The organism is Amycolatopsis sp. NPDC054798 (assembly GCF_053611505.1).
This window is the reverse complement of sequence record NZ_JBSHAM010000042.1, coordinates 1-57,671: the sequence shown is the minus strand read 5'-3', so window position 1 is coordinate 57,671 and position 57,671 is coordinate 1. Positions and strand designations below refer to the sequence as shown.

Annotated in this window: 46 protein-coding genes (1 of these 46 running past the window's edge); 18 read left to right on the top strand and 28 right to left on the bottom strand. The window is 70.2% G+C overall.

The annotated features are described in order from the left end of the window. Nucleotides 1–1,109 carry the 3' portion of a DUF5682 family protein gene (locus ACWGIC_RS24820; protein ID WP_452078343.1) on the top strand. It extends 1,072 nt beyond the left edge of the window, so only the last 1,109 of its 2,181 coding nucleotides appear in the window; the start codon falls outside the window, past its left edge; it ends in the stop codon at nucleotides 1,107–1,109. Then, nucleotides 1,106–2,266, top strand: coding sequence for a VWA domain-containing protein (locus tag ACWGIC_RS24815; RefSeq protein WP_452078342.1), 1,161 nt, complete (start codon nucleotides 1,106–1,108; stop codon nucleotides 2,264–2,266). Before ACWGIC_RS24820 ends, ACWGIC_RS24815 begins: the two co-directional genes overlap by 4 nt. A gap of 311 nt (nucleotides 2,267–2,577) precedes the next feature. Here ACWGIC_RS24815 and ACWGIC_RS24810 read toward each other — a convergent pair whose 3' ends face one another. Further along, the gene (locus tag ACWGIC_RS24810; RefSeq protein ID WP_452078341.1) at nucleotides 2,578–3,468 is read right to left on the bottom strand and encodes a helix-turn-helix domain-containing protein; all 891 of its coding nucleotides are present in this window, start codon (nucleotides 3,466–3,468) and stop codon (nucleotides 2,578–2,580) included. 44 nt (nucleotides 3,469–3,512) lie between these two features. Here ACWGIC_RS24810 and ACWGIC_RS24805 point away from each other — a divergent pair, with 44 nt between their 5' ends. Together ACWGIC_RS24805 and ACWGIC_RS24800 are read left to right on the top strand one after the other, a co-directional pair. Further along, nucleotides 3,513–4,256, top strand: coding sequence for a maleylpyruvate isomerase family mycothiol-dependent enzyme (locus ACWGIC_RS24805; protein ID WP_452078340.1), 744 nt, complete (start codon nucleotides 3,513–3,515; stop codon nucleotides 4,254–4,256). Between the two features lie 286 nt (nucleotides 4,257–4,542). Continuing rightward, nucleotides 4,543–5,001 carry a helix-turn-helix transcriptional regulator gene (locus tag ACWGIC_RS24800; protein WP_452078339.1) on the top strand — a complete coding sequence of 153 codons (459 nt, stop codon included), beginning with the start codon at nucleotides 4,543–4,545 and terminating at the stop codon, nucleotides 4,999–5,001. Between the two features lie 309 nt (nucleotides 5,002–5,310). On the opposite strand, the gene ACWGIC_RS24795 is transcribed toward ACWGIC_RS24800, so the two are convergent. Then, nucleotides 5,311–5,484 carry a hypothetical protein gene (locus tag ACWGIC_RS24795; protein WP_452078338.1) on the bottom strand — a complete coding sequence of 58 codons (174 nt, stop codon included), beginning with the start codon at nucleotides 5,482–5,484 and terminating at the stop codon, nucleotides 5,311–5,313. A gap of 160 nt (nucleotides 5,485–5,644) precedes the next feature. Here ACWGIC_RS24795 and ACWGIC_RS24790 point away from each other — a divergent pair, with 160 nt between their 5' ends. Further along, nucleotides 5,645–6,088, top strand: a complete 444-nt coding sequence (locus tag ACWGIC_RS24790; protein WP_452078337.1) for a VOC family protein — start codon at nucleotides 5,645–5,647, stop codon at nucleotides 6,086–6,088. Nucleotides 6,089–6,746: 658 nt separating this feature from the next. Here the strand turns inward: ACWGIC_RS24790 and ACWGIC_RS24785 are convergent. From ACWGIC_RS24785 to ACWGIC_RS24760, 6 genes are all read right to left on the bottom strand, one after another. Next, nucleotides 6,747–8,213 (bottom strand): flavin-containing monooxygenase, encoded by a 1,467-nt coding sequence (locus ACWGIC_RS24785; protein WP_452078363.1) that lies wholly within the window; start codon nucleotides 8,211–8,213, stop codon nucleotides 6,747–6,749. A gap of 107 nt (nucleotides 8,214–8,320) precedes the next feature. After that, entirely contained in the window at nucleotides 8,321–10,633 is a 2,313-nt protein-coding gene (locus tag ACWGIC_RS24780; RefSeq protein WP_452078336.1) for a polysaccharide lyase 8 family protein, read from the bottom strand. A gap of 78 nt (nucleotides 10,634–10,711) precedes the next feature. Beyond that, nucleotides 10,712–12,166: an aldehyde dehydrogenase (NADP(+)) gene (locus ACWGIC_RS24775; RefSeq protein ID WP_452078335.1), complete on the bottom strand. Its 1,455-nt coding sequence runs from the start codon at nucleotides 12,164–12,166 to the stop codon at nucleotides 10,712–10,714. Nucleotides 12,167–12,178: 12 nt separating this feature from the next. Continuing rightward, a complete protein-coding gene (locus ACWGIC_RS24770) occupies nucleotides 12,179–13,339 on the bottom strand; it encodes a hypothetical protein (protein ID WP_452078334.1) in 1,161 nt (386 codons plus the stop codon). Between the two features lie 4 nt (nucleotides 13,340–13,343). Beyond that, nucleotides 13,344–14,600: a glucarate dehydratase family protein gene (locus ACWGIC_RS24765; protein WP_452078333.1), complete on the bottom strand. Its 1,257-nt coding sequence runs from the start codon at nucleotides 14,598–14,600 to the stop codon at nucleotides 13,344–13,346. Next, a complete protein-coding gene (locus ACWGIC_RS24760; protein ID WP_452078332.1) occupies nucleotides 14,600–15,526 on the bottom strand; it encodes a 5-dehydro-4-deoxyglucarate dehydratase in 927 nt (308 codons plus the stop codon). Before ACWGIC_RS24760 ends, ACWGIC_RS24765 begins: the two co-directional genes overlap by 1 nt. 129 nt (nucleotides 15,527–15,655) lie before the next feature. Here ACWGIC_RS24760 and ACWGIC_RS24755 point away from each other — a divergent pair, with 129 nt between their 5' ends. The 5 genes from ACWGIC_RS24755 (at nucleotide 15,656) to ACWGIC_RS24735 (ending at nucleotide 22,020) form a co-directional block, all read left to right on the top strand. Beyond that, nucleotides 15,656–16,453 carry an IclR family transcriptional regulator gene (locus tag ACWGIC_RS24755; RefSeq protein ID WP_452078331.1) on the top strand — a complete coding sequence of 266 codons (798 nt, stop codon included), beginning with the start codon at nucleotides 15,656–15,658 and terminating at the stop codon, nucleotides 16,451–16,453. Nucleotides 16,454–16,535: 82 nt separating this feature from the next. Continuing rightward, on the top strand, nucleotides 16,536–17,360 hold the full coding sequence (locus tag ACWGIC_RS24750; protein WP_452078330.1) for an NAD-dependent epimerase/dehydratase family protein: 825 nt from the start codon (nucleotides 16,536–16,538) through the stop codon (nucleotides 17,358–17,360). Between the two features lie 40 nt (nucleotides 17,361–17,400). After that, nucleotides 17,401–18,282, top strand: coding sequence for a helix-turn-helix domain-containing protein (locus ACWGIC_RS24745; protein WP_452078329.1), 882 nt, complete (start codon nucleotides 17,401–17,403; stop codon nucleotides 18,280–18,282). Between the two features lie 94 nt (nucleotides 18,283–18,376). Then, the gene (locus ACWGIC_RS24740; protein WP_452078328.1) at nucleotides 18,377–20,293 is read left to right on the top strand and encodes a maleylacetate reductase and hydroxyquinol 1,2-dioxygenase domain-containing protein; all 1,917 of its coding nucleotides are present in this window, start codon (nucleotides 18,377–18,379) and stop codon (nucleotides 20,291–20,293) included. Beyond that, nucleotides 20,290–22,020, top strand: a complete 1,731-nt coding sequence (locus tag ACWGIC_RS24735; protein ID WP_452078327.1) for an FAD-dependent oxidoreductase — start codon at nucleotides 20,290–20,292, stop codon at nucleotides 22,018–22,020. The genes ACWGIC_RS24740 and ACWGIC_RS24735 overlap by 4 nt, the downstream gene beginning before the upstream one ends. Before the next feature lies 1 nt (nucleotide 22,021). Here ACWGIC_RS24735 and ACWGIC_RS24730 read toward each other — a convergent pair whose 3' ends face one another. After that, the gene (locus ACWGIC_RS24730; protein ID WP_452078326.1) at nucleotides 22,022–24,310 is read right to left on the bottom strand and encodes a glycosyl hydrolase family 95 catalytic domain-containing protein; all 2,289 of its coding nucleotides are present in this window, start codon (nucleotides 24,308–24,310) and stop codon (nucleotides 22,022–22,024) included. Between the two features lie 21 nt (nucleotides 24,311–24,331). Further along, the gene (locus tag ACWGIC_RS24725) at nucleotides 24,332–26,626 is read right to left on the bottom strand and encodes a glycosyl hydrolase family 95 catalytic domain-containing protein (RefSeq protein ID WP_452078325.1); all 2,295 of its coding nucleotides are present in this window, start codon (nucleotides 26,624–26,626) and stop codon (nucleotides 24,332–24,334) included. A 203-nt stretch (nucleotides 26,627–26,829) separates the two neighbouring features. Here ACWGIC_RS24725 and ACWGIC_RS24720 point away from each other — a divergent pair, with 203 nt between their 5' ends. After that, entirely contained in the window at nucleotides 26,830–28,017 is a 1,188-nt protein-coding gene (locus tag ACWGIC_RS24720; protein WP_452078324.1) for a glycosyltransferase, read from the top strand. A gap of 13 nt (nucleotides 28,018–28,030) precedes the next feature. On the opposite strand, the gene ACWGIC_RS24715 is transcribed toward ACWGIC_RS24720, so the two are convergent. The 5 genes from ACWGIC_RS24715 to cmk form a co-directional block, all read right to left on the bottom strand. Next, nucleotides 28,031–29,386, bottom strand: a complete 1,356-nt coding sequence (locus tag ACWGIC_RS24715; protein WP_452078323.1) for a M1 family metallopeptidase — start codon at nucleotides 29,384–29,386, stop codon at nucleotides 28,031–28,033. An 82-nt stretch (nucleotides 29,387–29,468) separates the two neighbouring features. Then, nucleotides 29,469–33,356 (bottom strand): Pls/PosA family non-ribosomal peptide synthetase, encoded by a 3,888-nt coding sequence (locus ACWGIC_RS24710; RefSeq protein WP_452078322.1) that lies wholly within the window; start codon nucleotides 33,354–33,356, stop codon nucleotides 29,469–29,471. A 301-nt stretch (nucleotides 33,357–33,657) separates the two neighbouring features. Further along, a complete protein-coding gene (der, locus tag ACWGIC_RS24705) occupies nucleotides 33,658–35,139 on the bottom strand; it encodes a ribosome biogenesis GTPase Der (RefSeq protein WP_452078321.1) in 1,482 nt (493 codons plus the stop codon). Between the two features lie 16 nt (nucleotides 35,140–35,155). Continuing rightward, nucleotides 35,156–35,812 (bottom strand): lysophospholipid acyltransferase family protein, encoded by a 657-nt coding sequence (locus ACWGIC_RS24700; protein ID WP_452078320.1) that lies wholly within the window; start codon nucleotides 35,810–35,812, stop codon nucleotides 35,156–35,158. Beyond that, the gene (gene cmk / locus ACWGIC_RS24695; RefSeq protein WP_452078362.1) at nucleotides 35,809–36,534 is read right to left on the bottom strand and encodes a (d)CMP kinase; all 726 of its coding nucleotides are present in this window, start codon (nucleotides 36,532–36,534) and stop codon (nucleotides 35,809–35,811) included. The genes ACWGIC_RS24700 and cmk overlap by 4 nt, the downstream gene beginning before the upstream one ends. A 227-nt stretch (nucleotides 36,535–36,761) precedes the next feature. Here cmk and ACWGIC_RS24690 point away from each other — a divergent pair, with 227 nt between their 5' ends. The 3 genes from ACWGIC_RS24690 to ACWGIC_RS24680 are packed head-to-tail and all read left to right on the top strand — an operon-like array spanning nucleotide 36,762 to nucleotide 38,838. Beyond that, on the top strand, nucleotides 36,762–37,130 hold the full coding sequence (locus ACWGIC_RS24690; RefSeq protein ID WP_452078319.1) for a DUF4267 domain-containing protein: 369 nt from the start codon (nucleotides 36,762–36,764) through the stop codon (nucleotides 37,128–37,130). Nucleotides 37,131–37,165: 35 nt separating this feature from the next. Continuing rightward, entirely contained in the window at nucleotides 37,166–37,648 is a 483-nt protein-coding gene (locus tag ACWGIC_RS24685) for a cation:proton antiporter regulatory subunit (protein ID WP_452078318.1), read from the top strand. Continuing rightward, on the top strand, nucleotides 37,648–38,838 hold the full coding sequence (locus ACWGIC_RS24680; RefSeq protein WP_452078317.1) for a cation:proton antiporter: 1,191 nt from the start codon (nucleotides 37,648–37,650) through the stop codon (nucleotides 38,836–38,838). Before ACWGIC_RS24685 ends, ACWGIC_RS24680 begins: the two co-directional genes overlap by 1 nt. 102 nt (nucleotides 38,839–38,940) lie before the next feature. Here ACWGIC_RS24680 and ACWGIC_RS24675 read toward each other — a convergent pair whose 3' ends face one another. From ACWGIC_RS24675 to ACWGIC_RS24630, 10 genes are all read right to left on the bottom strand, one after another. Beyond that, entirely contained in the window at nucleotides 38,941–39,201 is a 261-nt protein-coding gene (locus tag ACWGIC_RS24675) for a hypothetical protein (protein WP_452078316.1), read from the bottom strand. Nucleotides 39,202–39,310: 109 nt separating this feature from the next. Then, on the bottom strand, nucleotides 39,311–41,212 hold the full coding sequence (locus ACWGIC_RS24670) for a Xaa-Pro dipeptidyl-peptidase (protein ID WP_452078315.1): 1,902 nt from the start codon (nucleotides 41,210–41,212) through the stop codon (nucleotides 39,311–39,313). 88 nt (nucleotides 41,213–41,300) lie between these two features. Continuing rightward, a complete protein-coding gene (locus ACWGIC_RS24665; RefSeq protein WP_009079554.1) occupies nucleotides 41,301–42,053 on the bottom strand; it encodes a pseudouridine synthase in 753 nt (250 codons plus the stop codon). Further along, entirely contained in the window at nucleotides 42,043–42,960 is a 918-nt protein-coding gene (gene scpB / locus ACWGIC_RS24660) for an SMC-Scp complex subunit ScpB (protein WP_452078314.1), read from the bottom strand. The genes ACWGIC_RS24665 and scpB overlap by 11 nt, the downstream gene beginning before the upstream one ends. Further along, complete coding sequence (locus tag ACWGIC_RS24655) at nucleotides 42,957–44,021, bottom strand: segregation and condensation protein A (RefSeq protein WP_452078313.1); 1,065 nt, start codon at nucleotides 44,019–44,021, stop codon at nucleotides 42,957–42,959. The genes scpB and ACWGIC_RS24655 overlap by 4 nt, the downstream gene beginning before the upstream one ends. Further along, a complete protein-coding gene (locus ACWGIC_RS24650) occupies nucleotides 44,021–44,434 on the bottom strand; it encodes a cobyrinic acid a,c-diamide synthase (protein ID WP_452078312.1) in 414 nt (137 codons plus the stop codon). Before ACWGIC_RS24650 ends, ACWGIC_RS24655 begins: the two co-directional genes overlap by 1 nt. Beyond that, on the bottom strand, nucleotides 44,431–45,525 hold the full coding sequence (locus tag ACWGIC_RS24645; RefSeq protein WP_452078311.1) for a ParA family protein: 1,095 nt from the start codon (nucleotides 45,523–45,525) through the stop codon (nucleotides 44,431–44,433). The genes ACWGIC_RS24650 and ACWGIC_RS24645 overlap by 4 nt, the downstream gene beginning before the upstream one ends. A 132-nt stretch (nucleotides 45,526–45,657) precedes the next feature. Further along, nucleotides 45,658–46,590: a site-specific tyrosine recombinase XerD gene (gene xerD, locus ACWGIC_RS24640; protein ID WP_452078310.1), complete on the bottom strand. Its 933-nt coding sequence runs from the start codon at nucleotides 46,588–46,590 to the stop codon at nucleotides 45,658–45,660. A gap of 39 nt (nucleotides 46,591–46,629) precedes the next feature. After that, a complete protein-coding gene (locus ACWGIC_RS24635) occupies nucleotides 46,630–47,262 on the bottom strand; it encodes an NUDIX domain-containing protein (protein ID WP_452078309.1) in 633 nt (210 codons plus the stop codon). Continuing rightward, nucleotides 47,259–48,959 (bottom strand): CTP synthase, encoded by a 1,701-nt coding sequence (locus tag ACWGIC_RS24630; protein WP_452078308.1) that lies wholly within the window; start codon nucleotides 48,957–48,959, stop codon nucleotides 47,259–47,261. The genes ACWGIC_RS24635 and ACWGIC_RS24630 overlap by 4 nt, the downstream gene beginning before the upstream one ends. 97 nt (nucleotides 48,960–49,056) lie before the next feature. Between ACWGIC_RS24630 and aroA the strand changes: the two genes are divergently transcribed. Continuing rightward, the gene (gene aroA / locus ACWGIC_RS24625) at nucleotides 49,057–50,343 is read left to right on the top strand and encodes a 3-phosphoshikimate 1-carboxyvinyltransferase (protein WP_452078307.1); all 1,287 of its coding nucleotides are present in this window, start codon (nucleotides 49,057–49,059) and stop codon (nucleotides 50,341–50,343) included. On the opposite strand, the gene ACWGIC_RS24620 is transcribed toward aroA, so the two are convergent. After that, the gene (locus ACWGIC_RS24620) at nucleotides 50,336–51,181 is read right to left on the bottom strand and encodes an alpha/beta fold hydrolase (RefSeq protein ID WP_452078306.1); all 846 of its coding nucleotides are present in this window, start codon (nucleotides 51,179–51,181) and stop codon (nucleotides 50,336–50,338) included. The genes aroA and ACWGIC_RS24620 overlap by 8 nt on opposite strands. A gap of 45 nt (nucleotides 51,182–51,226) precedes the next feature. Beyond that, nucleotides 51,227–51,928: a GntR family transcriptional regulator gene (locus ACWGIC_RS24615; protein WP_452078305.1), complete on the bottom strand. Its 702-nt coding sequence runs from the start codon at nucleotides 51,926–51,928 to the stop codon at nucleotides 51,227–51,229. Nucleotides 51,929–52,043: 115 nt separating this feature from the next. On the opposite strand from ACWGIC_RS24615, the gene ACWGIC_RS24610 reads away from it, so the two are divergent. Together ACWGIC_RS24610 and ACWGIC_RS24605 are read left to right on the top strand one after the other, a co-directional pair. Next, nucleotides 52,044–53,471 (top strand): NCS1 family nucleobase:cation symporter-1, encoded by a 1,428-nt coding sequence (locus tag ACWGIC_RS24610; protein WP_452078304.1) that lies wholly within the window; start codon nucleotides 52,044–52,046, stop codon nucleotides 53,469–53,471. Continuing rightward, the gene (locus ACWGIC_RS24605) at nucleotides 53,471–54,181 is read left to right on the top strand and encodes an aspartate/glutamate racemase family protein (RefSeq protein ID WP_452078303.1); all 711 of its coding nucleotides are present in this window, start codon (nucleotides 53,471–53,473) and stop codon (nucleotides 54,179–54,181) included. Before ACWGIC_RS24610 ends, ACWGIC_RS24605 begins: the two co-directional genes overlap by 1 nt. Here the strand turns inward: ACWGIC_RS24605 and ACWGIC_RS24600 are convergent. After that, a complete protein-coding gene (locus ACWGIC_RS24600) occupies nucleotides 54,178–55,314 on the bottom strand; it encodes an acyltransferase (protein WP_452078302.1) in 1,137 nt (378 codons plus the stop codon). The genes ACWGIC_RS24605 and ACWGIC_RS24600 overlap by 4 nt on opposite strands. A gap of 391 nt (nucleotides 55,315–55,705) precedes the next feature. On the opposite strand from ACWGIC_RS24600, the gene ACWGIC_RS24595 reads away from it, so the two are divergent. After that, a complete protein-coding gene (locus ACWGIC_RS24595) occupies nucleotides 55,706–57,604 on the top strand; it encodes a glycosyl hydrolase family 18 protein (protein WP_452078301.1) in 1,899 nt (632 codons plus the stop codon). The last annotated feature ends 67 nt before the right edge of the window (nucleotides 57,605–57,671 follow it).

Below are 57,671 nucleotides of genomic sequence, written 5' to 3'. Positions count from 1 at the left end.
CCACCGCCCGGCGGCTCCGGCTCAAACGCGAGCCCCAGGCCCGCGAACTGGACCTGGACCTGCGCACCCCCGGCGGACTGGACCGCTCGCGCCTGCTGCACCGGCTGCGGATCCTCGGCATTCCCTGGGGCGAGCCGGAACTGTCCTCGGTCCGGAACAAAGGCACCTTCCGCGAGACCTGGGTCCTCTGCTGGGAACCAGGTTTCGAGGTCGACCTCGTCGCGGCCGCCGTGCACGGAACCACCGTGCCCGCCGCCGCGACCGCGGTCGTGCGCGAAACCGTCGCCGAGTCTCCCTCGCTCGCCGACATCACCGCCGCGGTCGAACGCTGCCTCCTGGCCGACCTGGGAGACGCCCTGCCGGAGACCCTCGCGGCCTTGGACACCCGCGCCGCCGCCGACGCGGATGTCGCCCACCTCATGACCGCCTTGCCTCCGCTGGCCCGGGCAACCCGCTACGGCGACGTACGCGGCACCGACACCGCACAGCTGCAAGAAGTCGCCGACCGGGTCCTAACCCGGGTCTGCGCCGGGCTTCCGCCCGCCGTGCACGGCATCGACGAGGAGGCCGCCGCTCAGTTCTGCGAGCTGATCGACGACGTCCACGAAGCCACCGACCTTCTGGGCGAGTCCGCCCGGGATCGCTGGTTCACCGCCCTCGCCCGGCTGTCCAGTCGCGACGCTCTGCCGCCGCTGCTGGCGGGCCGCATCGTGCGCCTCCTGCACGACGCCGATCTGCTCGACGGCGCTGAGGTCGAACTGCGGCTGGGCCGCATGCTCACCCCCGGCATCGCACCGACCGACGGCGCGGCCTATGTCGAAGGCTTCTTCTCCGGCGGCGCGCTCCTGCTGATCCACGACGAGCGCATGCTGCGCGTCGTCGACACCTGGCTGGCCTCGATCCCGCCTGAGGTCTTCACCGAGGTGCTTCCCTTGTTGCGCCGCACTTTCGGGGCTTTCGCCGGCCCCGAGAAACGCGCCATCGGGGAACGCGCCGCCACCTTGTCCGGCACGCGCCCGGCCGAATCGGCACTCGCCGAGGACCTCGACGAGATCCGCGCCGCAGCCGCCTTGCCGGTCTTCGCCACCTTGCTGGGAGCCGCCCCGTGACCACCGATCCCGAACGCCTCCGCCGCTGGCGCCTAGTGCTGGGCGGAGACTCCGACGGCACCGGCCACGCACTGTCCGAAGGGGACACTGGCGTCGACAACGTGCTGGCCGCCCTGTACGACGAGCGCCCCCGGAACCCGCGCAGCAGCGGTGACCGCAGCGGCGGCCTGCAAGCCTCCGCCCCGCGGGTCGCACGCTGGCTGGGCGACATCCGGAAGTACTTCCCCGGCTCCGTCGTCCAGGTCATGCAACGCGACGCAGTGGACCGGCTGGGCATCACCCGGATGCTGCTCGAACCGGAGCTGCTGAGCGCCGTGGAACCGGACGTCCATTTGGTCGGGACCCTGTTGTCCCTCAACAACGTCCTGCCCGAGGAGACGAAGGAGACCGCACGCACCGTCGTGCGCAAGGTCGTCACCGAACTGGAGGAACGCCTCGCCGAACGCACCCGGGCCGCGGTGCGCGGCGCGCTGGACCGCGCCGCCCGCACCCAGCGCCCCCGGGGCGCGGACATCGACTGGAACCGCACCGTCCGCCGGAACCTGAAGCACTACTCGCCCGAGCTGAAAACCATTGTGCCCGAACAGCTTTTCGGCTTCGGCCGCCGGGAGCACAGCGTCCGGCGGGACGTGATCCTTGCCGTCGACCAGTCCGGTTCGATGGCGGAATCCGTGGTGTACTCGGGCGTCTTCGGCGCGGCGCTCGCCTCGATGCGCGCCCTGAGCACGAAATTCGTCGCGTTCGACACCGCCGTCGCCGACCTGTCCGACCACCTGGACGACCCGGTCGACGTCCTGTTCGGCACCCAGCTCGGCGGCGGCACGGACATCAACCGTGCGTTGGCATACTGCCAAGGACTGGTGGAGCGCCCGGAGCAGACCCTGCTGGTGCTGATCAGCGACCTGTACGAGGGCGGGGTACGGGACGATCTGCTGCGCCGGGTCGCGGATCTGGTGGGGTCCGGGGTGCAGGTGGTCACACTGCTGGCGCTGTCCGATTCCGGAGCGCCGTTCTACGACCGCGAGAACGCCGCCGCGCTCAGCGAACTGGGCGTGCCCGCTTTCGCCTGCACGCCGGACCTTTTCCCGGACCTGATGGCAGCTGCGCTGCGAAGGGAGGACTTGACCCGCTGGGCCGCCGCCGCGACCGCGCAATGACCTGACGCCACGGCCGAGTTCGCGCGGCACGGTTTCGCCTGGGAACGCACCGACGCGGATGGGCGATGCCAGTGGGGCTCCGGGGTGTCCAGCGGCCCAAGCCTTGTCGTCTGCGAACGGCTTCGTCGGCGCCGTCGTCGCTTGGCTTAAGGACGCCCCTCTGTCTCGCCGACGGGCCACCGTTTCGCCTTAAGTGTGGGCTTCCGTGCGCGGCTTTGTCCAGCCGAGCGGAATGCGTTGCCCTGCTTGCCGTTCAGTTCTGCGGTCAAGCCGACGACAGGCACGCTGGCATGCCCACCGCTGGGAAAGCCTCAGCCGGCCGAACAGTCCAGCGCGTCCAGCAACCACGTATGCGCGACTCCGACCGGCGCGGCTTCGCCGGTGATCTCGCCCGCGAGACGCCAGTAGCGGCGTACCTGCGGATGCCGGTCGGCAGCGGTGCGCCGCCGCAGCGCGCACCGGAACTCCGGGGTGTCGCCGGTGCCGGACGCGGCGGCGTGCGCCGCGGCGAACAGGTCGAGCGCGGGCCCCGGTCCCGGCCGGGCTCCAGCCGCCACCCGCGGGGACGCCAGCTCGCACGCCGCGCCGACGCCGTCGTGGAGAACGCCGAGGCGAGTGACCAGAGGGCTGGTCCGCATCCGGGCGGCGAACGCGCGGTCGGCGGCGAGCAGCACCAGTTCAGCGTAGGCGACGACCTGCGCCGGAGTCGGCAGCTCCGGCGGCCGCGGCGCACTCACGGCGAGGAACATGTCGGCCGTGTCCGGCGGGACTGCGCCGGTGGCCATCGGATGCCAGAAGCGAACGAGAGCCTCCTGCGCGGCAAACCCGTCCGTCACCGCGGACAACAGCTCGAGCCGAGCGGCGCGGTCGGCAGGCAGTGCCTCCTCGACGGCGCGGAGAGCTGCGCGTCGCCAGGCCAACGTCGTCACCTCGCGGTCGAGCGCGAGGCGCTCGGCGGCCACTGCCTCGGCGAGGGAACGCTCCCCGGCGAGAACGTCAGTGATCGACTTCAGGTTCAGACCGAGTCCGCGCAACCGCCGCACCAGGTTCAGGCGGTGCACCTCCGCCGGATCGAACCGGCGGTGCCCGCCGACGCTGCGCGCCGGCTCCAGCAGTCCCTCGTCGCAGTAGAAGCGAATCGTGCGGACAGGCACGCCGGTACGCCGCGCCAGATCGCCGATTCCGAGTGTGTCGCCGGTCACTTCCAATGGAACCTCCAGCCGGGTGGAGTTCGTACGGTACGACCATGGATCTCGATACCGCACGACTTTTCCAGGGATTGCACGAGCACACCGCCGGGTTCGCGAAGGCGGTGACCGGCGCGGATCCGGAGACTCCGGTGCCCACCTGCCCGGAGTGGCCGCTGCGGGTGCTGGCCGGACACGTCGGACAGGCGCACCGCTGGGCGGCAAGCCTCATCCGGTCCGGCGCCGCCCCGGTGCCGGACCCGTTCGAAGCGAACCCCGGCGCGCCCGGCGAATGGTCCGGCTGGCTGCGCGCCGGAGCCGCGGACCTCGCCGACGCGGTGCTCGCCGCCGCCGACAGTCCAGTGTGGACATTCTTCGGCCCGCGACCGGCGACGTTCTGGCTGCGCCGCATGCTCCACGACACGACGGTGCACCACGCGGACGCGGCCCTCGCCACGGGCACCGCCTTCGAGGTGGCCCCAGACCTCGCAGCCGACGCGATCAGCGAGTGGCTGGAAATGCTGTCCCACCCGGTCATGACGACGCTGAGACCGGCTTTCTCGTCCCTCCGCGGCAACGGCCAAACGCTCCAGCTCAACCCCGGTGTCGGCGTGGGCTGGCTGATCACCCGCACCCCCGACGGCGTGCGATGGGAACGCGCGACCGGCACCGCGGACGTGACGCTGACCGGTCCTGTCGGAGATCTCCTGCTGGTGCTCACCCGGCGGTTGCCGCCCGGCCGGATCACGGTTGCCGGGGACCAAGACCTGGCCGACCACTGGCTCGCACACTCGGCGGCGTGAGGACATCGAGGTTTTGGCATGCTCGAAGCCTGGCTCAGGGCACGGACCGAGGCCGGACGGCGAAAGCCGCCGGGTGCCAGGCTGGCCGCCCCGGCATCCCAGCGAGCCCGAGGTCCTGGCGCGATACGCGTGTCGGCCAGCGCCGACTCCCTCCGAGTCCGAAGTCGCTGGCCTGCCTCGAACCTCGGCAGGAATGCAACATGGGCAGGCCCGCGGCCGCGACGCGAACGTCCCAGACTCGACGCAGCCCGAGCCCCCCGCCGCGCAGGTGTGTCACCATCGGGAAATGGGAACCACCCCCGGTCCGGCCCCCGCAGTCCGGCTTTCGCAGCTGCGGCAGGTGCGTCTGGCCAAGGACGCCATGGACCGGGACTGGGCCGAGTCCCTCGACCTGGACGCGATCGCCGCGCACGCCGGATACTCTCGCTACCACTTCGTGCGCCTTTTCCGCACCGTATACGGCCAAACGCCGGGACAGTACCTGAGCCGTCGCAGGATTGAGCGGGCGGAGGATCTGCTGCGGACTGCCGATCTGTCCGTCACCGAAATCTGCACCCTGGTCGGGTTCAGCAGCCTGGGATCCTTCTCGGCGAGCTTCAAGAAACACACCGGCCTGACCCCGAGCGAATACCGTGCACGGCACGTCAGTCAGGGCTCGGCCTTGGTCCCCGGGTGTTACGCGCTCCTGTGGCACGGCGGGTTCAAGGGCCAGGGGCAGGCATCGAAACCGGATCTTGAGCGATGAACGATCTTGGCCCCTGGCGCGCCGAGACCTCCTAGCTGTCTTGGATCCGTTGCCGGACAAGGGAGTGCACCTCGAACGGTCCCGGTTCCCGGCGCGGAGAGATCTCACGGATGCGCAGTGACTCAACCGTGACTGGCCAAGGAACGAGGGCTCGTTCGCCTAACGGATTCGCCGCCGAACTCCACCCAACCCCCGTACTGCGCCGGACGCGATCGTCGCACCCGGGAACGAGCGGGGTGACCGGCACCGTCGCGACGCTGCTCAGACGATGTCGAATTCGTTGCCCTCCGAGTCCTGCATGGCCGCGGCCTAATGCCCCATGTCCGGTTCGTCGTCGATGCGCAGCACGGTGGCGCCGGCTTCGACCAATCGCTCCGCCTCGGCCTTGACTTCGCTTTGCGCGGACGTCCAGCGGAACGTCGCGGCCCAGAACGCGACCATCTTCTGCGGATCAGAGCAGTCGATCGTCGACTGCAGCGTCATGTCCGTGCCCCGGAGCGTTCCAGACAGGTCTGGCAGAAAGCCGCTTCCGCGACCGCCGGCCGAGGACCGCAATTTTCAAGAAGCCGGACGACCCTGCCGGTAGCTACGGTTGATCACAGAGAGCAGGCGAACAGCGCCTGCCGGGCACAAGGAGTCAGCTGTGATCAAGGGGCTGTCCATCGCCAACGTCTGGGTCCTCGACCATGACCGGGCCAAGGAGTTCTACACCGAAAAGCTGGGCCTGGAAGTCCGCACCGACCTGACGATGGGCGACGGCGGGATGCGCTGGCTGACCGTCGGGGCGAAGGACCAGCCGGATCTCGAGATCACCCTGATGGTCCCAGGCGGGCCGGCGCTCGACCCGGAATCCGCCGAAGCGCTGAGGAAGCTCGTCGCCAAGGGGGTGCTGGGAGCCGGGGTTTTCGGGACCGACGACATTCACGCCGACTACAGGACCTTGAAGGCGCGCGGAGTCGAGTTCGTGCAGGAGCCGCAGGAGCGGCCCTACGGCACCGAGGCCATCTTCCGCGACGATTCCGGAAACTGGTTTTCCTTTACCCAGCGGCGGGAAAACCTCGACCTGGACAAAGAATGGAGCTGCTGACCGGCCGGCGCCGCAGCCAGACCGGAGGATTTCGCCGGGGCCGCGGCTCTCGGCCGGTTCATTGCGGAAGCTGAGATCGGGCCGGGATTTCCGGGACGAGCGCGGCGTTTCCCGGCCAGGGTACCGGGAACGCTGGGCAGCGTCGGCCGGAAGGGCTCGGCGCGACCTCGACGCGCTCCGCCAAGCCCGTCGAGGATGCCGAGCAGGGCAGGCCGGAACGACCTCGGCAGAATCCGCCAGGGCTCCCGTCACGTCGCCAGAAAGACCAGCCAGGCCAGCACCGAAGAACCTCGGCACCACCGCGAGGCTCCACCGCCAAGTGCTCAGGAACGCCACCAGGTCGGACGGGGCCGATCTCGACAGAATCGCCAAGGCACCCGCCGAACCGCCGCACAAGTCAGCCAGGCCAGGAAGGACAGCGGCACGACCACGGCGCGCCGCCAGGAAGCCGAGCAGGTTGCGGGAAGGATCTCAACACGACCGCCGCAGCTCCCGCCAGGTCGGCAGAAAAGCCGACCAGGCCAAGGAAACCGCGGCACGACCACTCCCCTGTCCAGAAATCAGGGACGCCGAGCAGATCAGAACGGAAGGACCCCACCACAACCCCCGCGTCACCCCGACAAGCCACGAAAGCCCAGCAGAACCCCAGTCAAGGAGGTCAAGCACTCCGCTGCACAGCGCGCTCGAACCGCAGCACCCCGTCGTCCACTCGGCTCAGCCGGAGGTCGGCCGCGTCCAGGACGTAGTTCTGGCGCATCAGCCATGGTCGCCGGTCGCCTTGGCGGGGCAGTACCGAGGCAGCTCGCGTCAGGTAGCCCGACGTCAGGTCCATCATCGGCCGCCGCGTCGACTCCGGGATCGCGGGCGGGCGGGGTACGCACGTGTCGAAACCGTTGCGGGACAGGTGGTTCAGCAACCGGCACACGTATCGCGAAACGAGGTCCGACCGCAGCGTCCACGAGGCGTTCACATAACCGACGCACCAGGCGAAGTTCGGCACCCCGCCGAGCATCATTCCCTTGTACACCAGCTGTTCCGACGGCTCGATCACCGCACCGTCCACGCTCAGTTCGATTCCGCCGAAGGCGATCACCCGCAGGCCGGTCGCGGTGACGACCACGTCCGCGGGCAGTTGCGTGCCTGATTCCAGCGCGATGCCTTCGGGGGTGAAGCGGTCGATCCGTTCGGTGACGATGTCCGCCTTGCCGCCGCGCAGCGCCTGGAAGAAATCCGCGCCAGGCGTCAGGCACAGCCGCTGGTCCCAGGGCTGGTACCGGGGCGAGAAATGCGGATCGACCGGGATCGAGGCGGGCAGCTGCTTCTCCGCCGCGTCCCGCAAAAACGCCGCCACGCGCCGGGGCTGCCGCCGAGAGATCTGGTAGAGCAGCGTCGTCACCAGGACGTTCTTCGCACGGACGACGTGGTAAGCGAGCCGCGAAGGCAGGATTCCGCGCAACCGGCGGGCGAGCGAATCCGTCCACGGCCGGGCCAGGACATAGCTCGGCGAACGCTGCAGCATCGTCACCGATTCCGCCTGCGCGGCCAGTTCCGGCACCAGCGTGACCGCGGTGGCCCCGCTGCCGATCACGACGACGCGTTTGCCGGAAAGCTCCAGGTCTTCCGGCCAGAACTGCGGATGCACGATCTCGCCGCGGAATGAGTCGCGGCCGGGGAAATCGACGACGTGGCCGTTCTCGTAGCTGTAGTAGCCGCTGCACAAATACAGGAAAGAGCAGGTGTGGGTGACGATCTCGCCGTCGTGCGAGGCTTCTACCGTCCAGCGGGCCGAAGCCGACGACCAGGACGCCCGCACCACCCGGTGCCCGAACCGGATGTGCCGGGAAACCCCGTACTGCGCGGCGGTTTCGCGGATGTAGTCCAGGATCTCCGCTCCGGACGCGATCGACTGGTCCTTGCTCCACGGCCGGAACGGGTAGCCGAGCGTGAACATGTCCGAATCGGAGCGGACGCCCGGGTACCGGAACAGGTCCCAGGTTCCGCCGATCGTGTCTCGCGCTTCGAGGATGGCGTACGTCCGGTCCGGCGCCTGCTGCTGCAATCGGCAGGCCGCGCCGATGCCGGACAGCCCGGCTCCGACGACCAGGACATCGAAATGCGCCACAATTCCTCCCCGCCCGAGACGACTCCCGCACACCTTACGGCCGGGGCCGGGTCAAGTGGGGCCCCGCCGGGCCAGGCCGGGAACCACCGGCCCGGCGGGGAAAACCGTGCTCACCGCAGGGAAACAACCCTGGTGGCGCCGAAGGTGCCCTTGAGCGGGACTTCCACCGTGCGCCGCCGCACCGTCACGCGGACGCTGTCCTGCAGCTGCGTCGGATCGGAAACAGCGAGGCTGTTCCTGCCGAGCGCTACCGAAGCCGGTCCTGAAACGGATACTTCGTCTACCGTACCCGCACTGTAGAAGTTTGCCAGCAGTGTGTTATCCCACAGCCGCAAGGCCTGGACAGCGGCCGTGTTCGCCCGGACGCGCCAGGCGAGCACCGACGCGACCGTCCCCACCACCGACGCGCCCGGCAGAACCGCGTACGCGTACTTCGCGTCCACCGGCTTCGTGCCGTGTTCGATCACCAGCTTCTGGTACCGCCGCGTGTTCGGCGTGGTGGTGCCCTTCGTGTTCGCACCGGTGTCGACGTCGCGCCACGCGCCGGTCCGGTCTTCGCGCAGGGCGGTGACCTCGGCGTTGTCGAGCAGGACGTACCCGCCGACGTGGTCGAGGTGCAGCCAGCGCGGCCGGTGCAGCGTGCTCGAATCGCCGACCACGCGCGCGTCGGCCAGCAGCGTGCCGCGTCCGTTTTCGCCGAGGTTGCGGTTTTCGATCGTCGTCCGGACCGCTTGTCCGGAGGTGTCGGTGATCCCCGCGCCGAGGCAGACGATGCCCGCCGGAGTGAAGAACCACGACTTCTTCGCCGTCAGCGAACCGTCTTCGGAGACGAAATCCATCGCGTACGCGCCGTGCCGGGCGTCCCAGCGCACGCCGCCGACGTGCGCTTTCGTCGTCAGCGGCGTCGCCGCCAGCGGTCCCGGCGGACCGGCCTTCGCGGTGGTGCCGGGCAGCAGCGCCGGATCGACAGTCGGCCAATAGGCGTCCGAGTAGTGGCCCTTCGCGTTGGGAAGGAACAGATACAGCACGCCGTCGCCGACGTGCCAGCCGTGCAGGTTCATCCCGTTGATCGACTCGTAGCGCGAGATTCGCGTGGAGCCGACGCCGAGCGACGCCGACCAGCCCTCGGTCACGTGCACCATCCGGTCCTGCTGGCCGAAGATCCGGTGCGTCGCGACGATCGGCGCAGGCCGCGTGCGTCCGGCGAGCATTTCCTGGGCGAACTCGATGCCCGGCGTCGCGACGAGGTCCGGGCCCGGCGCGAAGCGTTCGGGGTCGGGGATCTCCAGGAACGGCGCGTACGTGCCTTCCTTGATCCACTTCGCGGCGAGGCCGGACAGTTCGGACTTCACGGTCCCGGTTGCCGACCGCGCGAGAACCAAAGTCGCGACGGTCAACTGGTGTCCGATGTCGTGCGCGGTTTCGCCCTGGCGCGACAGCATCCGCCCGCGCACCGGCTCCATCAGCGCGCCCGCGTAGACGAACGGCGCGAACGTGTCGCCGACCAGCGCGTACACCTTCTGTTTCAGGTCGTCCGGCAGCGCGTACTCGGTGCCCTCGGTGACGTGGATCGTCCCGGCGAGCGCGGTCAGCAGGACGATGCCGTAGTGGCCGGGGTACGGGATCGTGTCGTGCTGAATGAACGAGCCGTCGGCGTGGAAGCCGTCTCCCGCCGCGCGGGCCAGCTTCGCCAGTACGCTCGCCGCTCCCCCGCCGGCGACGTCGGTGATCGCGTCGATGCCGGTGCGGATCCACGCGGTGTCGCCGGTCAGCGCGCCGGACACTATCGAGATCAACGCTTTGTCCGCGCGGTTCGCGCCGGTTTCGACGATCTTCGGGTTGTTCGCGCGCAGGTTCGGATTGCCGACGAACCGCTTGACCGGGCTGACATACCGCGCCAGTTCGTCGGCGGTCAGCTGGTCAGCGACCGTGACGAGGGTGTGCAGCAGGTAGTAGGGCACGCCGATCTCATAGGTGTACCAGTTGCCGATCTCGCCGACCTGCGGGTTGTACTGGCTGGCGTAGATCAGCTCCAGCGCCTTCTTGATCCCGTCGAGCACCTTCGGGTCGCCGGAAAGCGTGCTGCCCGGGGTGCCCCAGTCGACAGCGATCGCGCGCAGCCGGGCGTACATCGACGTGGTGTAGTCGCTGCCCGGCCCGAGCGGCAGGTCAGTCCATAGTGGACCGTTTCCGGACACCGACATGCTGTCGTAGTAGGACTTCGCGACCCGGCCGAGATTCTTCAGCGCGGCCGTGCGTTCCGGCGACGGGCGGTTGATGCCCGTCTGCAGCTCGCGGTAGCCAGCCACGATGGTCTTCAGCGGATCCGCGGAAGCGAAGGCCGGGCGCGAAGCGGCGAGGAACGCGGCCGACGCGGCGGCGACGGCACCGCCGCGCAGTGCGGTTCTGCGGTTCACGGGCATGACGGTGCCTCCCAGTGGGGTTGGTCGTGAGTGGCGATAACGGTGAGAACCGGGATCGCCACTCACGAGGGGGTCTGCTCAGCGCGCTCCGTCTACACGGCGCGGCAGCTGCCACGGGTTCGCCTCCTGCAGGGCTTCCGGCAGCAGCGCGTCCGGGAAGCTCTGCCACGCCACCGGACGCAGGAAGCGTTCGATAGCGGCGGTGCCGACCGAGGTCGTGGTCGGCGCGGTTGTCGCCGGGTACGGGCCGCCGTGCTGCTGCGCCCAGCTGACCGTGACGCCGGTCGGCCAGTCGTTCCACAGCAGCCGTCCGGCCAGCCGGGTCAGCGCAGGCAGCAGCGGACGCACGAAGTCCGCGTCGCTTTCCTCGCCCTGGACGGTCGCGGTCAGGCCGGGTTCGAGGCTGTCCAGCACCTCGATCAGTTCGGCCTGGTCGGAGTAGGTGACGATCAGCGACGCGGGGCCGAAGTGCTCCTCGCGGACCGCCTCGCCGCCGGCCAGGAATTCCTTCGCGGTGGTCGCCAGCAGCGACGGGGTGAACGCGTCACCGTCCTGCGAGCCTTCCACGACCGACGAGACACCGGACACCGCGCGCAGGTCCGCCAGCTTCTGCGCGAACCCGGCCGCGATCCGGTCGTTCAGCATTTCCTGCTGAGCCACCGCGCCGACCGCCTCGCGCAGAGTGTCGTCCAGCCCGTGGCCCTCGGGCAGGAACAGCAGGCCCGGCTTGGTGCAGAACTGGCCCGCCCCGAGGCTGAACGACCCGGCGTAGCCCTTCGCCACCGCCTCGCCGCGCGCGGCGACCGCACCCGGCGTCACGACGACCGGGTTGACGCTGCCCAGCTCGCCGTAGAACGGAATCGGCGTCGGCCGCGAAACCGCGATGTCGAACAGCGCGCGCCCGCCCGGCACGGAACCGGTGAACGCGGCAGCGGAGATCCGCGGGTCCTTCAGCGCCGTGACGCCCTGCTCAACCCCGTGGATCACCGCGAACGCACCCTCCGGCGCGCCCGCGGCAGTCAGCGCTTGCGCGACGATCTCGCCGGTCCGCGTCGAAAGCTCCTCGTGTCCCGGGTGCGCCTTGAGCACCACCGGACATCCCGCGGCCAGCGCGGAAGCGGTGTCGCCGCCCGCGACGCTGAACGCGAACGGGAAGTTGCTCGCGGCGAACACGAGCACCGGCCCGATCGGCACGAGCACCCGGCGCAGGTCCGGCCGGGCGCCCATCGGCCAGGCCGGGTCGGCGTGGTCGACGGTCGCGCCCAGGAATTCGCCGTCCCGCAGCACTTCGCCGAACAGCCGCAGCTGGAACGTCGTGCGCGCGAGTTCGCCCTTCAGCCGCGGCGCGGCCGGGAGACGGGTTTCCTGATGCGCCAACGGAATCAGCTCTTCGGCGGCCGCGTCGAGCGCGTCCGCGGCGGCGGCCAGCCACCCCGCCCGCTCAGCGGGCGTGCTCTCGGCGAACGGCCGGGCGGCTGCCGCGGCCGCGGCCAGCACGCTTTCCAGTTCCGTGGCGGAAGTTTCGCGGCTCAATGGATCTCCTCGTCAAACAATGTTCACCGGCGCCGAGTGCGCGGCGGCGGTGGCGGCGTGCAGGTCCGGCCAGCGCGCAGGCCCGGCGAGGCCCAAGTGGTACAGGTGCAGTTCAGTCGCGCCAGCCTTGGCCAGTTCGAGCACGTACGCCTCGATGTCCGGCACCGCGCTCGCCGCGACCGCGGTGATGTAGCTGCCGATCGCGACTCGTTCCGGCAGCGCCTGCCGAGCGGCGGCAACGGCGTCGACACTGCCCTGCCCGGGTGCCCAGTTCTGCAGCACCACCGTCTCCGCGTCGTCAGCGGCAGTCGGGGTCAGGCCAGGCAGCGCACCGGTGACCCACGGGTCGAGCGCGCCGTGCAACACGATCCGCGTACCCGGCTCCAGCACCGCCAGAACTTCAGCACGCAACGCATCGGTCGCCTGCTGCCGCCCGGAAAGCAGTTTTTCCTTCAACTCAGCCGGGAGTCTATCCTCGGCCACCGACAAATCCGCCGTCGCGATCAGCCGCTGCACCTCGGCCCGCAAAGCCTCGCGGACGTCCGACGGATCCAGACCTGCCCAGCCCTCCGCGCAAGCATCGCAACAGCAGATCGACAACAGCCGCGCGGTAGCCGGAGCCCACACCCCGTCGGTTTTCTCGTGCTGATGCTGGTGAACACCGCCGAGCGGGCCGCACGCCTCCAGCAACACTGACGAAAGCTTCAGCCCCGCAACGGATTCCGCGGTCAGCGTGGCCGCGTACTCGCGTACCGCGGGCTGCGCCGGGCACAACGCCCACGGGTACGTCTCACCGAAGCAGTTGCGCACGGCGTATTGCGGGAATTCGGTGCCCAGCTGCGAGTTGTGCGTGAGCACGATCCAGGCGGCGGCCGGGATTCCGGCCTCGTTGAGCCGTCCGACCGCGTCGCCGCCGCTGTCCTCTTCCGAGACCCAGTCCGGCGTGGCGGGCACGAGATCGCGGCCAGCCCACGCTTCCGCGCGCACCGGTCGGTAAAGCGCGGCGGTCCGCGCGACCACCGAAGTCTGCTCGGTCGACCACGGCGTCGCGGCCCGGGCACTGTGGTAGGCCAGCGCCACCGCGACCTCGTCCACGCCGAGGTCCTGCACCCGCTCGACGAACGCGGTGTCGCCGAGCACGTCCCACGGATACGCGTATCCGGTCACCTTCACCGGGTCACCACCTCGCCGTGTTCGGTTCGAAGCCGGGCGTGTACTTGCGCATGTACGTCACATCGTCCCGTTTGGTCAGTCCACATCGGACATAGTCCTCGTGCGCCCTGGCGAGCGCGTCCTGGTCCAGCGTGATGCCCAGGCCCGGCCGGTCCGGCACCGCCACCGCTCCGTCGACGAAGTCCAGCGCGCCCGGTTCGATCACGTCGGCAGTCTTCCACGGCCAGTGCGTGTCGCAGGCGTACGTCAGATGCGGGGTCGCCGCTGCGACGTGCACCATCGCGGCGAGGCTGATGCCGAGGTGGCTGTTGGAGTGCATGGACAGCCCCACGCCGAAGCTTTCGCAGGCCACCGACAGCGCCTGGGTGTCGCGCATCCCGCCCCAGAAGTGGTGATCCGACAGCAGCACGCCGATCGCCCGCGCCCGGAACGCTGGCTCCAGGTCGCCGAAATTCACCACGCACATGTTGGTGGCCAACGGCATGCTCGCCTCGCGCGCGACCTTCGCCATGCCCTCGATGCCCGGCGTCGGGTCTTCGAGATACTCCAGCACGCCGTCGAGTTCAGCGGCGACCCGGATGCTCGTCTCGGGCGTCCACGCCGCGTTCGGATCGATCCGCAGCGGATGCCCCGGGAACGCTTCAGCGAGTGCGCGAATGCCCTCGATCTCTTGCTCCGGCGGGAAAACCCCACCCTTGAGCTTGATCGAACGGAAGCCGTACTCGTCGACCATCCGCTTCGCCGAGCCGACCAGCGCTTCCGGCGTCAGGATGTCGCCCCACCTGTCCTCGTCGGCCCCGATGTGCGCGCCGTACTTGTAGAACAGGTACGCGGAGAAGTCGACCGCGTCGCGAGCCTTCCCGCCGAGCAGGTCCGCGACCGGACGGCCGAGGAACTGTCCCTGCGCGTCCAGGCAGGCGACCTCGAACAGCGAGTACACGCTGGCGATCGTCTTGCGGATGGAGAACCCGCCGATCAGCCCGTGCTCGTCGGTCAGCACGGTTCCGGCCAGCTCGCGCGCGACGATCCGCTTCAAGCCCGGCAGGTCGAAAATGTCGCGTCCGGCCAGTTCCGGCAGCACCTTGCGCACCTCGCCGAGGAACGCCGCGTCGCCGTACGATTCGCCGAGGCCGACCACTCCGTCGTCGCACACCACCTGGACCACGCTGCGCAACGCGAACGGCTCGTGCACGCCCATCACGTTGAGCAGCGGTGCGTCAGCGAAGGCGACCGGGGTCAGCACCACGTCCCGGATCTTCATCAGAGGCCTTTCAGCACGGCGAAACCGTTCTCGACGACCTTGCCCAGCCGGTCGATCTGCTCCGCGGTCGGCTCGATCAGCGGCGGCCGGACAGTGCCGACCTTGTCGCCGCGCAACCGGGCGGCAGCCTTCACCAGCGACACCGCGAAGCCGGGCGTCTCGTCGCGCAACGCCACCAGCGGCAGGTAGAACCCGGCGAGCAGGGCGTCCATCGTCGCGTCGTCGTTCTCCGCGAGCGCGCGGTGGAAGCGGTGCGCGATCTCCGGCGCGAAGCAGTGCACCGCGGAGGAGTAGCGCGCGACGCCAACCGCCGCGTAAGCCTTCGCGGACACCTCGGCGGTCGGCAAACCGTTGAAGAACAAGAAGTCCGCGGACCGCTGGGTGCCGAGCGCGCGGATCGTGGTGACGATCCGGGTCATCGCTTCGACGTCGCCGTAGCCGTCCTTGATCCCGACCACCGACGGGATGTCCAGCAGCTTCGCCGCGGCCGGCGCGGTGAACACGCCAGTGCTGCGGTGGTACACGATCACCGGCACCGAGGTGTCGCCGATCGCGTAGCGCACGTAGTCGACCAGGCCGTCCTGCGGCCCGGTGACCAGGTACGGCGGAAGCAGCAGCACTCCGTCGGCGTTCCCCGCCTGCGCCGCCGCGACGCCCGCGCGCGCACCGGCCGCGCCGCCGCCCGCGCCGACCCACACTGGCACGCGGCCGTTGGCGACCTCGCGCGCTTTGGCGAGCAGCGCGGCGACCTCGTCGACCGACAGCGAGCTGAACTCCCCGGTGCCGCACGCGACGAACAGCGCACCCGCACCGGCGGCGATGTGGCTCTCCGCGTTCTCCGCGAACCCGTCGAGATTCAGCTCGAGGTCTTCGGTGAACGGGGTCAGCGGGAACGCCAGCAAGCCGTCCAGCTCGATCTGTGCCATCAGTTTTCGCTCCAATGTTCACATTCTTGAATGGAGTCTGTTATCGTGACTATGTTCACCCACAAGAACGCTGTTCGGGACGCTAATATGGCCGGACTCACAAGTCAACGGCCCGGTTGGAGGACGCGCATGGCGCAGAAGACGGACCCCGCCACCGCTCCCGCGGAGTCCGCGGGCGTGAAGTCGGCGCGGCGCGCCATCGACCTGATCGAGACGTTCGCCGCGAACGACGTGTGGCTGTCGCTGTCCGATCTGCACGCGCGCACCGGATTCCCTCGCTCCAGTCTGCACGGACTGCTGCGCACTCTGCTGGACGCGGGCTGGCTGGAGGCCGACGCGAACTCCGCGCGCTACCGGCTCGGCGTGCGCGCGCTGATCTGCGGAACCGCGTACCTCGACCGTGACGCGATCGTCCCCTACGCCACCGAAGCTTTAGAACGCATCCGCGAGAAGACCGGCTTCACCGCGCATTTCGCGCGCCGCAACGGGACTGAGGTCGTCTACCTGGAGACGCGCGAGTCGCAGCACTCCACGCACCTGATCTCGCGGGTCGGCCGCACCCTGCCCACGCACGCGACCGCGCTGGGCAAGGCACTGCTCGCCGAGCTGACCCACGAAGAGGTCGAGGCGCTGATGCCCGAAGAACTGGTCGCGCTCACCCCGAACACCATCACCACGCTCGACGCGCTGCACGCCGACCTCGCGCGCACCCGGGAACGCGGGTACGCCGCCGAGATCGAAGAGGGCACCCTCGGCGTGCGCTGCGTGGCCGCGGTGATCCCGTACCGCATCCCCAGCACCGACGCGATGAGCTGTTCGATGCCGCTGGGCAAGGTCACCGACGCCGACGTCGAGCGCGTCGGCGAGCTGCTGGCCGAAACCACCGCCGAGCTCGGCCAGCAGCTGCGCCGCGCCGGAATCCGCTGACCGCCGCCATCCGCGCCCTCGTGAGTGCTGATCGCGGTGAGAACCGTGCTCAGCACTCACGAGCTTTTATGGAAGGAACTCCATGCCAGACCAGCGTGTGCTGATCACCGGATCGGCCGGCGTCGTCGGCACCCTGATGCGGCCGCGGCTGCGCCGTGAAGGCCGGGTGCTGCGGCTGCTCGACCTCGCCGAGCAGCCCGCCGCCGAGGACGGCGAAGCGGTCGAGATCGTGACCGGCTCGGTCACCGACCCCGAGGCGATGGCCGCTGCCTGCGCGGGCGCGGACGCGGTGATCCACCTGGGCGGGCTCAGCCGCGAGGCGTCGTGGAAGGACACGCTCGACGTCAACGTCAACGGCACGCACACCGTCCTCGAAGCCGCGCGCGAAGCCGGGATCCGCCGGGTCGTGCTCGCGTCGAGCAACCACGCCGTCGGCTTCCGCCGCAACGACGAGGCAGGCGAGAACGGGCACCCCGCGGATTCCAGCACCCGGCCGGACACTTATTACGGCGTAAGCAAAGCCGCCATCGAAGCGCTGGGCAGCCTGTACGCGTCGCGCTTCGACATGGACGTGATCGTCATCCGCATCGGCTCGTGCTTCGAGACGCCGCTGCCGCTCGGCCCGCGCGGCCTGTCCACCTGGCTGTCGCCGGACGACGGCGCGCGGCTGTTCGAGGCGTGCTTGAGCGCGCCGTCGCCGGGCTACCGGATGATCTGGGGCGTCTCGGACAACACCCGCCGCGTCTACTCGCTCGCCGAGGCCGAGGCGCTGGGCTACAAGTCCCACGACAACGCCGAGGTCTACGCCGAGCAGCTGGCGGACAAGCCCGCGCCGACCGGGGCGGCCGCCGAATACCTGGGCGGGCCGTTCTGCACCGCGCCGCTGGGAGTGTTCAACCCGCTCTGACAGGTACCCTCGCCCACGGACCCTCGAAGAGGAGGAAGCCGTGGGCGAGCTGGGGCCTGCCGACACCAACGGCATCCTTTCCCTGCCGTGGATCCGCCCGGAACGCACCAGCGCGGGTCTCGGCTGGGACCGGACCTACCTGTCCAAACAGCACGAACGGCCGTACCGCGCGGAGTTCGGGCCCGCCCGCACGCACCAGCTGATCCTGCACCTCGCCGGACCGGTCACCGTGCGCCGCGGCGTCGGCTCGCCCGGCGAGCGCAGCCGCCGGATCCCGGCGGGCGGGCTCTTTCTCCAGCCGTCGCACCAGGAACTGTCGGTGGAACTCGGCGGCGAACTGGACACGCTGCACGTGTACCTGCCGGATTCGGCCGTGCAGGAGGCCGCCGGATCGGACGCTCCGATCCGGCTGGCCGACGAACTCGGCAGTGTCGATCCGCTGCTGGAGCAGCTGGTCCTCGCGCTCGACAGCGTCGTGCGGGAGTGGGAGCCCGGCGCTCGCGCGTACGCGGACCAGCTCGGCACGCTCGTCGCCGCGCAGCTCGCGCGCCAGCACCGAGCCGGGCGGAGCGCTCCTTCCGCGCCGCCTCCGGTCGAAGCGCTGACTGACCGGCAGTTCGCGCAGGTGCGCGAGCTGATGGACGAACGCCTGGCCGAACCGCTCGGGCTGGCCGAACTGGCTGCCGCGGCCGGGTTGAGCGTCAGCCGGTTCGCCCGGCGGTTCAAGGCGCGCACCGGCCTGCCGCCGCACCGGTACCTGTTGCGGCTGCGCGTGGATCAAGCCGGGTTGTTGCTGCGCACCGGCACCGAACCGATCGCGGACATCGCCGTGCGCTGCGGTTTCTCCCACCAGGAACACCTCACCCGGGTTCTGCGCGCGCACCTGGGCACCACGCCCGCCGCGCTCCGCCGGGACGGCTGACGCGCGCGTTTCGTGCAACCCGCGCAGCACGTCTGTGCAGGCGCTCCCCCGCCTTCGCCCGGATACTCGACGTACCCGCGTGGAAGGACCGTCGATGTTCACCTACACCGCCAACCCGGCCCGGGTCGTGTTCGGCAGCGGCACGCTCGCCGTCGTCCCCGACGAGGTGCAGCGGCTCGGTGCCAGCCGGGTGCTGCTGGTGGCCGGGAAGTCAGCCGCCCCAGCCGCCGACCGGACCGCGGCGGCACTCGGCCCGCTGCTCGCCGCTCGCTTCGGCGAGCCGGCCATGCACACCCCGGTCGAGGTCACCGAACGCGCGCTCGTGCTGGTCGCCGAACACTCCGCGGACTGCGTGGTCGCGATCGGCGGCGGCTCCGCGACCGGGCTGGCCAAGGCACTCGCGCTGCGCACCGACATCCCGCAGATCATCGTGCCCACCACCTACGCCGGGTCCGAGATGACGCCGGTGGTCGGCGAAACCGCCGAGGGGCGCAAGACCACCCAGTCGTCGCCGAAGGTGCTGCCCGAAGCGGTCGTCTACGACGTCGACCTCACTCTCGGCCTCCCTGTGCCGACCTCGCTGACCAGCGGCGTCAACGCGATGGCGCACGCGGTCGAGGCGCTCTACTCGGCGCAGGCCAACCCGATCGTCGACCAGTTCGCGCTGGAAGCGATCCGGCTGCTCGCCGCCGCGCTGCCGCGGATCGCCGCCGATCCGTCCGATGTGGACGCCCGGACCGACGCGTTGCGCGCCGCGTGGCTGGCCGGTTCCTGCCTCGGTTCGGTCGGGATGGGCCTGCACCACAAGCTGTGCCACACCCTCGGCGGCAGTTTCGGCTTGCCGCACGCGGAAACGCACACGATCGTCCTCCCGCACGCCATGGCGTACAACGCGCCGAACGCTCCGGAGGCGATGCGGCGAATCGCCGAAGCACTCGGTGCCCCCGACGCACCGACCGCGGTGTTCGATCTGATCGCCGATCTCCCGGTGCCGCATTCACTGGCCGAAATCGGTCTCGCTGAGGGCGATCTCGCCAAAGCCGCCGAACTCGCCACTGCCGCGCCGTATCCGAACCCGCGCGAACTCACCCGCGACGGCATCGAAGACCTGCTGCGGCATGCATGGTCCGGCACTCGTCCCGCCCCGGCCTTGGGCGCGCCGCCGGATCTGCGCGCGCTCACGCAGGAGGTCGTGGACAGTTTCGCCGCCACGCCGGACCCGAGGCTGCGCGAACTGCTGTCCGAACTGGTCCGCGCGCTGCATTCGTACGTCGTGCGCACCGATCTCACGCAGCAGGAGTGGGAGTACGCGATCGGCTTCCTCACCCGCACCGGGCAGATCAGCTCGGACACCCGGCAGGAGTTCATCCTGCTGTCGGACACCCTCGGCGTTTCGAGCGTGGTCGACGTGCTCACGAACTCGCGCACGCCGGACACCACTCCGTCGGCCGTGCTGGGTCCGTTCTATGTCGAAGGCCCGCCGGAAACCGAGCAGGGCGCGGATCTCGCCGAAGGACTCGCCGGTACTCCATTGTGGACCGATGTCCAGGTGACCGAGCCGGACGGAACCCCGGTGCCGGACGCGGTCGTGGACGTCTGGCAGTCCAATGAGGACGGTTTCTACGACGTCCAGCTGCCCGACCTGGACGGTCCGGTGCTGCGCGCCCGGTTCCGCACCGACGCCGAAGGCAGGCTGCGGTTCTGGACGATCGTGCCGTCCGCGTACCCGATCCCGGACGACGGCCCGGTCGGCGGCATGCTGGCCGCGACCGAACGGCATCCCTACCGCGCGCCGCACGTGCACTTCATGATCGCCAAACCGGGCTACCGCACTCTCGTGACCCAGCTGTTCGTCCGCGGCGGCGACTACCTCGGCTCGGACACCGTGTTCGGCGTGAAGGACGGTCTGATCGTCGACTTCGCCGAGCAGACCGGACCCGCGCCGAACGGGCGCGAACCCTGGCGCCGCCTCGATTTCACCTTCCGCATCTCCCCCGAGGACCCGGCATGACCAGTTATGACACCGATGTCCTCGTGGTCGGCAGCGGCCCGGCGGGAGGTTCCGCCGCCCTGCTGCTCGCGACGTACGGCGTCCACACCGTGCTCGCGACCAAATACGGCTGGACGGCGCACACTCCCCGCGCGCACATCACCAACCAGCGGACGATGGAGGTTCTGCGCGACCTCGGCATCGAAGACCAGGCGCTCGCGCAGGGCACTCCCCCGGAGCTGATGGGCGACACCGTGCTGTGCACGTCGCTCGCCGGCGAGGAGATCGGCAGGATCTCCAGCTGGGGCACCGCCGACCGCTCCGCCACCGAATACGCGTCGGCGAGCCCCTGCCACATGATCGACCTGCCGCAGACCTATCTGGAACCGATCCTGGCCACGAATGCCGCTGCCCGCGGAGCGAAGCTGCGCCTGGACACGGAATTCCTCGACTTCACCCAAGACTCCGACGGCGTCACCGCACGGTTGCTGGACCGGGTGCGCGGCGACGAATTCACCTTGCGTGCCCGCTACCTGATCGGCGCGGACGGCGCCCGCAGCCGCGTCGCCGAGCAGGCCGGGCTTCCGATCGACGGCCAGTCCGGCAAGGCCGGCAGCATGAATATCACCTTCACCGCCGATCTTTCCTCCTGCGTCGCGCACCGGCCGAGCGTGCTGTACTGGGTGATGCGGCCGGGCGCGCACCTCGGCGGCATCGGGATGGGCCTGGTGCGGATGGTCCGGCCGTGGAACGAATGGCTGCTGACCTGGGGCTACGACATCGCCCAGCCACCGCCCGAAGTGGACGGTGAAGAAGCGGTCCGGATCGTCCGCGACCTCGTCGGCGATCCGGACCTGCCGGTGGAGATCACCTCGACTTCACTGTGGACGGTCAACCACAGCTACGCCACGCAGTATTCGTCCGGCCGTGTTTTCTGCGCGGGCGACGCGGTGCACCGGCATCCGCCGTCGAACGGGCTCGGCTCCAACACGTCGGTGCAGGACGCGTACAACCTGGCGTGGAAGCTCGCGATGGTCGTCCGCGACGAGGCCGGGCCAGGACTTCTCGACAGCTACAGCGCCGAGCGAGCCCCGGTGGGCAAGCAGATCGTCGACCGGGCGAACCTCAGCCGCGACCAGTTCGGGCCGATCTTCGCCGCTCTCGGCATCGACGGCGACACCGACTCGGACGCCATCGCCGCCGGTCTCGCCGCCTGCGCCGCTGCGACCGAGGACGGTGTCCTTCGGCGAAAGCAGCTGCGGGAGGCCATCGAGCTGAAGAACTACGAATTCAACGCGCACGGCGTGGAAATGGACCAGCGGTACGTGTCGAAGGCAGTGCTCCCCGACCATCCGGAACCCGCCGCGGAACGGGATCCTGAGCTGTACCACCGGCCCACGACCACCCCGGGCGCGAAACTGCCGCACGTCTGGCTCGTCGGCCCGGACGGCCGCCGAGTGTCCACACTGGACCTCGTCGGCCGGGGCCGGTGGACTGTCCTCACCGGACTCACCGGCGGCGCCTGGCGCGACGCCGCCGCGAAAGCCGGTGCGGACCTCGGACTGGACCTGCGAATCGTGACGATCGGTTCGCCCGGGGCCCGCGACTCCTACGGCGACTGGGCGCGGATCAGCGGCATCGCGGAAGACGGCTGCCTCCTGATCCGGCCAGACGGCTACCTCGCGTGGCGCAGCGCTGCCGCCGGAACTGGTTTGCTGGAAGCGCTCCGCAGCCTTCTCGACCGCTGACTCACGCCACCCCCCCGGCAGCCCTCCCCCCCCCGGGCGCCCCCGGCCGGACCGTGAAGTCCGGCCGGTCGCCGCGGCGGTACACGTATGCGTCCTGGCCGCGACCGAGGTCGACCTGCACGTCGCCGTTCGCCAGCCGTCGCCACCGCCGCGGACGGCCGTGCGCGTCCGTCACCGTCAGGTCGCCGTCGATCCCCGGCCGCAGCACGCACGGCGCACCGGCCTCGCTGCGCACCTTCAGCCAGCGCGTTTTCCCGCCGGCACGGGAAGCGCTGAGCAGGAACGCGCCTTCGGTCCGGAAGTCGCGCAGCGCGATGTCGCCCCACGCGGCCGGTACCGCCGGGAACAGCCGGATGACGCCGCCCCAGCTCTGCACCAGCATGTCCTGCATGGACTTCGCCGCCGACAACGGCGTTTCGATGACCGGACCGGATTCCTTGTACATCGTGTTCGGCTGGATATAACGCTTCTGGAGTTCGCCGAGATAGTACGCGGCCTTCTCGCCGCGCAGCATCTGCGCGGAGATCGACGCGGCACCGGTGAAGGTGTAGCCCTGCAACGCACCCTCGAAGCCGACCCAGTGCTCAAGCGAGGTTTCGATGATCTTGCGATGCTCCGGCTGTTCCCAGGTGATCTCGTACAGCGGATAAATCTGCAGCAGATGCGAGTAGTGCCGGTGCGATTTCGCGAACGGCACGCCAGCGCCGATCATGTAGCCGTTCTCGTCGGCTGGATAACCGGTGAGCGTGGCGAGCACCTGACGCCACTTCCCGGCGAGCGGATCAGCGACACGCAGCTCGCGTGCCGTGTCCAGCAACGTCTTGCAGCCCCAGCGGATCAGGGCGAGGTCGTAATTGGTGTCCGGGACGTTCACGCCGTACTCGGGCGAAAACGTCGCCGGGAGATGCAGCTTTCCGTCCGGACCCGGGGCAAGGAAATGCAGGTAGTAGTTGATTGCCTTGCGCAGCAACGGGAAGAGCGTTTCGCGCAGCAGCTGGCGGTCCATCGTGTGCCGGTAGCTCAGCCACACGTTGTGCAGGGCCCAGGTGAGGTTGCCGACCTCGGGCGTCGGGGTGTCCTTGCCGGGGATGCCCACCGGGTAACCGCTGGTCGAGTCGGCGAGGCCGTTGAGCAGCGTCATGTCGGTGGTGCGCGGGATGCCCGCGGAATCGGCCTGGTACGGCTTCGCGACCTGGCTGGTGAGCCGGTCGCGGTATTTGCCGAGCGCGTAGCTGACCGCGTCGAGTTCGAGATGGTTGGACCCCTGGATCAGCCAGTACTCCAGCTGCACGTTGAGGTTCCACCACGTCGCTGGCCACGGTGTGTTTTCCAGCCACGGACCGGCAGTCGCCATCACCGGCGCTTCCCGGCGCGCGGCCGACGCGACTTTGTACAGCTGGATCCAGTAGAAGCTCTGCAGCCGAGTGTCCGGAATGGACAAAAAACTGCGCTGGTAGTAGTCGTGCCACCAGCGACGGTGGTCCCAGGTCAGCACGTCCAGCGCGCTCGCCCGCCGCACCGTCTGCAGGGCACGGACCGCCGAGGTCTTCTCCGGATGCGACCACGCGACCGACGTGTACAGCGTCCGCGCGCTGCCTCGGGCGACCTCGCGCCAAGCTGTCACGTGCTCGCCGCCCGCCAGCAATGGCTGTACCGCAAGGTGCGTATCGCCTGCCTGCTGCAACTGGACCGGCGGATTCTCCGTGTACCCGTCCGGCGGCGGCTTCTTCCACACCGGATCAGCTCGCGGGCTGATCGCCTTCGCCGGATGGAACACCCATCGGAAACCGCGTTCGCCTTCGGACGGCCGCACTTCCACGGCCAGCAGCGACTGTCCGGTGTGGACAATCGCGCGCAGCTCCAGGCTGCCCGCCGCGGTGGTGATCGTGCCGGTCAGTTCGGCGTTCCAGAGGTCGAGCCGCCAGTCGAGGCCGGTGATCGCGCCGACCGGTTCGAGCGTGAAGTACCCGATCGGCAGCCGCGCCAGACCGAACAGCGAGCCGAACTGCGGCCGGTGGTCCTGCACCTGGCTGTGCTGGACGTTGAAGCGGATCGCGTTGCGGCCCGGTTCGGCGTAGATCCCGGAGCCGAGGAAACCGTTGCCCAGAAAAGGTCCCTCGTACCAGGTTTTCGGCATCCGACGCCAGCGCAGGTCAGCTGTCGCGAGGAAATCCGCCCAGCCGACGTCCTCCCGGCTCGTCTCCGCCGCGTTGGCCTGCGGCAGCCCGACCGCTCCGGCGGCTATCCCCGCGAGCGCTCCGCCGAGCACTGTCCGGCGCGAGATGTCCATGTCCGCCAACCTCCTCGTTTCCTAGTCAGGCAAGCCCCAGGCCGGAACAGCGCCGAGCGAAGGAACGTCACGCGGCCCGAAATCCGGCCGGGCCCCGCGCGGAGCGACGGTGACCGTGCTGCCCCGCCGCAACGCCAGCGTGATCCTCCTCGGACCCACCGCACGCCACGACAATCGCCGGCCCCACTGGTCACGCACGTCGATGTCCCCGTCGATCCCGTGGTCGAGCACCAACGGCGCACCGGCTTCGCTGCGCACCCGCACGAACTCCGTCGCGCCGTTCCGCCGCGACGCATCCACCAGAAACGCACCCTCGGTGCGCAATCCGGCGATCGACGCGTCCGGCCACTTCGCCGACACCGACGGGAACGCCTTCACCACTCCCCCGGACCCCTGCAGCAGCATGTCCACAACGGACTGAGCCGCGGTGATCGGACTCTCGATGGCGAAGTTCGAACCCTCCCGGTACATCGTGTTCGCGGTCAGTTCGGTGTCCGCGACGACGTTCCGGTCGAGGAAGAACTTCAAGTACCGCAAGGCTTCCTCTGGCTGGTCCATCACCGAGTTCATCGAGGACGCGGCCGCGTAGCTGTAGCCGTGCCAAGCCGACTGGTCGGCGGACCAATGCCGGAAAGTGCGCGTCATGACGTCCCGGTCGCCCGGCCGTTCCCAGTTCCGCTCCCGCAACGGATACAGCCAGAGCAAATGCGAGAAATGCCGATGCGACGCAGCGAGCCGAACGCCGTCGCCGATCAGCACCCCGTCGGCCGGATCCTCGTGGTACGGAACGAGTTTGGCCGCGATCTCCTGCCACATCGGCACCCGCGGTTCATTGATCCGGAGGATCCGCGCCGAGTCGACCAGCGTGGTCGCCGCCCAGCGGATCAGCGACAGGTCGTACGTGCAGTCAGCCGCGTCGGCGTACTCCGGCGACCGCGTGAGCGGCAGGTGCAGCAGCCCGTCCGGACCGGTGAAGAGGAAATGCCGGTAGAAGTTGAGCGCCTTCGCCAGCGTCGGGTACAACACGTCGCGCAGCACCGACTGATCGAGGTGATGGCGGTACGCGAGCCAGACATTGTGCAAGCCCCACAACAGGTTCCCGGTCTGGTCCGTTTTGGACGTCGTCCCCGGAACCCCGACCGTCCGGACGCCGCCTGGCCGCAACCGCCAGTCGCCGGGATGCGAAAGCGCGTAGGTGTCGCCGTCCCGATAGGCCGGGGGAACGGACACCTCCAGATTCGCGTGATCGCGGCGGAAAGTCTCGGTGACCGCGTCCAGCTCCGGATGGTTCGTGCTGTTCACGATCGGATAGGTGACCTGGACGTTCAGGTTCCACCACACCGCCGTCCAGCTGTTGCCGACCTCCGGGAACCACGGGCCCCACTCGGCGGTCACCGGGCCGTCCTTGCGGGTCGCCGAGGCGATCTTGTACAGCTGGATCCAGTAGAACCGCTGCACCTGCTTGTCCGGCACGGACACGAAACTGCGCTGATGGAAGCCGTTCCACCAGCGACGATGCCAGGCGAGCAGCAGATCCGGGTTCAGCGAGAGCGTCCGCCCGGCCAGCGACACCGCGTCGCGCGTATGCGTATCCCGAGGGAACGAATACGCGACCGCCGCCGCGAACAACCGCTTCGTCCCGACTCGCTTCTCCCGCCACGCCGTCGTATACCCGCCACCGGCCGTCAACGGCTGCGCGCAATAGCCGTCTGTTTGCTCAGGTTCCGGATTCGCGGTGTACTCCGGCGGTTTGCGCACCGTCCGGGTCGTCGCCGACACCAACGGTGCGAAACCCCACGCCGCACCGGCTTCGCCCGCACTCGCGTCGAGCGAGACGAGCAGCACGCCGAGATCGTTGTGCACCACGGCGGAAAACGCGACCTGCCCGCGTGTCGTGGTGATGGTGCCGCCGAGTTCGGCGTTGTACAGATCGAGCGTCCAGTCGACCCCGGTGATCGCTCCCGCGAAGGTGAGCGTGATCGCGCCGATCGGCAGCCGTGACAGCCCGATTCCCGCTTCCCACTGGACGCGCTGGTCCTGGACCTGGGTGTGGCTGAGCATGAACTTCAGCACCTGCGGCGTCTGCCCGGCATAGACCTGGACGCCGAGGTAGCCGTTGGCCAGGAACGGCGCTTCCTGCCAGTTCTTCGGCAACCGCCGCCAGCGCATCCGCGCGTCCATCGCGACGTCCCGATGCGGACTGCGCTGCGCCGCCAGCCCGGGCTGCGCTCCCCGCGCCCACAGCCCGCCGAACGCCGCTGCGCCCGCGGCGATGGAGACCGATCGAAGCACCGTCCGCCGCGACACCCCGACCATGACGTCCTCCGGATTCATATTACGTTTCGCCTCCACTAGCGCGAGGTGAGCGGAATATATCCAGACAGGGCAGGCGAAAGCCAGGGACGTTCACCCGGAAAGCCGCACAGACATCCGATGACTGGGATCGCTGGTCCTGCGGTTCAGATATGTGAAGGTCCGCGCCCGGATACGCTGGAGGCGCTGCCGACCGGAGGGGTTCGATGCGCGTTCTTCTCACGACCCAGCCCGGGCACGGGCATTTCGATCCGATGGTTCCCTACGCCGCGGCGTTGCGCCGGGCCGGACACGAGGTGCGGGTCGCGAGCAGCGCCGCGTTCGCCGGGGCGGTCGAGGCCGCCGGGTTCGGTTTCACCGCCGTCGGCGAGAACTTCACCTGGGAGAAGGCGGACGCGACCTTCCCCGAGTTCGTCGAGTACGCGCGACGCGGCCAAGGCCTGGAGTACGCGAACGAGGTCAGCTGGACGCGATGGAACCCGGCCGCGGCCCGCGACCTGCTGGCCTCGTTCGCCGTGTGGCGGCCGGACGTGCTGATCCGCGAGTTCTCGGAGAACGGGGCCACTCTCGCCGGCCAGGTCGCGGGCATCCCGGTGATCTGCGCGTCGTGGTCGGCTCTGCCCGCCGACGCCCAGCGCTGGGGCACGGTGATCGACTGGCCGCGGATGCTCGACCACTACCGGACGGCGGCGAGGACGTTCGGTCTCGAACTCCACGACGCCGAGACCGTGTGGCAGCAGCAGCTGACGCTCACCGGCCTGCCGCCGTCGTGGTTCGCCGGGGCCGGGACGGGCACAGCTGTCCGGCATTTCCGCCACCCGCTGGCCGAGCAGCCGGGCCCGCCATGGCTGGACTCGCTGGGCCGCACTCGTCCGCTCGTCTACGCGACGCTCGGAACCGTCTTCAACCGCAGCCGCAAACCGCGCCAGGCGGTGCTCGACGGGCTCGCCGGACTCGACGCGGACGTCCTGCTGACGGTCGGCAACACCGTCGATCCGGCCACGATCGGCCCGGTCCCGCCCGGAACGCGCGTCGAACGTTTCGTGCCCCAGTCCTGCGTATTGGCCAAGGCGTCGCTGGTAGTCAGCCACGCGGGCCTGGGCACGATGCTCGGCGCGATCTACCGAGGCGTGCCGATGGTGTCGCTCATTCTCGGTGCGGAGCATCCCCTCAACGCCGCGAGCGCCGCAGCGGCCGGGCTGACGATCCCGCTCGCCGGGGACGAGATCAACGCCGACCGGATCGCCGCCGCCGCACTGCAGGCGTTGCACGATCCCGAGCACCGGGCCGCGGCCGAAACCGTCCGGCAGGAGTGCGAACGCATGGAAGCCGTCGACGGTGTCGTCCGGCTCGCCGAAACCTACGCGAGGACCGGCTCCCCGGAACAACCCTGAGCACGCGCGGGTTTCACAGCGGCGGCAACGCCGTCCGCTCCAGCCAAGCCGCGAAGAACTCCCGCAACGACCGCCCCGCGTAAGACTCCGCCGTCGCCACGAACTGCTCCGTGGTCACCGCACCGTGCCGGTTCTCCACCGCCCACGCCTTCACCAGCGTGAAGAACGCCGGATCCCCCATCTCCCCGCGCAGCGCGTGCAACGTCAACCCGCCGCGCTTGTACACCCGCTCGTCGAACATCCGCGCGACACCGGGGTCGCCGATGGCCACGTCCGCGGGCTTCGCTCGCACCCGCGCGTACCACGCCCGGGCCAACGCTTCCGCCGATTCGCCGCCGGACCGCTCCGACCACAACCACTCGGTGTAGGTAGCGAAGCCTTCGTTGAGCCAAATGTGCTGCCAGTCCGCGACCGTCAGGCTGTTCCCGAACCACTGGTGGGCCAGCTCGTGCACCACGAGCCGTTCGTGCGTGCGCTTGCCGTCCACGTGGTTGGCCCCGAAGATCGCCATCCCCTGTGCCTCGATCGGGTCGTCCAGGTCGTCGTCCGTCACGACCACGACGTACTCGCCGAACGGGTATGGCCCGAACCATTCCTCCAGCGCGTCCATCATCCGGCCCTGACGGCCGAAGTCCCGCGCGAACGCCCGCCGCAGCCGGGGCGGCACCGCGGCCCGCTGCACCACGCCGCCCGGCCGGTCGGCCGTGATCTCCGGACCCCAGGCTCCCTCGGTCAATTCGAGGTCTTCGTATCGCCCGATCTGGACGCTCATCAGGTACGTCGACGTCGGCTCCGGCCGCTCGAACACCCACTTCGTGGTGCTCGCCGACTGATACCGCGACACGAGATTCCCTGTCGCCGCAACGAGATACGGCGACGAGGCAGCCACCGCGATCCGGTAGCTCGCCTTGTCCGCGGGGTGGTCGTTGCACGGGAACCACGACGGCGCGCCCACCGGCTGGCTCGCCACCAGCGCGCCGTCGGTCAGTTCGTCCCACCCGATGTCGCCCCACCGGCTGCTGACCGGCCGCGGGTTGCCCGCGTAGCGGACCTCCACCTGGAACACCGTCCCGGCCGGAATCGACCGCGCCGGTTTGACCTGCAGTTTCAGCCCGCGCCGCGCGTACTTCGCCGGTTTGCCGTCGACCAGCACGCGCGACACCCGGAACTCGCCGAAGTCGAGCGTCAGCCGGGAAAGCGCCTGGGCGGCCTCGCAGGTGAGCACCGCGGTGGCGGACAACCGGTTCGGCCCGATCCGGTAGTCCAGATCGAGGTCGTAGTGCCGGACCCGGTAGCCGCCGTTCCCGTGCGCGGGGAGGTACCCGTCGCCCGAGGTCTCCGCTCCGGGCGCGGCCGCTTTCCCGTTCACCCGCACCGAAACCCGCTTTCGCCCGCCGCCGTGATCTTTTCCAGGATGCGGCGCCGCGACGGGTCCCGCAACGGTCGTGCCCTCACCGCCGCCAGGCCGAGATCGGATTGCCGAGCCAGCGGCTGTCCGCGGGCACCGCGTCGCCGCGCGTCACGAGAGAACCGGGGCCGACCGTGGTGCGCGCGCCGATGCTCGCGCCCGGCAGGACGATCCCGTGCGGGCCGAGCGTCGCGCCCTCTTCCAGCGTCACCCGCGACATGGTCATGATCCGGTCGTGGAACAGGTGCGTCTGGACCACGCAGCCGCGGTTGATCGTCGCGCCGTCGCCCAGTGCGACCAGATCGGACTCGGGCAGCCAGTAGGTGTCGAGCCACACGCCGCGGCCGATCTTGACGCCCATCGTGCGCAGCCACGCGGGCAGCAGCGGCGTGCCGCCGAGCGATCCGATCAGCCACGGCACCGCGAGCGCCTCGACGAACGTGTCGGCCAGCTCGTTGCGCCACACGAACGAACTCCACAGCGGGTGGTCGATCTCGCGGAACTTGCCGACCAGCAGCCACTTCGCCGCGGTCGCGGTGAGCGCCGCGACGATCCCGGCGGCCAGCAGCACCGGCCCGGCCAGCAGCGCGGCGGCCCAGAAGCCGCCCCACGACGCCAGCGCCAGCAGCGCGAAGGCGACGCCGACAGTCAGCGCGACCGCGCACATCACGGGCAGGATCCGGCACAGCTCGACCAGCGCCCGCGCCGCCTTGAGGTGCAGCGGCGGCGTGTAGGTGCGGCTGGTGTCGCTCGCCTCCACCGCGCGGCGCACCGGCAGCGGCGGCATGCCCAGGTACGACGAGCCCTTCTTCGCCTTCGCCGGCGTCGAGGACAGCACCCCGACCAGCCCGCGCTTGGGCACCGAACGGCCCGGCGCGGTCATCCCCGAGTTGCCGAGGAACGCCTGCTTGCCGATCCGCGCCGGGGCGGCGTGCAGCCAGCCGTGGCCCAGCTCGTAGGTGGCGACCATGGTGTCGTCGGCCAGGAAAGCGCCACTGTCCACTTTGGTCATCTTCGGCAGCGCGAGGACGGTGGACGCCTCCACGTTGCGGCCGACCTTCGCGCCGAGCAGCCGCAGCCACACCGGCGTGAACAGGCTGGCGTACAACGGGAACAGGCCTTCGCGGGCCATTCCCATCAGCCGTTCGGTGGCCCAGACCTGCCACGCGACGCGGCCGTGCACCGGGTGGTAGCCCTCGACCATGCCCACGCCCAGCGCGCGGACGCCGGCCAGCACGAGCAGCGCGTACGTCAGGAAGTAGGCGACGGTCGCGACCGGCACGAACAGCAACGCCTGGCCCAGCGCGGCGCTCAGGCTCGCGGTGCCGGCGATCGCGTACCCGATCACCGCGACGCCGGGCAGCGCGGCGATCCCGGGCAGCAGCCCGAGCAGCACCGAGGTCGCGCCGTACACCGAAGCCCAGAACCGCGACCGCGGCGGACGGCTCGACGGCCACTTCAGCGCGTCCTTCACGTCCGAGCGCACCGCGGGCGAGCCGGCCCAGCGCTGACCCGCCGGAACCGCGCCGCGCACGGTCGATCCGGCGGCGATCTCCGCGCCCTTGCCGATCCGGGCTCCGGGGAACAGCGTGCTGCGCGCGCCGACCCGGGCCTCGGCCCCGATCCGCGTCTTGCCGATGTGCACGACGTCGCCGTCGACCCAGTGGCCGGACAGGTCGACCTCGGGCTCCACCGCGGCACCGCGGCCCAGCTTGAGGAACCCGGTGACCGGCGGCGGCGAGTGCAGGTCGACGTCCTTGCCGATGCGCGCGCCCAGCGCCTTCGCGTAGGTCGTCATCCACGACGCGCCCGCGACGCTGTCCGCGCCGCTGAACTCAGCCAGCTTCTCGGCCGTCCACAGTCGCAAGTGGACACTGCCGCCGCGCGGGTAGGTGCCCGGGCGCACCCCGGACAGCAGCACGCGCGCGCCGCCCGCGGCGATGGCGATCCGGCCCGCCGGAGTGAACAGCACGAGCCAGGCGAGGACCAGCCACGCCCAGTTCAACGTCGGCGCCCAGGAAACGCCCAGCAGCGCCAGCACGTTCGAGCAGACGGCGGCGAGCGTCGTCCAGCGCAGGCCGACGAGACCCATCAACGGGACCATCAGCAGGGACTGCACCAGCCCGGCGCGGCGCGGCGTCGGCGCGATCTCGCGGCGTTCGGTCTCCTCGCCGCGCAGCGCGTCCAGCTTCGCGGCCAGCGCGCCGAGCTTCGGGTTCTGGTAGATGTCGCTGACCGACACCTCGGGATGGCGGGTGCGGATGCGCGCGATCAGCTGCGCCGCGGTGAGGCTGCCGCCGCCGTTGGTGAAGAAGTCTGCGCCGGCGTTGCTCACCGACACGCCGAGGATCTCGCTCCAGCCCTCGGCGAGCCACGCCTCGGTGGGCGACAGCCCGGCCGCGCTGGCGTCCACAGTGGACAGCGGCCACGGCAGCGCGGCGCGGTCGACCTTGCCGGACGTGCGGGTCGGCAGGTCGTCGATCGTCGCGAGCAGCGGCACCAGCGCGGCGGGCAGCTGCGCGCGCAGGCGCGTCGCGGCGTCGTCGGTGTCGAGCGTCTCGCCGTCCTCGGGCACGATGTAGCCGACCAGGACCTGGTTGCCCGCCTTGGTGCGGCGGACGGCGGCGGCCGCGCCGCGCACGCCGGGCAGCGCCTGCAGCGCCGCGTCGACCTCGCCCAGCTCGATCCGGCGGCCGCCGAGCTTGATCTGCTCGTCGAGCCTGCCGAGGAACAGCAGGCCTTCCGGCTCCGCGCGGACCATGTCGCCGCTGCGGTAAGCGCGCTCCCAGCCCATCGACGGCAGCGGCGCGAACTTCTGCGCGTCCTTCTCCGCGTCGAGGTAGCGGGCGAGCCCGGCCCCGCCGATGACCAGCTCGCCGGTCTCGCCCATGGCGACCGGTTCGCCCTCTTCGTTCACCACGACCAGCTGCCAGCCGACCAGCGGCAGGCCGATGCGCACCGGACCCTCGCCGGTCATCTGCGCGGCGCAGGCGACGACGGTCGCCTCGGTCGGGCCGTAGGTGTTCCACACTTCGCGGCCTTCGACGGCCACGCGCTCGGCCAGCTCCGGCGGACAGGCTTCGCCGCCGAAGATGAGCAGGCGGACGTCTTCCAGCGCGTCCGCCGGCCACAGCGCGGCCAGCGTCGGCACCGTCGACACGACGGTGATGCCCTGCGCGACCAGCCACGGGCCGAGGTCGACGCCGGTGCGCACCAGCGCACGCGGCGCGGGCACCAGGCAGCCGCCGTGCCGCCAGGCCAGCCACATCTCTTCGCAGGAGGCGTCGAAGGCGACGCTCAGCCCGGCCAGCACCCGGTCGCCGGGGCCGATCGGCTCGTCGGTCAGGAAAAGCTGTGCTTCGGCGTCCACGAAGGCCGCCGCCGAGGCGTGCGTGACCGCGACGCCCTTCGGCTTGCCGGTGGACCCGGAGGTGAAGATGATCCACGCGTCGTCGGCCGGACCGGGACGGCCTTCGCGGCCGCTCGGGGTCCCGGCGACGGCGATCTCGCCGTCGGTGGCGATCGCGGCGACGCCGGCCTCGCCGAACACCAGCTCGGCGCGTTCGTCGGGGTCGTCCGCGTCGACCGGCACGTACGCCGCGCCGACCGACAGGGTGGCCAGGATCGCGATGTACAGCTCAGCGGTGCCCGAGGAGATCCGGATGCCGACGCGGTCGCCGAGGCCGACGCCGTGTTCGCGCAGCTTGCGGGCGTACGCGTCGATCTCTTCCAGCAGCCGGCGGTAGCTCAGCGAGCCGGTGCCGTCGTCGAGCGCGGCGGCGTTCGGGTGCCGCTCCGCGGTCGCGGTGAGGATGTCCAGGAGGGTGCGCTCGGCGGCGGGGGCGGCGGTCTCGAACAGAGCGGGCGAGAGCGCGGCCTCGACGGCCAGGGTCAGGGCGTCGGTGCTGCCGGAATCGGCGGTCAGCGTCACCGAGCCACCCCGGTATTCAGGTAGGACGGAGTCAGGATCGAACTCTGGGCGCGCAAGCCCATCACTCACCTTTCGCGAGCGTCATTCGGGCTGGCCATCCGAATGAGGCGCCCGTAGCGACCGTCCACTTTACGCGGCAATCAAGCCCAGGTCGCGTCAGGGTAACGACCGCGTGTCGGACGTCACCCCGGTGCAGGTCCGGCAGGAAATGACCCCAATGCCACATTGGGTGCGTCCAACGCACCGAATGCCACATTGGGTGCGTCCAACGCACCCAATGTGGCATTGGGACGATTGCCGATCAGCGGTTGCGAGCCGCTTTTCCGCCTGCCTTCGGCTTCTGCTTCTTTTCGCGGACGCGCACATTCACCCGGACGGGACTGCCCGCGAAGCCGAACTGCTCGCGGAATTTCCGCTCGATGAACCGGCGGTACCCGGCCTCGAGGAACCCGGTGGTGAACAGCACCAGCGTCGGCGGGCGGATGCCCGCCTGCGTCGCGAACAGCACCTTCGGCTGCTTGCCGCCGCGCACCGGCGGCGGCGTGGCCGCGATGAGGTCGGACAGCCAGCCGTTGAGCTGGCCGGTGGAAACCCGCTGGTCCCACGACGACAGCGCGGTGCGCAGGGCGGGCGCGAGCTTGCGCACCGCGCGCCCGGTGAGCGCGGAGACGTTGACCTTCTCCGCCCACGGCACGCGCACGAGGCCGCGGTCCAGTTCGCGCACCATGGCGTGCCGGCGGTCCTCGTCGACCAGGTCCCACTTGTTGAACACGAGCACGCACGCGCGGCCCGCCTCGACCACCATCGTCAGCACCCGCAGGTCCTGTTCGGTCAGCGGCTCCGAGGCGTCCAGCAGCACGAGCGCGACCTCGGCCGCGTCGATCGCGGTCTTGGTGCGCAGCGAGGCGTAGTACTCCGCGCCGTCGGCGAAGTTGACGCGCTTGCGCAGGCCGGCGGTGTCCACGAACCGCCAGACCTCGCCGTCCAGCTCGACCAGCGAGTCGACCGGGTCGACCGTGGTGCCCGCGACCGAGTCGACCACCGAGCGCTGCTCGCCGGAAAGCCGGTTGAGCAGGCTGGACTTGCCGACGTTCGGCTTGCCGACCAGCGCGACGCGCCGCGGCCCGGCGGTCACCGTGCCCGCTTCGCGCGGGGCCTCGGGCAGCGCGGCCATGACGGCGTCGAGCAGGTCGCCGGAGCTGCGCCCGTGCAGCGCGCTGACCGGGTGCGGTTCGCCGAGGCCCAGCGACCACAGCGACGCGGTGTCGGCCAGCAGCCGGTCGTCGTCCACCTTGTTCGCGGCCAGCAGCACCGGCTTCTTCGAGCGGCGGAGCACGCGCGCGACGGCCTCGTCGGTGGCCGTGGCCCCGACCGTCGCGTCGATCACCAGCAGCACCGCGTCCGCGGTCTGCATGGCCATCTCGGCCTGCTGCGCGACCGAGGCCTGCAGGCCGGTGGCGTCGGGCTCCCAGCCGCCGGTGTCGACGAGCGTGAACCGGCGGCCGGCCCAGAACGCGTCGTAGGCGACCCGGTCGCGCGTCACGCCCGGCACGTCCTGCACGACCGCTTCCCGGCGGCCGAGGATGCGGTTGACCAGCGTGGACTTGCCCACGTTCGGCCGCCCCACCACGGCGAGCACCGGCTGCGCGGCGGCCGCCCGGCCGTCCGCCTCCTCGGCCTCGATCTTCGCGTCGAGCGCGGCGAACTCGGACTCGTCGGCCCACGTTCCGTCGATCTCGCCGAGACCGTCCACCGAGCTGTCGGCGGCGTCAAACCCTGTCATCGTTTCCCAACTTCGCCTACGGCGTGGCGAACCCGTGTTCGCCGCGCCAGTCGTCCAAAGCCTGCACGAGCGCCGCGAGCTGCGTGCGCAGCTCTTCGGTGCCCTGGTCAAGGCCCTTGCGGCCCGGACCGACCTTCAGCGCGAACGGCTCCCCGAAGAGGAGGTCCACGCGCGGGCGCCAGCGGCGCTTGCCGTCAGCCGGTTTGCGCGTCCCGCGGATCGCGATCGGCAGCACCGTGGCCCCCGACGCGCGCACGAGCCACGCCGCGCCGCGTTCGGCGGCCCCGACGTCGCCCTCGCCCCGGGTGCCTTCCGGGAAGATGCCGACCGCCCCGCCCGCCTTGAGCACTCCGACCGCCGTGGTCAGCGGCGTCCGGTCGATCTCGCCCCGGCGGACCGGGATCTGGCCGATCGCCCGCAGGAACCGGCCTCCGATCCCCTTGAACAGCTCGGCCTTGGCCAGGAACGCGCTGCGCCGCGGAAGCATTCCGATCACGAGCTGCGGATCGACGTTCGAGCTGTGGTTCGAGATCACCACGAGCGGCCCGTCGGCGGGCACCCGGTCCCGGCCGTGCACCCGGATCCGGAACGCCGGACGCAGATAATACCGGCCCGCCGTCCGGCCGATGTCGAGCAGGAGGCCGTTCGCCCCTTCGGGGAGCGCGCCGCTCACCGGCTGACCCCGGCCTCGGCGGCGGCCGGTTCGGCCGGGCAGTCGCCGAGCAGGCCCCGGCCGCGGGCGAGTTCGGCCAGCGCGACGATCACCTGGTCGATCGTCAGCTCGGAGGTGTCCACCTGGACCGCGTCCCCGGCCGCGCGCAGCGGCGAGGCGGCGCGGGTGGAGTCGATCCGGTCGCGGCGCTCCACCGATTCCCGCGCGGATTCGACGCTGGTGGCCCGGCCCGCCGCGGAGTCCTGGGTGTTCCGCCGCGCGGCGCGGACCTCGGCCGAGGCGGTGAGGTAGATCTTGAGCGGCGAGTCCGGCGCGACGGTGGTGCCGATGTCGCGGCCCTCCACCACGATCCCGCCGTCGTCCTCGATCGCGTCGGCGATGATCCGGCGCTGGCGGGAGACCAGCACCTCGCGCACCTGCGGCACCGCCGACACCGGCGAAACCGCGCCGGTCACCTCGGGACCGCGGATCTCGGCGGCCACGTCCTCGCCGGCCAGCCGGACGTCGGGCCGCTCCGGGTCGGTGCCGAGGGTGAAGTCGACGTCGTGCGCGAGAGCGCCGACGGCGTGTTCGTCGGCGAGGTCGATCCCGGCCCGCAGCGCGGCCAGCGTGACGACGCGGTACATCGCGCCGGTGTCGAGGTAGCGGGCGCTCAGCCGGCCGGCGAGCTTGCGCGCCACCGTCGTCTTGCCGGTTCCCGACGGGCCGTCCAGCGCGACCACCCCACGTAGGGCTCCCGTCACCAATGCTCTCCTCACGCTCGTCCCGCACACCCGGTCCGGTTCATTCTGCCCGCCGCCCGTCGCGGCACCTCAGGCGGTGTCCCCGGCGAAGCGGGCCGGCGGAGCGAACCGGTACCGCAGAACGGGTTCATTCGATGCTAGACAACCTAGCGGCGCTAAGTTAGCGTTGCACTTGTTCCTAGCGCTGCTAACTCACGGGGGTTCCCATGCTCATCGCCGCTTACGTCCTCGCCTGCGTGCCCGCGCTCGGCATCATCTACGTCGGGTTCGGCTACCTGTTCGCCCCGGCGAAGAGCGCCGCCACGTTCGGCCTGCGCACGATCCCGGCCGGATCGACGGCGTTCTTCGAGATCAAGGGCAACCGCGACCTCGGAGCCGGGCTGATGCTCTGCGCCGCGATGCTCGCGGGCAGCCCGCACCTGGTCGGCTGGCTGCTGCTCGCCGCGACCGTGATGCCGCTTTGCGACATGCTGATCATCTTGCGGCACAAGGGAAAGAAGGGAATGGCCTACGGCGTCCACGGCGCGACGGCCGCGCTGATGGCGGCCACCTCGATCTTGTTCCTGCTGGGCTAACTCCGCGAAACGGACAATGAGTTACCGTGGCGGACGTGAACGTCGAAGTCACCCCTCTCCCCGGAATCGGTGTCCGCAAGGACTTCGCCACCCGCGCGGGACGTCGCATCGGCGTCGTCACCCAGCGGGACGGCAAGATCGAGCTGATCGTCTCCAAATCAGACGATCCGGACGCCTGCCTCGCTTCGCTGCCGCTGACCGCGGAGGAGGCGGGCGCGCTCTCGAACCTGCTCGGCGCGCCCCAGCTCGTGGCGCAGCTGAACGAGGAGCACCGCGAGCTGCCGGGCATCAACACCAAGCAGCTGCCGATCACCGCGGACAGCCCGTTCGACGGCCGTTCGCTCGGCGACACCGCGATGCGCACGCGCACCAGCGTCTCGATCGTCGCGGTGATGCGGGCCGGCCAGGTGCACCCGTCGCCGACCCCGGACTTCCTCTTCACCGCGGGCGACCTGCTCGTCGTGGTCGGCACGTCCGAGGGGCTGGAAGCCGCCGCCAAGATCCTCAAGCACGGCTGATGGATCACACCGCACTCTCCCTGGTCGAACTCGGCGCGGTCTTCTTCGTGCTCGGCGTGCTGGGCAGGCTCGCCGGCCGGATCGGCCTCTCCCCCATCCCCCTGTACCTGCTCGGCGGCCTGTGCTTCGGCTCCGGCGGCCTGATCCCGCTCGCCGACATCGGCGATTTCGCCCACCTCGCCAGCGAAATCGGCGTGGTGCTGCTGCTGTTGCTGCTCGGCCTGGAGTACTCCGCGGCGGAACTGTTCACCGGCATGCGGCGGTCGTGGACCGCGGGCCTGGTGGACATCGTGCTCAACGCGGCTCCCGGCGCGATCGTCGCGCTGATCCTGGGCTGGGGCCCGATCGGCGCGATCGTCATGGCGGGCGTCACGTACATCTCGTCGTCCGGCATCATCGCGAAGGTCCTCGGCGACCTGGGCCGGCTCGGCAACCGCGAAACGCCGGTGGTGCTGTCGATCCTCGTGTTCGAGGACCTCGTGATGGCGCTGTACCTGCCGATCCTCACCGCGATCCTGGGCGGGGTGAGCCTGCTCGGCGGGCTGGAAGCGGTCGGGATTTCGCTGCTGGTGATCACTGTGGTGCTGGTGATCGCGCTGAAGTTCGGCCGGTATGTCTCGGCGCTGGTGGACAGCGACGACCGGGAAGTGTTCCTGCTGAAGATCCTCGGCGCGGCGCTGCTGGTGGCCGGGATCGCGTCGGCGCTGCAGGTTTCGGCGGCGGTCGGGGCGTTCCTGTTGGGGATCGCGGTGTCCGGGTCTACCGCGCATAACGCGACTCGGTTGCTGGAGCCGTTGCGGGACTTGTTCGCGGCGATGTTCTTCGTGGTGTTCGGGTTGAATACGAATCCCGCGTCGATCCCGCCGGTGCTGGGGTGGGCGGCGGTGCTCGCTGTGGTGACGACGCTGACGAAGGTGGCTACTGGGTGGTGGGCTGCTCGGCGGCAGAAGATCGGGCGGCTCGGACGGGCTCGGGCCGGGGCGGCGTTGGTGGCTCGGGGTGAGTTTTCGATCGTCATCGCCGGGTTGGCGGTGACTGCCGGGGCGGTTGACGGGGAGTTGGCTGCGTTGGCTACGGCTTATGTGTTGTTGATGGCGATTCTTGGGCCGACAGCGGCTCGGGTGGTGGAGCCGGTGGCGAAGGCGTTGCAGCGGAAGGCTGCGGCTAAGGAGTCTGTTGCTGCTGGGTAGGCGGCGGTTTCGCTTTCGCAAGAGCGTTGCGTGGGGGCGCTGGCGGGGTTGGGTGCGCGGGCTGCGGTTGGGCAGGCGGGGCTGGGCTTGACCGCTGTTCAGTCAGCTGCCGTCGGTTCCCTCGGGGATGGGTTGCGGTGCATAGCATTCCGGAGGTTCGGCGAAGCCGTTCCAGAACACCCACAGGCATCCGCACTGAGGGCAGCGGAACATCGAGGTGCCCGCTAGGTAGACGGCTTCGGCGTCGACCATTCCCTCGAATTCGTCGAATTTCTGGTCGGAGATGACTTTCCACTCGAGCGGGTTGGGGATTTCGCCGCTCGTGGAGATGACGTAGTCGCACACGCAGCGGAACTTGGCCATCAGGACGTCACCACATCCTTCTCCGGACCCGGTAAGTATCGCGATCAAAGCCGCGAGGGGAACCCTGAGGGAATCAGATTCCCTCAGGGTTCCCCTCACAGACCCTTTGTCAGCGCAGGTCGAAGCGCGCCGCCGCGGGAACGTGCGCCAGCGGTCCTGCTGAGATGGATCCCGTCCACGGACGAGCCGGGACGGTGCCGACCAGCGGAACCTGGGCCGAGGTCTTGGCCAGGTCGATGGTCAGCTTCGGCGGGTTCGCGGGCGCGGTGACGAAGCCGTTGTCAGTCCCGCCGATCACCAGCGCCAGACGGTGTCCGGCAGGGACGATGTGGTCCGTGCTCGCGAGACGGAACGTCATCGTGTACGCCTTGCCCGGCGTGAGCCGCGCTTCCCGGCTCAGCGACTGGTAATTCGCCAGATCCGCCCAGCCTCGGCTGATGATCGTGTAGTCCACGTTCTTCGTGTCCGCGCTGGTCACCTTGTAGCAAGCGCTGTCGCCGTCCGTGCTCGAACCCCAGCAGGTGCGGTCCGTGCCGGTGACGATTCCTTCGCCGGGGCCGGAGAAGTTGCGGATCGTCGCTGGGCCGTAGTCGACCAGCATTGCCGACAGGCGCGCGCTTGAGGTGCTCGGCGTGGCCGTCACGGTGATCGACGAGGTGCCCGAGACCTGCACTGGCGAAGAGAGCGCGCCGGTGCTGTAGAGGACACGGTTCGCTGACGTGGCCGACGGATTCGCCGCCCACTCGTTCTCCCCCACCTTCGGGTTGTCGGTGAACGACGCGGTGCCTCGGCTGCCCGCGGTGCCGAGCGTGCCGACGCCCGCGGTACGGCCCGGCTGCGGACGCAACACTGTCGCCTTCGTGCCCGGGGCCGGGTAGGTCGCTTCGTTGGCCCACTGGTCCGGCTGCCGCTCGACAGTCGCCATCGGTTCCTTCTCGATGCCGTTGTCGATGCCCATCAGGTAGTGGTCGAACCACCGGTGCAGGGTGTCGACCCACTCGGCGCGCCGGTAGTCGAACGGGTCGACGTGGCCGGTCTGCGCGAGCCAGATCTTGCGCTGCACGCCCTTCGCGGCGAGCGCGTCCCACCATTGCCCGTAGTTGATCGGCATGACGTTCAGGTCGTTCACGCCGTGCGAGATGAACACGCTGGCGCGCACGTTCTTCGCGTTCGCCACGTAGTCGCGCTCCGCCCACAGCGGGCCGTAGTCGCCGTTCTCGGTCGCGCCCTGGGCGAGTTTCCGGTTCTGCGCCGAGCAGTCCTGGCCGCCGTTGCGGCGCTCGACGGTCTGCGCGAGACCGTCCGGGTTGAAGCCGAACGACGCGCCGTCCGAGCGGTAGTAGTCGTACCAGGAGCTGATCGCGGAGATCGGCACGATGGTCTTGAGGCCTTCGACGCCGGTCGAGGCGACGCCGTTGGCGATGGTGCCGTCGTAGGACTTCCCGATCATCCCGACGCCGCCGTCGCTCCAGCTCGCCGACATCGTCGTGCCGCCGGTTTTCGCGGTGTAGCCGGTCGCGCGGCCGTTCAGCCAGTCGACGACCTTCTTGGCCGACTGGACGTCCGAGTTGCCGCCGACGTCCACGCATCCGGTCGACCGGTTGGTGCCCGCCAGGTCCACGAGCACCGTCGCGTACCCGCGCGGGACGAAGTAGTTGTCGTAGAACAGCGGGAAGCCGACCGGGCGGCCCTGGTCGTCGTACGTCTTGAACTGGGTTTCGTTGCCGCGCCCCACCGAGGAGTAGTACGGGCTGGCGTCCATGATCACCGGGATCTTCTTGCCCGCCGCGGCCGGTTCCTTCGGCCGCACGATGTCCGCGGCGACCCGGTCCGGGACGCCGTCCCCGTCGCCGTCCCGGCCGAGGTCGACCCACACTGTTTCGCGGATCGCCCCGGCGTAGTCGTACTGCGGTTCGGTCCCGGTTCTCGCCGGTGCGGCCGTCGCGGCCGCCGGCACCGCCATTCCCGCGGCCAGCACCGCGGCGGCGCACAGCCCTGTCAGCACACGCATTCCCGTCGCCCTCCAGAGTCGTCGTCGGGTGCCGACAACTCAACCCGGCCGCCGGTGCCCGGCATCAGGGCCGAAAGTGGGGAACCGGTCAGAGTCCCACGGTGCGGTACAGCGCGCCGACCTCGCCGCGGTTCAGCCTGCGGATCGTGCCTTGGCGCTGGTTGCCCAGCTGCACGTCGCCGACCGCGGTGCGCACCAGCTTGCGCACCGGATGCCCGGTGGCCGCCATCAGCCTGCGCACGATGTGCTTGCGTCCCTCGTGGATCACCAGCTCGATCATGCTCCGGCCGGAATGCATGTCCTTGACCCGGAACTGGTCGACCTTCACGATCCCGTCCGGCAGCTCCCAGCCCGCGCGCAGCTCCTTGCCCAGCCCGCGCGGCACCAGTCCTTCGACCTCGGCGAAGTACGTCTTGAGCACGCGGTAGGACGGGTGCATCAGCCGGTGCCCGAGGTCGCCGTCGTTGGTGAGCAGCAGCAGGCCCTCGGTGTTCTCGTCGAGCCGCCCGACGTGCACGACGCCCGGTGTCTCCTCCCACCGGCCGCGCAGGTAGTCGCCGACGCACGGGCGGCCCCGGTCGTCCGACATCGTCGAGTGCACGCCCTTGGGCTTGTTGAACGCGAGGTACACCAGGTCGTCGCGGAGGTTGACCCGCGTGCCGTCGACGTGGATCACCGCCTCGTCCGGGTGCACGCGGCGGCCCAGCTCGGTGACGACCTCGCCGTCCACCTCCACCCGGCCTGCCGCGATCAGGTCCTCGGCGGCCCGGCGCGACGCCACGCCCGCCTGCGACAGGACCTTCTGCAGGCGGATGCCGTCGGGGTGTTGCTCAGATGTCATCGATGGTGTCCACTTCGGGTAGCAGCGGAGCGATCGGGGGAAGGTCGTTCAGCGACGACAGCCCCAGTCGCTCCAGGAACAGCTCGGTCGTCACGTACAGCGTGCCCGTGGTCTCCGGGTCGGTGCCCATCTCTTCGATGAGCCCCCGCGCCAGCAGGGTCCGGATCACGCCGTCCACGTTCACCCCGCGCACCGCGGCGACCCGGGCCCGGGTGACCGGCTGCCGGTACGCGATCACGGCGAGGCTCTCCAGCGCGGCCCTGGTCAGCTTCGACCGCTGGCCGTCCAGCAGGAGCTTCTCCACGAACGGGGCGTAGGTGTCCCTAGTGTAGAACCGCCACCCTTCGCCGACGCGCCGCAGGTCGATCCCGCTGGCCCGCTCGGTGAACTTCTGCGCCATCGTCCGCAGCGCGACGGTCACCCTGGCGACCGGCTGGTCCAGCGTTTCGGCGAGGGAATCCTCCGCGATCGGCGAGTCCACGACGAGCAGCAGCGCTTCGAGAGCGGCTTCCAGGGCCTCGTCGTCCTCGACGCTGGGCAGTCCGCTGTCGACGGCGACCAGGCCTTCGTCGTCGGACGGCCCGGCTTCCGGCGCGGCATCGGGGGCGCCGTCGGTTTCCGGTGCGGCTTCAGCGGTTTCCGGCTCGGTTTCGGCCGGCTCCGCGGCTTCGGCTTCCGGTGCCGGTTCCGGCTCGACGGCGTCGACGGGCTCCGCCTCGGCCTCGTTTTCCGGCTGCGGCGCGGTTTCCGGCGCGGTCTCGTCCGCCTCGACCGGGTCGGCTCCGGCTTGTTCGGCCTCGGCCTGAACCTCTTCCGCCGGAGCCGCCGGAGCTTCCTCGCCCGCCGATGCGGCAGGAGCCACCGGAGCATCCTCCGCCGCCGGTGCGCGGTCGTCTTCCGTGCTCACCCGTATTCCTCCTCCTCGGCCGCAGCGCGGTCCTGCTCGGCGGCGACAGACGCCTCGGCCACGCTGCCGCCGGTCCAGCGGACGTGCAGTTCCGCCAGTGCCTCCAGCTGCTCGAACTCCACCGACGATTCGCGGTACAGCTCCAGCAGCGCGAGGAACCGGGCCACGACCTCCACCGTGTGCTCGCAGTCCGAGGTCAGTTCCTTGAACGTCGCCTGCCCGGCCTCGGCGAGCTTCAGCCGCAGCAGCGCGGCGTGCTCGCGCACCGACACGCGTCCCATGTGGATGTGCGCGATCGACACCTGCGGCGGCGGTTTCGGCCGGAACACCGCGACCGCGATCTCCGCGAACCGTTCCGGCGTGACGCCCAGCATCACCTCCGGCAGCAGCCCGAGGTACCGCTCCTCCAGCGCGACCGACCGCGGGTACCGCCGCAGCGCGCCTTCCTCCAGCTCGCCGAACAGCGCGGCCACCTGCTTGTACGCGCGGTACTGCAGCATCCGCGCGAACAGCACGTCGCGGGCTTCCAGCAAAGCCAGGTCGTCCTCGTTCTCGACCTCGGCCGAGGGCAGCAGCCGGGCGGCCTTGAGGTCGAGGAGGGTCGCGGCGATCACCAGGAACTCGGTGGTCTCGTCGAGGTTCCAGTCCGGGCCGAGCGCGCGGGTGTAGGCGATGAAGTCGTCGGTGACCGTGTGCAGTGCGACCTCGGTGACGTCCAGCTGGTGCTGCGAGATCAGCTGCAGCAGCAGGTCGAACGGGCCCTCGAAGTTCTGCAGCCGCACCTTGAACTTCGAGGAGCCTTCGTCGGCGGCGTATCCCTCGGGGATGGTGCCGCCGTGCACGGTCTCGTGCTCGGCCGGAGCGGGCTCGGCGTCCCCGGGAGGTTCCGCGGCCGCCGGAGCAGCCGTCTCCCCCGGACCTTCCGCGGCCGCGTTCTCCCCGTCGTCCGGGGCCTCCGAGGCTGCGGGGGCTTCCGGGCCCGCTGTGTCTGCGGCGTCTGCTGTGTTGTCCGTGGCTGCCGCTTCCGGCTCCGGCAGCTCGGCCGATGCCGGTTCGTCCATCAGCCCTCGGTTCCGCCGTCCTCGCCGCTCGCCCGCAATCGCTGCACCAGCACGGACTCCTCGCCGCGCTGGTCGAAGTCGGCGAGCAGCACGGCGACCGCCTCGCGGACCAGCCTGCCGCGGTCGACCACCAGGTCGTGCTTGGCCCGGAGGTTCAGCCGGGCCTGCTCCATCGCGAGCAGTTCGTCGCCGGAGACGTAGACGGTGATCTTCGCGTCGTGCTTGGTGCGCCCGGATCCGCTGCGCGCCGCGTTGCGGGCCAGCTGGTCGGCTTCCGCGCCGCCCGCGGGCTTGCCGCGGTTCACCGGTTCCGCGGGAGCGGGCACGGCGGGGCGTTCGAGCGCGGGGGTCGCCGGGCTGGAGGTGAGGCGGAAGAGTTCCGACGCTCCGGGCAGGGAAGCGCGCCTGCTCACCGAGCGATCACCTCGCGGGCCAGCGCGCGGTAAGCCGCGGCGCCGGCGGATTTGGGGGCCCAGGTCGTGATGGGCTCGCCCGCGACCGTCGTCTCGGGGAACCGCACGGTGCGGTTGATCACCGTGTCGAACACGGTGTCGCCGAATGCCTCGACCACGCGAGCCATGACCTCCTTCGAGTGCAGGGTTCTCGGGTCGTACATCGTGGCGAGAATCCCCGTGATGTCCAGTTTGGGGTTGAGGCGTTCCTGCACCTTCTCGATCGTGTCGATCAGGAGCGCGACGCCTCGCAGACTGAAGAACTCGCACTCCAGGGGGATGATCACACCGTCCGCGGCGGTCAATGCGTTCACCGTCAACAGGCCGAGCGAGGGCTGGCAGTCGACAAGAACATAGTCGTAGTCGTTCATCACCGGACGAAGGACCCGTAACAACGTGTGCTCGCGCCCTACCTCTGCGACGAGCTGGACCTCCGCCGCGGACAGGTCGATGTTGCTCGGCAGCAGGTCAACGCCGTCGACGCGGGTTTTGCGGAGCACGTTCTCGATCTGCACCGAGCGCTCCATGATGACGTTGTAGACCGTCTGGTCCAGTTCGTGCGGCTGGATGCCGAGCCCGACCGACAGCGCGCCTTGGGGGTCGAAGTCGACCAGCAGCACGCGGCGGCCGCATTCGGCGAGCGCGGCGCCGAGGTTGATCGTGGACGTGGTCTTGCCGACCCCGCCCTTCTGGTTGCACATGGCGAGCACCTTCGCCGGGCCGTGCCGTTCCAGCGGCGGCGGCTCGGGGATCTCGCGCAGCGGCCGCCCGGTCGGCCCGATCCCGCTCTCCGCGCGCTCCTTCGCCCGCATCCGGGCGCGTTCGGCGCGGGTCAGCGGGCGTTCCGGCTCGTCGCCCTCGTGGTCCGCCGGGGTGGCGATCCGCGCGTGCTCGAGGTTCGCCGCGGCCGAACCGGAGGAACCGGCGGAACTGGCGGACACTGCGGACCCAGCGGACGCTTCCGGCCCGGCGGACGCGGCGGACACGGCCGGCCCAGCTGGCCCGGCGGACGCTGCCGGGTCCTCCGGCTGGTTCGGGGTCGGTGTCGACATGGCGCGAAAGCTCCTTGTTCGGCGGGGTCTCCGGCAGCCTATGCGTGATTCCGGAGCCCCGGCAAAGCGCCGCGCCGGGCCGCACGGGGCGAGTCACCGCAGCGTGGGAAGGCCCTCGGGCCCGGTCCGCGGTCAGCCGAGCGCGCGCGGATGCGCGGTGGCGTAGACCTCGCGCAGCGTCGTGACCGTCACGAGCGTGTAGACCTGGGTCGTGGTCACCGAGGCGTGGCCGAGCAGTTCCTGCACCACGCGGACGTCCGCGCCGCCCTCCAGCAGGTGGGTCGCGAACGAGTGGCGCAGGGTGTGCGGCGAGACCGCGGCGGTGATCCCGGCCCGCTCGGCGGTGTCCTTGAGCACCTGCCACGCGCTTTGGCGGGAAAGCCGGCTGCCGCGGGCGTTGAGGAAGATCGCCGAGGTGCCCCTGCCGTTCGCGGCGAGCGCGGGACGGGCGCGGACCAGGTACGCGTCGAGCGCTTCGAGCGCGGGACGGCCGATCGGCACCAGGCGTTGCTTGCCGCCCTTGCCGTCGAGCAGGACGGTGCGCTCGTTGTCGTCCACGTCGTCCACATCGAGCCCGACCGCCTCGGAGATCCGGGCTCCGGTCGAGTACAGCAGCTCCAGCAGCGCGCGGTCGCGCAAGGCGCGTTCCCCGTCCGGCGGCGGGGTGTCGAGCAGCTTGAGCACGTCCGCGACCGGCAACGCCTTGGGCAGCCGTTTCGCCGCGGCCGGCGGGCGGACGTCGCGGGCCGGGTCGTGTTCGGTGAGACCGTCGGCGTGCGCGAACTTGTGCAGGCCCCGGACCGCGACCAGCGCCCGCGCGGCCGACGACGCCGCCAGCGGCTGGTGTTCCTCGTCGCCCTCGCGCAGCGCGGCGCCGAACGACGTGACGTGCGCGGGCGTGACCTCGGTCAGCCGCACGACCCCCGCCGCTTCCAGATGCGCGGCATAACGGCGGAGGTCGCGGGAGTAGCTGTCGAGGGTGTTGCGGGCGGTGCCGCGTTCGACGACGAGGTGGTCGAGGTACGTGGCTATCGCGCCCCGCACCTCGACACCCGCATCATTCACGCCGCCACTCTAGGACGGCGCACCGACAGAACCGGGAAATCAGCCCTCGGCCAGTCGGCGCGCGAACCGTGTCGGCCGGTCCTGCCACGGCGCATCGGCCGGGCGGGTCTTCGCCGCCCCGGCCAGCACCGCGTGCGCGGCGAGCACTCCCGAGACGGTCGCCCCGTTGACCAGTTCGCCCGCCAATGCCATCCGGACCGCCTCGGCGAGCGGGAACTTCCGCACCACCAGGTCGGCCTCCTCCTCGCCGAGCACGTCACGGTCCACTTCGGACAGACCGCGCGCGAGGAAGACCCGCACCACCTCGTCGGTGAACCCGGGCGAGGCCGCGACGTCGACCAGCGTCTCCCAGCTGGCCGCCGCGAGCCCGGATTCCTCGGCCAGCTCGCGCTTCGCCGCCTCGACCGGCTCCTCCCCCGGGTGGTCGATCAGCCCGGCGGGCAGCTCCCACAGCCGGCGCCCGAGCGGATGCCGGTACTGGTGGACGAGCGTGACGTTGTCCTCGCTGTCGAGCGCCGCGATCACCACCGCGCCGAGGTGTTCGACCACCTCGCGCTTGGCGGTTTCCCCGTCCGGCATCACGACGTCGTCGACCCGGAGGCCGACGACGCGTCCCACGTGGACGACCGTGCTGGCGGCGACGGAAAACTCGTGCGTGCCGGGCGCGCTCACCGAGCCGCCACGGGCGTCTCGGGCAGTTCGACCGGGAGCCGTTCGGCGACCTTGCGGTCCACGACGGCCTTCACGAAGGCGCTGAACAGCGGGTGCGGCCGGGTCGGGCGGCTCTTCAGCTCGGGGTGCGCCTGGGTGCCCACGAAGAACGGGTGCACGTCCGCGGGCAGTTCGACGAACTCGACCAGGCGGTCGTCCGGCGAGGTGCCGGAGAAGACCAGGCCCGCGTCGCCGATCTGCTTGCGGTAGGCGTTGTTCACCTCGTAGCGGTGCCGGTGCCGCTCGGACACCTCGGTGGTGCCGTACGCCTTGGCCACCTGCGAACCGGCCTTGAGCTTCGCCGGGTACGCGCCGAGCCGCATCGTGCCGCCCATGTCGCGCTCGCCCGCGACGACGTCGCGCTGGTCGGCCATGGTCGAGATCACCGCGTGCTTGGTGTTCTCGTCGAACTCGGCGGAGTTCGCGTCCTCGATGCCCGCGAGGTTCCGGGCGCTCTCGATGACCATGCACTGCAGGCCGAGACACAGCCCGAGCAGCGGCACGCCGTGCGTGCGCGCGTACTGGATCGCACCGACCTTGCCCTCGATGCCGCGGATGCCGAACCCGCCCGGGATCAGCACACCGTCCACATCGGACAGCACGGAGGCCGCGCCGGATTCGGTCTGCGCGTCGTCCGAGGCCACCCAGACGATCTCGACCTTGGCGCGGTGCGCGAACCCGCCCGCGCGCAGCGCCTCGGTGACCGAGAGGTACGCGTCGGGCAGGTCGATGTACTTGCCCACCACCGCGACCCGGACGATCTCGCTCGGGTTGTGCACGCGGTCGAGCAGGTCGCCCCACACCGTCCAGTCGACGTCGCGGAACGGCAGGCCCAGCCGGCGCACCACGTAGGCGTCGAGCGCCTCGCCGTGCAGCACCTTCGGGATGTCGTAGATCGAGCGTGCGTCCGGGCAGGCGATGACCGCCTCGGTGTCGACGTCGCACATCAGGCCGATCTTGCGCTTGAGGTCGTCCGGGATCTCCCGGTCCGCGCGGCACACCAGGGCGTCCGGCTGGATGCCGATGTTGCGCAGCGCGGCGACCGAATGCTGGGTCGGCTTGGTCTTGAGCTCGCCCGAGGGGGCGAGGTACGGCACCAGCGACACGTGCAGGAAGAAGCACTGGTCGCGGCCGACGTCGTGGCGCACCTGGCGGCACGCCTCGAGGAACGGCAGCGACTCGATGTCGCCGACCGTGCCGCCGACCTCGGTGATCACCACGTCCGGCGCGACGCCGTTCTCGTCCGGCCCGGCCGCGGCGGTGATCCGCGCCTTGATCTCGTCGGTGATGTGCGGAATCACCTGGACGGTGTCGCCGAGGTACTCGCCGCGGCGTTCCTTGGCGATCACCTCCGAGTACACCTGTCCGGTGGTGACGTTCGCCTTGCCGTCGAGAGAGCGGTCGAGAAAGCGCTCGTAGTGCCCGATGTCGAGATCGGTCTCGGCTCCGTCGTCGGTGACGAACACCTCGCCGTGCTGGAACGGGTTCATCGTCCCGGGGTCGACATTGAGGTACGGGTCGAGCTTCTGCATCGTGACGCGAAGTCCGCGCGAAGTGAGCAGCTGTCCGAGGCTGGACGCCGTCAGACCCTTACCCAGAGAGGAGGCAACGCCTCCGGTGACAAAGACATACTTGGTAGCCCGCGACTGAAGTCCCACGGGCCGCCAGCATATCCCACTCCCGGCAGATCGCTCGCCGACGCCTCTTCCCGGCGCGGCGGAATCGGTTCACCCGTCCCGCGCTAGGCTTCGCGGCGTGACGAACATCCGCGATGACCACTGGACCGCCCCCGTCGCGGGCGCCTCGCTGGACGCCGCGGTGCGCGTCCCCGGATCGAAGTCGATCACCAACCGGGCCTACGTGCTCGCCGCGCTCGCGAGCGCGCCCACCCGGGTGCGCCATCCGCTCGATTCGCGCGACACCCGGCTGATGCTCGGCGCGCTCGCTTCGCTGGGCGCGCGGTCGGAAGAAACCATCGACGGCTTTCTCGTGCACCCGCTCGGCACCATCAGCGGCCGCGGCGACGAAGCGGCCGTCACCCTCGGCAACGCCGGCACTGTCGCCCGGTTCACGCCCGCCCTCGCCACGCTCGGCGACGTCTCGGTCGAGTTCGACGGGGACGAGGCGATCCGCCGCCGCCCGATCGACCCGCTGCTGGCCGCGCTGCGCAAGCTCGGCGCGCGGATCGACGACGGCGGACGCGGCGCGCCGCCGTTCACCGTGCACGGCACCGGCGGGCTGCGCGGCGGCCGGGTGGATCTCGATTCGTCGGCCTCCAGCCAGTTCCTGTCCGCGCTGCTGCTCGCCGGTCCGGCGTTCGACCAGGGCGTGACGGTGCGGCTGGTCGGCGGCGCCCCGCCGAGCGAACCGCACATCGCGATGACGCTCGACATGCTGCGCCGGTTCGGGGCCACCGTGGAGCGTTCCGCCACGGAATTCCATGTGGCGCCAGCGAAACTGTCCTGTCCGGAGTACGTCGTGGAGCCGGATCTGTCCACCGCGGCCCCGTTCGTGGCCGCCGCGGTGGTCGGCGGCGGGACGGTCCGGGTGCACGGCTGGCCGAAGCAGACCACGCAGCCGGGCGACTGGCTGCGCGGCCTGGTGACCGAACTGGGCGCGAAGGCGACGCTGGACGACACCGGCCTGTCCGTCACCGGCGGCGGCGCGTTCCCCGGCATCGACCTCGACCTGCACGAGGTCGGCGAGCTGACCCCGGTCATCGCGGCGATGCTGTGCTTCGCCGAGAGCCCGTCGAGCATCACCGGCGTCGCGCACCTGCGCGGCCACGAGACCGACCGGCTGACCGCGCTGGCCACCGAGCTGTCCGGCCTGGGCGCGGGCGTCACCGAACTCGAGGACGGCCTGGAAATCACCCCGGCTCCGATGCACGGCGGCGTTTTCCACACTTACGAGGACCACCGGCTGGTCATGGCCGCCGCGGTGCTCGGCCTGCGCGTGCCCGGAGTGCTGGTCGAGAACCCGGAGACGGTCGGCAAGACGTTCCCGAAGTTCGTCGAGACGTGGAGCGACGCCGTCAGCTGAGCAACCGGCGGATCTCGTCCGCCACCGCTTCGGGTTCGGTGACCGGCACCAGATGCCCGGACTTTTCCGCGATCCGGTGCCGTCCGCCCGCCGAAACCCGTTGCGCGTGCGCGGCATTCGCCTCCGCGCGCACCGCGGCGTTCATCCCGTCCCCGGGGCGCCCGCCGGACACGACCGTCACCGGATAATCGCCGAGGGCGGGCGGGTTCGCCCGCCAGGCCGCCAGCTCGTCCAGGAAGGTGCGCGCCTGTTCGGTCTGCGTGCGCAGCACTTGTGGCGTAAAGCCTTCTCGCACTAGATCGCGCCGGACGTCCTCCGGAGCGGCACGCAACATGGGCCGGTACAAGAACTTCAGCAATCCGGTCGCCGCGAGGATCCGGCCAGTACGCAGGAAAGCCCGTTCGGCACTGCGGAATCGGGGCGAGAACAGCACTTCCGCCGCTTCGTCAGTCGGGTCGACCAGCACCAGGCCCGTCACCTTCGCGGCGGTACGGGCGGCGGCGAGCCGCACGATCGGTCCCCCGGCGCTGTGCCCGACGAGCACGTACGGTCCCGGCCCGAAGTGGCTCAGCACGTCGACGAGGTCGTCGGCCATCCGGTCCAGCGTGCGCCCGGACGGATCCGGCGCGCTCCGCCCGAGCCCGGACCGGTCGTACACCACCGCCCGCGCGAACTCGCCGGCCAGCGGCTGCACCAGTCCCCACGACGACCGGCTGGCACCCGCTCCCGCTTCGAACACCACTGTCGGCCCGGCCCCGGGTCCGGGCAGCACCATCGCGTACAGCCGTCGTCCGTCCCTTGTGGACACCCACTCCGGCTCGCCCTGCACGTGCGCCACGCGGCGACCCCCTCCCGCTCGAAGTTAGGGTCACCTTACTAGAGATCAGCCCGCCGGACGCTCGCCCTGCTCGTCTTCGCCGAACAGATCGCGCAACGTCACCGCGCGGTTCACCCGGACGTGCTCGGCGGCGTACTCGCGCGCCCGTTCCACGTCGCCGGACCCGATGGCCTCCACCAGCCGGCGGTGCTCGTCGAGAAGCTCGTCCCAGTGCTCGTTCTGGCTGGTCAGCCACCGCAGCTGGCCTTCGAGCGGATGCAGCATCGTGGTCAGCAGCCGGTTGCCCGCGATGGCGATGATCTCGTCGTGCAGCCTGCTGTTGACCTCGGAGATCCGTGCGCCGTCGCCACTCTGGGTGACCCGCGCGGACTCGGCGAGCAGCCGCTCCAGCCGACGCATCTCCGGCTTCCCGGCCCGTTCCGCGGCACGCGCGGCGGCGAGGCTTTCCAGCGCCTCCCGGACGTCGAACAGCTCCTCGACGTCCACCCGAGCCAGCTGCCGCACCACCACCCGCCGGGGCGACGGCACGGCGACGAACCCCTCGGCTTCCAAGCTGCGGATCGCCTCGCGCACCGGCACCCGCGACACCCCGAGATCCTCGGCCAGCTCGCGTTCGACCAGCCGGTCCCCCGGCTTCAGCCGCCCGGTCAGGATCCGCTCCCGCAGTTCGTCGAGCACCCGGGCGCGCGTCGCCGCGAGCGGCTGCCGCTCCTGCGTGACGCCCACCCGTCCCCCTCTCGTCAGCATCGGACAATCGCAGAGTTTATCGGCAAGGGGGTTGACGCAGCAGCTACACCGGGCGATATTTGGGATCCCAAGTTTGGGATACCAAAGCTGCCGGCACGTCGACCGGAGGTCTGCGATGACGCACGCCCCGTCCACCGAAACCAGCGCGACCGTCCAGCCCGAACCCGACCCCCGGCTGTGGAACGAAGACCTCGCCCCGGCAAAGGAGCGGCGCTGGAAGGTCTACGACATCTTCGCGCTCTGGATGTCGGACGTGCACAACCTCGGCAACTACACCTTCGCCGCCGGGCTGTTCGTGCTCGGCCTCTCGGCCTGGCAGGTGTTCACCGCGCTGCTGTTCGGGTTCGTGGTCATCTTCTTCGGGATGAACCTGATGGGCCGGATCGGGCAGCGCACCGGCGTCCCGTTCCCCGTAGTGGCACGGATCAGCTTCGGCACGTTCGGCGCGAACCTGCCCGCGCTCATCCGCGCGGTGATCGCGATCTTCTGGTACGGCATCCAGACCTACCTCGCCAGCGTCGCCATCACCTTGCTCGTGCTGGCGATCGACCCCGGCCTGAAACCGTTGACCGAACACGGTTTCCTCGGCCTGCACGCGCTCGGCTGGATGTGCTTCGTGGCGCTGTGGCTGGTGCAGGCGCTCGTGCTGACCCGCGGCATGGAGGCGGTGCGGAAGTTCCAGGACTGGTGCGGCCCGCTGATCTGGGTCGTGATGATCGCGCTCGCGGTGTGGATCCTCGCCGCGAGCCACTGGCACATCTCGTTCACCAGCAGCCCGCGGCAGCTGTCCGGCGGCGAGCAGGTGCGGCAGTGGTTCGGCGCGGCCGGGCTGATCCTGTCCACCTACGGCACGCTGATGCTCAACTTCTGCGATTTCTCCCGCAACGCCCCGGACCAGAAAACGGTGCGGCGCGGCAACTTCTGGGGCCTCCCGGTGAACTCGACGGCGTTCGCGCTGCTGTCGGTGATCGTCACCGCGGGCAGCCTGCAGGTGTTCGGCGAGGCGATCACCGACCCGGCCGAACTGCTTGCCCGCGTGCACAACACGCCGGTGCTGATCATCGGCGCGCTGACCTTCGCCATCGCCACCATGGGTGTCAACATCGTCGCGAACTTCGTCTCCCCCGCCTACGACCTGGCCAACATCTGGCCGAAACGGATCTCGTTCACCGTCGGCGGCATGATCAGCGCCGTCGCCGCGCTGTGCGTGCTGCCGTGGAAGCTGTACTCGTCGCCGGTGGTGGTCAACTATTTCCTCGGCGGGCTCGGCGCGTTTCTCGGGCCGCTGTTCGGGATCATGGTCGTCGACTACTACCTGATCCGCCGCGGCGAGATCGACGTCGAGCAGCTGTTCGTGCGCGACGGCAAGTATCCCAAGGTGAATCCGCGCGCGATGGCCGCCTTCTTCCCGTGCGCCGTGCTGTCCGCGGTGATCGCGCTGGTGCCGTTCTTCGCGCCCGCCGCGCCGTACTCGTGGTTCCTCGGCACCGCGAGCGCCGGATTGCTCTACTACGCCGTTTCGTACCGCCAGCGGAGGGCTTGATGCGGATCCTCGTGACCAACTGCAACACCACCGAGGCCATGACGAAGGAGATCGAAGCCGGGGCGCGGGCGGCCGCCAGCCCTGGCACCGAAATCGTCGCGCTGACGCCGAAGTGGGGTCCGGAATCGGCCGAGGGCTGGCTGGACAGCTTCCTGTCCGCCGCGGCAGTGCTGGACCTGTTGCGCACCACCGAGGAAACGTTCGACGCGGTCGTCCTCGCCGGTTTCGGCGAGCATGGCCGCGAGGGCGCGCGCGAACTGCTGGATGTGCCGGTAGTCGACATCACCGAGGCCGCGGCGCACCTGGCCGGGCTGCTCGGCCGCCGGTACGGAGTGGTCACGACGCTGGACCGCACGTGCGGGCTGATCGAGGACAGCCTGCACTCCGCCGGGGTGGACCGGAATTGCGTCGCGGTCGTCGGCACCGGGCTCAGCGTGCTGGAATTGCGCGACGAGGAACGCACCGAATCCGCCCTGCTCGCCGCCGGATCGCGGGCCCGCGACGCCGGAGCCGAGGTGCTCGTGCTCGGGTGCGCCGGGATGACCGGACTGGACCGCACAATGTCGGCGATGCTCGACGTTCCGGTGGTCGACGGCGTCGCCGCCGCGGTCCGGCTCGCGGAATCGCTGGTGGCGCTGGGATTGCGCACCAGCCGGGCCGGTTCCTACGCCCGGCCGCTCGACAAACGCCGCACCTGGCCGGGCGGCTAGCCGCGCACCGGCACCCGCGCCCGCCCGGTCAGCGCCTTGCTCCACGGCAGCCGCCGCAGCACCTCGACGATCGCGAAGGTCAGCGCCACCGTCGCCGGGTACGCCACCAGCGTCGTCCACGGCGCGCCGTACCGGTCGCCGACGAAGACGAACAGCGGGTCCAGCAAGGCGATCGCGATCGGGTGGGTCAGGAACACCGCGAACGACCGGTTCACCGCCCAGGACACGAACCGCCCGCCGCGCTGCCTGCTCTCCGCCCAGCGCGCGCCCGCCAGGTAGATCCCGGCGATCACCGCGACGAACCACGGGATCAGGTACGGGCGGAAGGCGTCCGACGCCATCTCCGGCCACTCTCCGAAGCGGACGCTCACGAAATAGCCGGTCTCCGCGAGCACGAGCCCTCCCGCCATCGCCAGCAGGACCCAGCGCGAATGCCCGCGCAGCCAGGCGTGCACCGCCTCGAAGTGCACCGCCGCCGCGGTGCCGAGCAGCATGTAGAACTGGTAGACGACGAAAGTCGCGAAGAACTTGCTGACGAAGCCGTAGCCCAGCGCGGCGGGCGGGTAGCTCATGAAGACCGCCACCGCCACCTGGATCGCGCCGGAGCACGCCAGCACGGTCCACGGACGGCGGCGGATCAGGCCGATCAGCTTCACCAGCAACGGGAACAGCAGGTACACCTGCAGCGTCACCAGCATGAAGTACATGTGGTACCAGGCGTTCCCGGTGAGCAGGTCGAGCCCGAGCGTGCGCAGCTGCGCGCCGACGGACCCGACCGGCTGGTCCGAGGCGATCAGCGAGTAGACCCGGTAGACGACCGTCCAGACCACGTACGGAATCGCGACCAGCGGGAACCGCCTGCGCCAGAACTTCCCGGGCTGCACCGGCCGGTCCCGGTACTGGAACACGAGCACGAACGCGGTCAGCGCGAAGAACGCTTCGCGGGTCAGGTGCAGCGGCGTCTGGATCGCGTCGGCGACCACGTCCTGCGGGTAGGTCGTGGAGCCGATCACGTGGATGAGGATGACCAGGCCGAAGGTGACGACGCGGTACAAATCGAGCTGACGCAGGTGCGGCGATCGGGCGGGCGCCGGCTCGTCCGCGCGGACGAGCGGGATCTCGGTAGTGGTCATCGTTCGGCCGTGCTCCCGGGGTCGTTGGCGCTCATGGTGCCAGGCTCTCCTCCGCAGCTGTGAGCCACCCATGATCTTCCTGAGACCCGGCTGATGCCGCGCGGGACGGGTGTCGGGTCAGCCACACCCGTACGGGTGAACGGGCCCCGACCAGTGGTCCGGACCACTGGCCCCGCTTGGAACAGGCCGTTCGTCGGGCCTTTCCGGACACTTCACCACAAATCGCCCAGGCCCGGAAATTGGTCTAGTCCACAGTATTGACTCCGGCTGTGCGCTGGTTCACATTCGGAAGCGGGCCGGCCCCCGCTCCTGCAGTGATCACCCGATGTCCGACGCTTGCCGCGCATTCCGGTGCGGCAGGCGGACTTCGCTTGTGCGAGGGAGAACTCCTATGCCCCACCGGACCTTGAGACCGCTGGCCGTGGCCTGCGCCGCCGTGGCCGCCGTGGTCGTGGCCGGTCTCACCATCCTGGCCCGGCCCGCCCCGGCCACCGCGACGCCCGCGCCCTCCTCGGGCGGGCTGCGCATCGCCTACTTCGACCAATGGAGCATTTACCAGAACGCGTACTACCTCAAGAACGTCGACAAGATCGCCGACAACATCGACTACCTGCTCTACGACTTCGAAAACATCGAGCCGAACAACCTCACCTGCTTCGAGACGACGAAGGCGACCACCCCCGACCCGGGCGGCGAGGACGACCCGAACGCGGGCGACGGCGCGGGCGACCAGTTCGCCGACTACCAGAAGTCGTTCGGCTCGGACATCAGCGTCGACGGCACCGCCGACACCTACAACATGCCGATCGTCGGCAACTTCCACCAGCTGCAGGAGCTCAAGGCCCGGCACCCGAACCTGAAGGTGCTGCTGTCGCTCGGCGGCTGGACCTACTCGAAGTACTTCTCCGACGCCGCGGCCACCGACGCCTCGCGCAAGAAGTTCGTCAGCTCCTGCATCGACATGTTCATCAAGGGCAACATCCCGGCCGCGGGCGGCTTCGGCGGCCCCGGCACCGCCGCGAACATCTTCGACGGGTTCGACATCGACTGGGAGTACCCGGCGCACCCCGGCGGGCACACCGGCAACCACTACAGCCCGAACGACACCAAGAACTTCACCGCGCTGCTCGCCGAGTTCCGTTCCCAGATGGACGCGCTGGGCAAGCACTACGCGCTCTCGGCCGCCCTGCCCGGCGGCCAGGACAAGATCGCGAAGATCGAAACCGACAAGATCCACCAGTACATGGACTTCGCGGACCCGATGACCTACGACATGCACGGCGCGTGGGACAAGACGGGGCCGACGAACTTCCAGGACCCGCTCTACCCCTCGCCGAACGACCCGTCCCCGACCATTCCGCCGGGCACTGAGAAATACACCATCGACCAGGTGATGAAGGCGTACACGCAAGGCGATCCGGCGTACGGCATCCCCGGCGGGTTCCCGGCGTCGAAGCTGACCCTCGGCATCCCGTTCTACTACCGGGGCTGGACCGGCGTGCCCGCGGGCTCGAACCACGGGCTGTACCAGACCGCGACCGGGCCGTCCGCGCCGCATCCGCTCAGCGGCAACGTGCCCGGGGTCGCGATGTACAAGGAACTCTCCGGTGTGGTCGACAACCCGGCGACCACGTTCTGGGACCCGACAACGCAATCCGCGTGGTTCTACGACGGGACGAGCTTCTACGGCGGTTCGTCGAAGCAGTCGATCAAGGCGCGCACCGATTACATCCATTGCAACGGCCTCGGCGGCGCGATGATGTTCTCGCTCTACGACCTCGACCCGAACTCGACGCTGTTCCACGCCGTCGTGGACGGGCTCGCCGCGCCGACGGAGGGCTGCTCCGGCCCGCCGCCGACCACCTCGACGACGCCCACCACGCCGACCACCCCCACGACCCCGACCACTCCCACAACCCCGACCACGCCGACCACTCCCACTACGCCGACCACTCCCACGACTCCGCCGAACCAGTGCACGGCAGCGGCGTGGGACACCGGCAAGGTGTACAACGGCGGCGCGGTCGTGTCGTACAACAACCACACCTGGACGGCGAAGTGGTGGACGCAGGGCGAGCAGCCCGGCACCTCGGACGTCTGGACGGACAACGGAGCCTGCTCCGGCGGCGGCGGTCCCACGACCGCGTGCCCGGCGGCGTGGAACACCTCCCAGTCCTACAACGCGGGCGCGGTGGTGTCCTACAACGGGCATCGCTGGTCCGCCAAGTGGTGGACGCGGGGCGAAACGCCCGGCAGCGCGTCGGTCTGGGCCGACAACGGCACCTGCTGACCCCGCAGTAGGCGCGTGAAATACCGGCGGCGGCGCCGGTTTCCCTCCCCCGAAGGGAACCCGGTGC

Bases quoted from the DNA above. Each gene is read 5' to 3' on its own strand.
- ACWGIC_RS24805 (WP_452078340.1), top strand. From the start codon at position 3,513: ATGGATCTCGATACCGCACGACTTTTCCAGGGATTGCACGAGCACACC.
- ACWGIC_RS24800 (WP_452078339.1), top strand. From the start codon at position 4,543: ATGGGAACCACCCCCGGTCCGGCCCCCGCAGTCCGGCTTTCGCAGCTG.
- ACWGIC_RS24795 (WP_452078338.1), bottom strand. From the start codon at position 5,484: ATGACGCTGCAGTCGACGATCGACTGCTCTGATCCGCAGAAGATGGTC.
- ACWGIC_RS24780 (WP_452078336.1), bottom strand. From the start codon at position 10,633: ATGCCCGTGAACCGCAGAACCGCACTGCGCGGCGGTGCCGTCGCCGCC.
- ACWGIC_RS24765 (WP_452078333.1), bottom strand. From the start codon at position 14,600: ATGAAGATCCGGGACGTGGTGCTGACCCCGGTCGCCTTCGCTGACGCA.
- ACWGIC_RS24760 (WP_452078332.1), bottom strand. From the start codon at position 15,526: ATGGCACAGATCGAGCTGGACGGCTTGCTGGCGTTCCCGCTGACCCCG.
- ACWGIC_RS24755 (WP_452078331.1), top strand. From the start codon at position 15,656: ATGGCGCAGAAGACGGACCCCGCCACCGCTCCCGCGGAGTCCGCGGGC.
- ACWGIC_RS24750 (WP_452078330.1), top strand. From the start codon at position 16,536: ATGCCAGACCAGCGTGTGCTGATCACCGGATCGGCCGGCGTCGTCGGC.
- ACWGIC_RS24740 (WP_452078328.1), top strand. From the start codon at position 18,377: ATGTTCACCTACACCGCCAACCCGGCCCGGGTCGTGTTCGGCAGCGGC.
- ACWGIC_RS24735 (WP_452078327.1), top strand. From the start codon at position 20,290: ATGACCAGTTATGACACCGATGTCCTCGTGGTCGGCAGCGGCCCGGCG.
- ACWGIC_RS24730 (WP_452078326.1), bottom strand. From the start codon at position 24,310: ATGGACATCTCGCGCCGGACAGTGCTCGGCGGAGCGCTCGCGGGGATA.
- ACWGIC_RS24725 (WP_452078325.1), bottom strand. From the start codon at position 26,626: ATGGTCGGGGTGTCGCGGCGGACGGTGCTTCGATCGGTCTCCATCGCC.
- ACWGIC_RS24720 (WP_452078324.1), top strand. From the start codon at position 26,830: ATGCGCGTTCTTCTCACGACCCAGCCCGGGCACGGGCATTTCGATCCG.
- der (WP_452078321.1), bottom strand. From the start codon at position 35,139: ATGACAGGGTTTGACGCCGCCGACAGCTCGGTGGACGGTCTCGGCGAG.
- ACWGIC_RS24690 (WP_452078319.1), top strand. From the start codon at position 36,762: ATGCTCATCGCCGCTTACGTCCTCGCCTGCGTGCCCGCGCTCGGCATC.
- ACWGIC_RS24680 (WP_452078317.1), top strand. From the start codon at position 37,648: ATGGATCACACCGCACTCTCCCTGGTCGAACTCGGCGCGGTCTTCTTC.
- ACWGIC_RS24675 (WP_452078316.1), bottom strand. From the start codon at position 39,201: ATGGCCAAGTTCCGCTGCGTGTGCGACTACGTCATCTCCACGAGCGGC.
- ACWGIC_RS24670 (WP_452078315.1), bottom strand. From the start codon at position 41,212: ATGCGTGTGCTGACAGGGCTGTGCGCCGCCGCGGTGCTGGCCGCGGGA.
- ACWGIC_RS24665 (WP_009079554.1), bottom strand. From the start codon at position 42,053: ATGACATCTGAGCAACACCCCGACGGCATCCGCCTGCAGAAGGTCCTG.
- ACWGIC_RS24655 (WP_452078313.1), bottom strand. From the start codon at position 44,021: ATGGACGAACCGGCATCGGCCGAGCTGCCGGAGCCGGAAGCGGCAGCC.
- ACWGIC_RS24645 (WP_452078311.1), bottom strand. From the start codon at position 45,525: ATGTCGACACCGACCCCGAACCAGCCGGAGGACCCGGCAGCGTCCGCC.
- ACWGIC_RS24615 (WP_452078305.1), bottom strand. From the start codon at position 51,928: ATGCTGACGAGAGGGGGACGGGTGGGCGTCACGCAGGAGCGGCAGCCG.
- ACWGIC_RS24610 (WP_452078304.1), top strand. From the start codon at position 52,044: ATGACGCACGCCCCGTCCACCGAAACCAGCGCGACCGTCCAGCCCGAA.
- ACWGIC_RS24605 (WP_452078303.1), top strand. From the start codon at position 53,471: ATGCGGATCCTCGTGACCAACTGCAACACCACCGAGGCCATGACGAAG.
- ACWGIC_RS24600 (WP_452078302.1), bottom strand. From the start codon at position 55,314: ATGACCACTACCGAGATCCCGCTCGTCCGCGCGGACGAGCCGGCGCCC.
- ACWGIC_RS24595 (WP_452078301.1), top strand. From the start codon at position 55,706: ATGCCCCACCGGACCTTGAGACCGCTGGCCGTGGCCTGCGCCGCCGTG.